Origin of the sequence: Dechloromonas denitrificans (assembly GCF_020510665.1) — a bacterium.
In the GTDB taxonomy this organism is placed as follows: domain Bacteria; phylum Pseudomonadota; class Gammaproteobacteria; order Burkholderiales; family Rhodocyclaceae; genus Azonexus; species Azonexus denitrificans_B.
The window spans coordinates 2,646,297-2,703,358 of record NZ_CP075187.1 but is presented as its reverse complement, the minus strand read 5'-3'; the positions used below and the strand labels follow the sequence as shown (position 1 = coordinate 2,703,358).

The following is a 57,062-nucleotide window of genomic DNA, read 5'->3' as shown; positions in this document are numbered from 1 at the left end:
CTTGCGACTACGGCATCCCCTTTACCTGTGCAGTGGGCCGGGATAATATCTTTGCGGTTCAATTTCACCCTGAAAAAAGCGCCCGCGATGGCTTGCAGCTTTTGAAGAATTTTGTCGAATGGCGCCCCTGAGCGCCTTCTCGAACTTTCACATCACCTGATATCCCATGCTGATTATTCCCGCCATTGATCTGAAGGACGGCCAATGTGTCCGTCTGAAACAGGGCCTGATGGAACAAGCCACTGTTTTTTCCGATAGTCCCGCCGAAATGGCACGTCACTGGGTTGCCCAGGGCGCCCGACGCCTGCATCTGGTCGACCTGAACGGTGCTTTTGCCGGCAAGCCGAAAAACGCGGCAGCCATCAAGGCGATCCTGGCCGAAGTCGGTACCGACATTCCCGTCCAGCTCGGCGGTGGCATTCGCGATCTCGACACCATCGAAGCTTGTCTGGATGGTGGCTTGACCTATGTCATCATCGGTACGGCAGCGGTCAAGAACCCCGGTTTCCTGCATGATGCCTGTACAGCCTTCCCCGGTCACATCATCGTTGGACTCGATGCCAAGGACGGCAAGGTGGCGACTGACGGCTGGTCCAAACTGACCGGGCATGATGTCGTCGATCTGGCCAAAAAATACGAAGATTACGGCGTCGAGTCGATCATCTACACCGATATCGGCCGTGACGGCATGCTGACCGGCCTCAATATCGATGCTACCGTGCGTCTGGCTCAGGCCCTGACCATTCCGGTCATCGCTTCCGGCGGCCTGACCAACCTCGACGACATCCGCGCGTTGTGCGCCGTTGAGGGCGAAGGTGTGGTTGGCACCATTGCCGGTCGTGCCGTGTATGACGGTTCGCTCGACTTCAAGGCCGCGCAAAGCCTGGCTGACGAGTTGGGCGCCTGATGCTGGCTAAACGGATCATTCCCTGTCTTGACGTCACGGCTGGCCGCGTCGTCAAGGGAACCAATTTTGTCGGCCTGCGCGATGCCGGTGACCCGATCGAGATTGCCCGCCGCTACAACGAGCAGGGCGCCGACGAAGTCACTTTTCTCGACATCACCGCTTCGTCCGATCAGCGCGACATCATTCTGCACATCGTCGAAGCCTGTGCCGAACAGGTTTTCATTCCGCTGACCGTCGGCGGTGGCGTGCGCAAGGTTGAAGATGTCCGTCGCCTGCTCAATGCCGGAGCCGACAAGGTTTCGATGAATACTGCTGCGGTCAACGACCCGGAGCTGGTCTTTAATGCGTCGAGCAAGGTCGGTTCGCAGTGCATCGTCGTGGCGATTGATGCCAAGCAGACTGCGCCGGGCCAGTGGAATGTGTTTACCCATGGCGGTCGCAACAATACCGGTCTCGATGTCATCGAATGGGCCAAAAAGGTTGCGGCTCTGGGGGCGGGTGAAATCCTGCTGACCAGCATGGATCGTGACGGTACCAAAAACGGTTTCGACCTGGCTTTGACCCGTGCCGTCTCCGATGCAGTCAGTATTCCGGTGATCGCTTCCGGTGGCGTCGGCAATCTGCAGCATCTGGCCGATGGCGTTTCAGAGGGCCGGGCCGATGCCGTCCTCGCTGCCTCGATTTTCCACTTTGGCGAATACACAGTGCGCCAGGCCAAGGAATACATGGCTTCGCGCGGTATCGAAGTCCGGCTGTGAGCGATCTCGACAACAATCTCGACTGGCTGGCTGCCCTCAAATGGGACGCCGACGGCATGATTCCGGCGATCGCTCAGGATGAACATGGGCGTGTCGTGATGTTTGCCTACATGAATCACGATTCGCTGCAGGAAACGGTCAAGTCCGGCAACGCGGTATACTGGTCGCGCTCCCGCAAACGCCTGTGGCGCAAAGGTGAGGAATCCGGGCACTTTCAGAAGGTCGCCTCGATTCGTACCGATTGTGACGGTGATGTATTGTTGCTGGAAATTGAACAGGTCGGTGGCATTGCTTGTCATACCGGCCGGGAAAGCTGCTTTTTCAATGAGTTGCAGGGGAATCGCTGGGTTCCCGTTGATCCGGTTTTGAAAGACCCTAAGGAAATTTACGCAAAATGAGCACGCATGACATCCTGCACCGGTTGTCCGAAACGCTGGCCTCGCGCCGCAATGCCGACCCGGAAAAATCCTACACCGCCAAGCTTTTCTCTGAAGGCCCGGATTCGATCCTGAAAAAAATCGGCGAGGAATGTGCCGAATTGATCATGGCCGGCAAGGAAGGCAAGCGCCTGAAAATCGTCTGGGAATCGACCGACGTCATTTATCACGTTCTGGTTCTGCTCGCCTTTTATGGCCTGACCATCGAAGACGTGTCGCAGGAAATGCGTCGTCGTGAAGGAATCTCCGGTATCGACGAAAAGGCTGCCCGGGGCGCGAAGTGAGCGACTGTATTTTCTGCAGGATCGTTCGCGGAGAAATTCCGGCCAGCACAGTCTATGAAGATGAGGAAATCCTCGCTTTCAATGACATCAATCCCCTGCGTCCGGTGCATGTGCTGGTGATCCCGAAAAAGCACATTACTTCGCTGTCGACCGCAGGCGTAGACGATACCCTGGTGCTTGGCCGCATTCTGGCCAAGGCCAATGAAATTGCCTGCAGTCAAGGCAGTGCCGATGGCTTTCGTGTCATCATCAATACAGGTCGGGTGGGGCAGCAGGAAGTGCCGCATCTGCACGCACATATCGTGGGCGGTACGGACCCTGTGGGTCCGATGCTCAAACGTATCTAGGAGATATCCATGGGCAGTTTTTCCATTTGGCACTGGCTGATCGTACTGGTCATCGTCATGCTCGTATTCGGTACCAAGAAGCTGCGCAATGTCGGCCAGGATCTGGGCGGCGCCGTGAAGGGATTCAAGGACGGCATGAAAGAGGCGACCGCCTCTGACAAGCCTGCAGAAGAAGCCAAGCCGGCTCAGCAAGTTAGCGGCCAGACGATTGACGTCGAAGTAAAGGAAAAAACCAAGAGCTGAGCGGATCGATCTGCGGCGGATGGCGATACTGCCAGTTCTGCCGGTTGATCACACGATCCCTGATGCTGGTTATCTTTTATGTTCGATATCGGTTTTTCTGAACTCATCGTCATCGCGATCGTCGCGCTGGTTGTCATCGGCCCGGAGCGCTTGCCCAAAGTGGCCCGGACACTCGGCCATCTGCTTGGTCGCGCCCAGCGCTACGTCAATGATGTCAAATCGGACATCAATCGGGAGATTCAGCTTGATGAGCTGAAGAAACTGCAATCGCAGGTGACCGAGTCTGCCCGTTCGCTGGAAAGCTCCGTGCGGCAGGAGTTCGATGCGGCACGCAGTGTGGTTGAGACGCCGGTACAGTCTGTGGCGGCGGAAGTTGAATCTGCGGCTTCGGCGGTTTCGTCGGAGACGCCATTGCTGTCCGAAACAATGAATAAACCAGTGGCATGAACGACGCTCAAGAAAACGCAACGGCAGAAGAGTCGTTTATCTCGCACCTGGTGGAACTGCGCGATCGTCTGCTGCGCAGCCTGATTGCTGTTGCGGTCATGCTTGGCGTGCTCTGTTTCTACCCCGGTCCGGGAGAGATTTACGACATGCTGGCTGCGCCGCTGACGCAAGCCTTGCCCGAAGGTACGAAGATGGTGGCGATCGGTGTCATCACGCCCTTCATGGTGCCGCTCAAGGTCACGGCCATGGTGGCTTTTGTGCTTGCCTTGCCGTTCATCCTTTATCAAGCCTGGGCTTTCATTGCGCCGGGCCTCTACGCCCATGAAAAACGCCTGGGCGTACCGCTGATCATTTCCAGTACGCTGCTTTTCGTGCTCGGCATGTCTTTCTGTTATTTCTTTGTTTTCGGCCAGGTGTTTCATTTCATATCAAGTTTTGCGCCCAAGAGCATTACGCCGGCGCCGGATATCGAAGCCTACCTGTCTTTTGTGATGACCATGTTCCTGGCCTTTGGCCTGGCCTTTGAGGTGCCGGTTGCTTTGGTCGTGCTGGTCAAGTTGGGGGTTGTGACCGTCGAAAAGCTCAAGGAATGGCGCTCTTATTTCATCGTCGGTGCTTTTGTCGTGGCCGCCGTGGTAACGCCACCGGATGTCGTTTCGCAATTGGCGCTGGCGATTCCGATGTGCCTGCTCTACGAGCTTGGCATTCTTGCATCCCGTCTGGTTTCCGGGCCTGCTGCGGTCAACGCCGGGCAGCAGGAAGATTTGGCTGGCGAGATGGACAAGGCGGAAGAAGCGTTCCGCAATCTTTCCGGCAAGTAATCAGCGTTTCTTTTCCGGGCCGGGCAGTGTGGCCAGGGTCTGCACCGGAAGCCCCTCGTCGAACCACCACAAGGTTCCTGCCGGCATGTTCTGCCAGCATTCATTGTCGGTCAGTGGCTGCGTCGCGATCACCGCGACGCGGTCTTCCGGATTGGTCACCGCGTTGAAGTCGACCGTGACATCCTGATCGTTGAGGTGTGCCTGGGCAAATGGTGCCTGGCGGACGATGTAATTCAGCTTGGTTGAAGCGTGGGCGAACAGGCTGTCACCTTGCGAGAGCAGGAAATTGAATTCGCCATGACGGGCGATTTCCACGGTCAACTTCTGGAGGGCGTTAAAAAGCAGGCTGTGCTCAGGGGCGCAACTGCCAAACTGCTGGCGCAATTGCTGGAGCAGCCAGCAGAAGGCGCGCTCGCTGTCGGTCAGGCCGACGGGCATGAAGCTGCCGTCGAGCACTGGGTTGAAGTCGATCAGGTTGCCATTGTGGGCGAAGATCCAGTAGCGACCCCAAAGTTCGCGCATGAATGGATGGGTGTTCTCCAGACCAATCGATCCTTGCGTTGCCTTGCGGATATGCGCAATGACATTCTTGGAACGGATCGGGTAGGCGCGAACCAGTTCGGCAATCGGCGAGCTGCACGACGGTTGTGGATCGAGAAAAATCCGCGTGCCCTTGCCTTCGAAAAATGCAATTCCCCAGCCATCCGAGTGCACATCCGTCGCTCCCCCGCGTGCCTGAAAGCCGGTAAACGAAAAACAGATATCGGTCGGGACATTGCAGTTCATTCCGAGCAGCTGGCACATGGCCTTATTCCTTTTCCAGCCGCATGGGCGGGCGTTTGCCGATTTTTACCGGCAGTTCGACAATGGTCTTGTCGCGACGCAGGCGGAAGCTGGAGCGTTCGTCGGGCTTAAGTGCCGCAATCAGGTCCAGCATGACTTGCGGGTCCTTGACGGCTTTGCCGCTGACTGCAAGCAGCACATCTCCCGGACGGATGCCGGCGCTGTCGGCCGGGCTGCCCCGGACGACGCCGGCAATCAGGGCGCCTTCGGTGTCCGGCAGTCCGAATGATTCAGCCAGTTCGGCCGTGATTTCCTGTGCTTCGACACCAATCCAGCCGCGCGTTACCGTGCCGTTCTGGATAATTTGTTCCATGATGCTTTTGGCGCTGGAAACCGGGATGGCGAAACCGATGCCATGCGAGCCGCCGGTGCGTGAATAAATCGCCGTATTGATGCCAACCAGATTGCCATTGACGTCGACCAGCGCTCCGCCGGAGTTGCCGGGGTTGATCGCCGCATCCGTCTGGATGAAGTTCTCGAAGGTGTTGATCCCCAGGTGCGAGCGGCCCAGTGCCGACACAATACCCATGGTGACGGTCTGACCGACGCCAAACGGGTTGCCGATGGCCAGCACGACATCGCCGACGCGCAGGCTATCCATCTGGCCAAAGGTGATGGCGGGTAATTTGTCGGCCTTGATCTGGAGGATGGCCAGATCGGATTCGGGGTCGCTGCCGACGACCCGGGCCTTGTAGGTATGGCCGTCATTGAGCGAAACCTGAATATCGTCAGCCGCTTCGATCACGTGGTAGTTGGTCAGGATGTAGCCGTTGGCGCTGACAATCACCCCCGAGCCAAGGCCGGAGTTGCGCTGTGCCTGTCCTTCCGGGCGGTCGCCGAAGAAGTGACGGAAAATGGGGTCCTCGAACAGCGGATGGCGTTGCTGCTTGATTTCCTGCGTTGTGTAAATGTGCACAACAGATGGTAGTGCGGCACGCGAGGCGTCGCGGTAAGACCCAGGGGCGCGGCCTTCTCCATCACCGGACAGCGGCGCTTCCTGAAGGGCAACCACGGCCGGGCGTTGTCCGATCCACTCTGGTTTGAGCGTGGTCACGACAAATAGAATGGCAACCGCGATGGTTACCGTTTGTGCAAAAATCAGCCACAACCTCTGCATGAAAGACCGTATCAATGAAACGTGAAGAACTGGTGAAGTATCTGGATGGGCTGCTTGAGCCCGGAAAGTTCAGGGATTATTGCCCAAATGGCCTGCAAGTGGAAGGACGCGACGATGTCGTCCGCATCGTTGCCGGGGTGACCGCCAGCCAGGCATTGCTCGATGCAGCAGTGGCCAGCCAGGCTGATGCGGTCCTGGTGCACCACGGCTATTTCTGGAAAGGTGAAGATGGCCGGGTGGTCGGGATGCGCAAGCAGCGCCTCGGGACTTTGCTGCAGCATGAGATGAGCCTGATTGCCTACCACTTGCCGCTCGATGCGCATCCGGTTCTAGGGAATAACGCGCAGTTGGCCAAGATGTTCAACTGGCAGCCGGAAGGGCATTTTGGCGAGCAGGATATTGCCTGGTTCGGCCGGGTGGGCGAAAGCTCCTTGCTGGGTGATCTTGCGCTGCAAATCGAGAAAACGTTGCAGCGAGTCCCGCTGGTGATCGGGGATGCCGCACGTCCGGTCAAGCGCATTGCCTGGTGTTCCGGTGGTGCCCAGGGGTATTTCGAGCAGGCGATTGCGCAAGGTGCCGATCTCTATGTTTCTGGTGAGATCTCCGAGCAGACAGTCCATCTGGCGCGCGAAAGCGGTGTGGCGTATATCGCGGCTGGTCACCACGCAACTGAACGTTATGGCGTCAAAGCGCTGGCTGAACATCTGGCGGAACAGTTCGGGGTAGCCTGCGAGTTTATCGATGTGGCCAACCCCGTTTGAGATCACGGCACCCTTGGCCCTTGTCGATCTTTGTTGCACACTGACAATCCCCCGTTTCTTTCCGGATACCGATCATGAGCTACGTTTTTCCGCCGGCAGCCAATTCGTCACTGCCCGTTGCCGGTACTGAGCAGCGCTTTCCCGTGCGCCGCGTGTTTTGCGTCGGGCGAAATTATGCGGAACACGCACGCGAGATGGGGGCTGCCGATCAGGCTGAAGGATTGGAGCCGCCGTTCTTTTTCATGAAGCCGGGCGATGCTGTGGTTAGCGGCGAGGGTGAGGTCGCAGTGAACTACCCGCCTTTGACGAGCAATCTGCACCACGAAATTGAACTGGTTGTGGCCTTGGGCAGTGGCGGGGCGAATGTCACGGTCGACGCCGCAAAAGCGATGATTTTCGGTTATGCCGTGGGGCTTGATCTGACGCGCCGGGATCTTCAGGCGCGGGCCAAGGAAAAGGGACATCCCTGGGATATGGGGAAAGGCTTCGACCAATCCGCCGTTTCCGGTGTCGTGCAGCCAGCGGCGCAGATCGGCCATCCCGCTGCCGGCCGGATCTGGCTCTCGGTCAATGGGCAGATTCGTCAGGAGGGAGATCTCGACCAGATGATGTGGAAAGTCGCCGATGTGATCGCCAATCTGTCGACTTTTGTGCGGCTTGAAGCGGGTGACCTGATTTATACCGGCACGCCGGCAGGTGTCGGCCCGATCGTTCCCGGTGACCGGCTTGAGGCCGGGGTGGATGGCGTGGCTGGCTTGCGGGTTCGTATCGTTTGATTTGACGCCAGCACCAAGCGGCGAAATCCCGGATGACAGGGATTTCGCTGTGCTTGCCCAGACGGTGCTGTTTACTTTGGGCGTTTGTCGATTACCCGCTTTGCCTTGCCGATCGATCGCTCGATGCCGCCGGATTCGATGATGTCGATCCGGGCAGAAATGCCGATATAGGATTTGATATGGTGCTGCAGGTCGTGCGCCACAAACTCCTTTTCGGCTGCGCTGGTAAATTCGAACTCGGGCTTCAGTTCGACATTGACCTTCATCGAATCCAGGTGCCCGTCACGGCTGACTTCCAGGACGTAATGTGGCGACAGCTTCGGCTGCCGGAGGATCAGTTCCTCGATCTGGGAGGGGAAGACATTGACCCCGCGGATGATCAGCATGTCGTCCGAACGGCCGGTGATCTTGCCGATCCGGCGCATGCTCCGGGCGCTTGGCGCAAGCAGGCGTGTCAGGTCGCGCGTGCGGTAGCGGACGACCGGCATGGCTTCCTTGGTGAGCGACGTAAAAACCAGCTCGCCCTGGCTGCCTTCGGGAAGAACCTCGCCGCTCAGCGGGTCGATGATCTCCGGGTAAAAGTGATCTTCCCAGATCACCGGGCCATCCTTGGACTCAATACACTCGTTGGCCACGCCGGGACCGATAACTTCGGACAGCCCGTAGATGTCGATGGCGTCGATGCCGAAGATTTTTTCGATTTCGCTGCGCATGGCATCCGTCCAGGGTTCTGCGCCATGAATGCCGATGCGCAAGGCTGTGCTGCGAGGATCAATGCCTTGGCGGCGGAATTCGTCAGCGATATTGAGCATGTACGATGGGGTGACCATGATGATCGCCGGCTTGAAGTCGCAGATCAGTTGAACTTGCTTCTCGGTTTGGCCGCCAGACATCGGAATTACGGTGCAGCCGAGTTTTTCGGCACCGTAATGCGCGCCCAGGCCGCCGGTAAATAATCCGTAGCCGTAGGCCACGTGGACAATGTCACCTTTGCGTCCGCCGGATGCGTGAATCGAACGGGCAATCAGGTCGGCCCAGGTATCGATGTCCTTTTGCGTGTAACCGACGACGGTCGGCTTGCCGGTTGTGCCACTTGAGGCGTGAATGCGGACAACTTCTTCGCGCGGCACGGCAAACATCCCGTAGGGGTAGTTGTCGCGCAAGTCCTGCTTGGTGGTGAATGGAAATTTGGCCAGATCATCCAGTGTGTGGAAGTCATCCGGGTGGATTCCGGCGGCGTCAAACTTCGCCTTGTAATGACTGACATTGTTGTAGGCGTGATTCAGTGTCCAGCGCAGACGTTCGACCTGAAGTGCGCTTATTTCGTCGCGACTGGCTGTTTCTATGCCATGCAATCCATTTTTTGATTTCATTTTCTCCCCCCTTTTTTTATCGATTGTCATGTTTCGTGCGACCTCCCGGCTTGAGCCAGATCAAGCCCCTTTCGCATTTTTTTGCGGCGACCATGCGACAATCGGGCTATGTTTTTAGTCGCTGCACGCGGGCTGCTAGCCCATGCTTTTCCTATCCTGATTGCCCAGTTGTCTTCCATTGGCATGATGGTGGTCGATACGGTGGTGCTGGGTCATGTCAGTCCGATCGACCTGGCCGCTGTCGCAATCGGCGGGGGAATTTATATTTCACTCGTTTTTGCCCTGGTCGGTATCCTGCAGGCCGTTGCGCCGGTCGTCGCACATCTGCATGGTGCAAAGCGGGATGGCGAAGTGGCTGCCGTGCTGCAGCAAGGGTTTTGGCTAGCCTTGTTGCTGGCGGTGCCCGGCGTACTTTTCCTTCTTCATCCGGGCGGTGCTCTGGCCATGGCGGAAATGGATCCCGCGGTCGACCTCAAGGTTCGGCAATATTTGGCATTGCTGGCCTGGGGCTTGCCGGCCGCGCTTTGCTATCGAACGTTCTACGCTTTTTGCAATGCACTGGGGAAACCGCGAGTCCTGATGGGGATCGGTTTGTACAGCCTGGTCTTGCACGCCTTGCTGGCTTGGGGGCTTGCGCAGCAAGGGTGGTTTGGCGAGCCGCTCGGAGTGGCGGGTTGTGCCTTGTCGAACGTGCTGATTGCCTGGTTGGCATGCCTGTGCGGTGCCGCCTATCTTCACTTCGGCCCTCTGGGGGTGCGTTACCGGCCCTTCGCCGATTGGCAGAAACCGCGTCTGGCAGCTTGGCGCGAGTTATTGCACCTTGGCGTTCCAATGGGGTTGTCCAATCTGGTTGAAATTACGGCATTTACGCTGGTCAGTCTCTTTGTCGCGGCGCAGGGCGCAACGGTTGTCGCCGGCCACCGAATCATTGCCAATCTTTCAGCGCTGACTTATATGCTGCCGCTTTCGCTGGCGATTGCAACAATGGCGACGGTAGGCCAGGCGGTCGGGGCGCGCAACTGGGCTTTGGCGCATCAGGTGACTCGGGTCGGCATGATCCTGGGGGCGGTCTTTTCGCTGCTGGTCAGCATTCTGTTGTGGCTGACCATCGAACCCTTGCTGGCCGTCTATACGGACGATGACGCTGTGCGTGCCGTGGCGCGCGGCCTGATCGTCTTTCTCGCGGTCTACCAGATTTTTGATGCCATTCAGACGATTGCCGGGCATGTTTTGCGAGCTTACCGGGTGACCTTCGTCCCGATGTTGGTCCAGACCTTCTGCTTTTGGGGCGTCGGCCTGCTGGGCGGCAACTGGCTGTGCTATTACGGACCTCGGCCGATGGGTGTGGCCGGTTTCTGGCTGGCATCGGTGCTGAGCCTTGTCGTTGCCGCCGGCTTGCTTTTGCCGTTGATGAAAAAGGCCATGGAAGCTGCAGGGAGGTCTCCGTAATTATGAATTTTGGACTGCAATAATTTTTGCTGTATGTGGTAACATTTTGGGCTGAAGTCCGTATAACCGGGCGGGGCTAGGGGGGACTTTGGCCACTGCTCATTGCTCGCAACTCAACTAAACGCAAGGAAAGCGCATGAAAATTCACGAATATCAGGGCAAACAACTCCTGAAGAAATTCGGCGTTACGGTTCCGCGCGGGATTCACTGCACGACCGTCGATGACGCAGTCAAGGCAGCCGAAACCCTGGGCGGCAAGGTATGGGTCGTCAAGGCTCAGATCCACGCTGGTGGCCGTGGCAAGGGCGGTGGCGTCAAGGTCGCAACCTCGCTGGAAAAAGTGCGCGAATACGCCGGCCAGATCCTCGGCATGCAGCTGATCACGCACCAGACCGGTCCGGAAGGCCAGAAGGTTCGTCACCTGCTGATCGAAGAAGGCGCCGACATCCAGCACGAATACTACGTTGCAGCATTGACCGATCGTGCTACCCAGTCCGTCGCAATCATGGCCTCCTACGAAGGCGGCATGGACATCGAAGAAGTGGCCCACAACACGCCGGAAAAGATCGTCAAGGTCTTCGTCAATCCGCTGGTTGGCCTGACCGATGCACAAGGTCTTGAGCTGGCCAAGGGCATGGGCATGCTGGAAGCTTCGATTCCGCAATGTATCGACACGCTGAAGAAGCTGTACACCTGCTACATGGAAACGGATGCTTCGCTGGCCGAAATCAATCCGCTGATCCACGAAGCCGATGGCACCGTCAAGGCGATTGATGCCAAGTTCAACTTCGACTCCAACGCCCTGTACCGTCAGGAAGAAATCGTCGCCATGCGCGACCTGGACGAAGAAGATGCCGACGAAATCGAAGCTTCCAAGTTCGATCTGGCTTACATCTCGCTCGACGGCAACATCGGCTGTCTGGTGAATGGTGCCGGTCTGGCCATGGCCACGATGGACACCATCAAGCTGTTCGGCGCCGAGCCGGCCAACTTCCTCGACGTCGGTGGCGGTGCCACGACCGAGAAGGTCACCGAAGCTTTCAAGATCATGCTCAAGAACACCAAGGTCAAGGGCATTCTGGTCAACATCTTCGGCGGCATCATGAAGTGCGACACTATTGCAGCTGGCGTTGTCGCTGCTGCCAAGGAAGTGAACCTGTCCGTGCCGCTCGTCGTGCGCATGAAGGGTACCAACGAAGACATGGGCAAGCAGATCCTCAAGGATTCCGGTCTGCCGATCATCTCTGCCGATTCCATGGCTGAAGCCGCCACCAAGATCGTTGCTGCGGTCAAGTAAGGAGCTATTGAATGTCCATTTTCATCAATAAAAACACCCGCATCATCACCCAGGGCATCACCGGCAAGACCGGCCAGTTTCACACGGAAAAGTGCCAGGAATACGCGAACGGCAAGGAATGTTTCGTTGCCGGCGTGAACCCGAAGAAGGCCGGCGAGTCGATCTTCAACATTCCTATTTACGCCTCCGTCAAGGAAGCTGCTGCCGAAACCGGCGCTACCGTTTCCGTGATCTACGTGCCGCCCCCGGGTGCTGCCGCCGCGATCTGGGAAGCTGTTGAAGCCGATCTGGATCTGGCCATCTGTATCACCGAAGGCATCCCTGTTCGCGACATGCTGATCCTGCGCAACAAGATGAAGGAAAAGGAAGCCAAGGGCGGCAAGAAAACCCTGCTGCTCGGGCCGAACTGCCCTGGTCTGATCACCCCGGACGAAGTGAAGATCGGCATCATGCCGGGTCACATCCACCGCAAGGGGCGTATCGGCGTCGTTTCCCGTTCCGGCACCCTGACGTATGAAGCCGTTGGCCAGTTGACCGAAATCGGTCTGGGTCAGTCTTCTGCCGTCGGTATCGGTGGCGATCCGATCAACGGTCTGAAGCACATCGACGTCATGAAGGCTTTCAACGACGATCCGGATACCGACGCTGTCATCATGATCGGCGAAATCGGTGGTCCTGACGAAGCCGAAGCTGCCATGTGGTGCAAGGAAAACATGAAGAAGCCGGTCGTCGGCTTCATCGCTGGTGTTACGGCTCCGGCCGGCAAGCGCATGGGCCACGCTGGCGCCTTGATCTCCGGTGGTGCCGACACGGCTGATGCCAAGTTGGCGATCATGGAAGAGTGCGGTTTCAAGGTCACCAAGAACCCGTCCGAAATGGCCAAGCTGCTCAAGGCTATGCTGTAAAATTCGAGCTTAGCTCAACCAAAAAGGCGGGCCTAGTGCCCGCCTTTTTTTCGCCCGATACTTATGGAATTTGACCTCTCTTCTGCTGCATTCTGGATCGCTGTCGGCCAGATTATCCTGATCGATATTGTTCTTTCCGGCGACAACGCTGTCGTGATCGCCCTGGCTTGCCGTAGTTTGGCGCCGGAGCAGCGCAAGAAAGGCATTTTCTGGGGCGTTGCCGGTGCGGTGATTCTGCGCGTCATCCTGACTGTCTTTGCTGCCTTGGTCATGAACTTGGCATGGCTCAAGTTCGTCGGCGCATTGTTGCTGACCTGGATCGCCATCAAGTTGATCTTGCCGGAAGAGGATGACGGACCCGATATCAAGCCGTCATCGCATCTGTTGGGTGCCGTCAAAACGATTATCGTGGCCGATTTCGTGATGAGCCTGGATAACGTGATTGCCGTGGCCGGCGCTGCGCATGGCAGCCTGGCTTTGCTGCTCTTTGGCCTGGCCGTCAGCATTCCACTGATCGTCTGGTCCAGCCAGCTGATCCTGCACTGGATGGAACGCTGGCCCTCGATCGTCATGCTGGGCGCTGGGCTGCTCGGTTATGTGGCCGGGCAAATGCTGCTGACCGATCCCGGCTTGCTGGCGCTTCTGCCGCCCTTGCCCGCCTGGGCACCCAAGGCAGCCGGTGCTGTCGGGGCCTTGGTGGTGGTGGGGGGCGGACGTTGGCTGGAGCGGCGCATACTGGCTCGCCAGGATCTGACCATCGTTTGAGATGAAATGCCATGGCCCTGTTCCTTTCCGAAAATGATGTAAAACAGCTGTTGACCGTGGAAATGGCCCTTGAGGGGGTCGAGTCGGCGCATCATGACCTGTCCATGGGGCGGGCCCAAGACACACCGCGGGCGCGCAGTCGTTTGCCCCAGACCGTGCTGCACATGCTGCAGGGGGCTTTGCCGGCGCAGGGCGTTCTCGGTTACAAGGCGTACACCAGTAACCGGAGCGGCAACCGATTTCTGGTTCATCTGTTCGATGCGGCCTCCGGGCGTTTGCGGGCGGTGATCGAGGCGGATTATCTCGGCATGATGCGTACCGGGGCTGCCAGCGGATTGGCTGCCAGGCTGCTGGCTCGGCCGGATGCTTCGGTGGCTGGTGTTTTCGGTGCCGGCTGGCAGGCCGAGGGGCATGTCAGGGCTATTTGCGCCGCTTTGCCGCTGCACTTGGTCAAGGTTCATGCGCGCAAGGCAGACAAGCTGCACGCTTTTTGCGAACGAATGACGGCACAAACCGGCGTCAATGTCGTGCCCGTTGCCTCGGCAGAGGCACTTGTGCGCGGAAGCGATCTACTGGGGGCCGTGACCACCGCGGCTCAACCCTTGTTGGCTGCCGAGTGGCTTGAGGCCGGCGTCCATATCAATGCCGCTGGCTCGAACTCGCTGATTCGGCAGGAACTGGATGAAGCCACTATCCGGCGCTGCGACCTGATTGCTGTCGATGCTGTGCCAACGGCGCTGGCCGAGGCGGGCGATTTGCTACCGCTGCTTGAGAAAGGGCGCTTGCATGCCCGGCAACTGATCGAACTGGGCGATATTCTCGTCGGGCGTCAGGCCGGACGTACTGCGCCAGAGCAAATCACGCTATTTGAATCGCAGGGCATGGCGATCCAGGATCTGGCCATTGCCTTGCGTGTTTTGAATGCTGCGGAGTTGCAGGGGCTGGGACAAGCATTGCCGTATTAAGCGGCGTTTGACCTCGTGCGTGCATGGCGCAAGAATGAGGTCCGCAGAAAGTCGGCATGAATCGGCAGTCACAATGGATGGGGCGAATGGCAAAAGCAGCTTTCTGGAAGTCCGACTGGTTTCTCGGCATGGCAATCAGCCTGCTGATGCTCGTTGCTGGTGGGACCGATCTCCTGCAGAGCCTGGAGCGCAAGGCGTACGACATGGGCGTGCAGATGGCGCAGCGCAGCCCTTCTGACCGTATCGCGGTTATTGCGATTGATGATTACAGCATCGCCAATCTCGGGCGCTGGCCGTGGCCCCGCGATCTGCATGCCAAGCTGACCGACCAGTTGCGTACGGCCCCCGCCAAACTGGTTGCCAACACCATTTTTTTCTCCGAACCGCAAATTGACCCCGGTTACAGTTACGTCACCCGGCTGATCGAGCTGGTCAACCAAAGTGTCGCCGAAGGGACTGCGCCGACGCCGGAAATCGAACAGATCGCGGCGCTGTTGACCGAGGCTGAACAGGCGCTGAATACCGATCGCAAACTGGCGGAAAGCTATCAACAGGCGGGCAATGTCCTGTTGCCCTTGCTGTTCCGTTTGGGTGAGGCACAGGGGAGAGCTGACAAGGTCTTGCCGGATTTCGTCTTGAAGAATCGTCTTGCGACGATTGGCCAGGGACCGGGTAGTGTGCTCCAGGCGGGGCAAATACAAATTCCTGTTGAGCCGCTTGGGCTGCAGGCGGTGGCGCTGGGGCATCTCAATGCCAGCCCGGATATCGACGGTGCGGTGCGTACCGAGGCCTTGGTGCTCAATTATTTCGACCAGTATTTTCCTTCGCTGGCGCTGATGATCGCTGCTCGTAGCCTGAATCTCGGGCCGGAGGATATCAAGGTACTGCCTGGCAAAGAGGTTCGTCTCGGCAAACTGCGTATCGCCACGGATTTGACGAGCCAGATGAATACTTTCTTCTACAAGGAACGCGACGGTCGACCGCCGTTTCAGATCGATTCTTTCTACGATGTCCTGACCGGAAAAATTCCGGCCAGCAAATACGCCGGCAAGATCGTACTGGTTGGCGCTACGGCCGCCGGTGTCGGTGCTACCCAGGTGACCCCGGTTTCGCCGACCATGGCGCCGGTGATGATCGTGGCGCATTCCGTGTCGAGCATCCTGCAGGAGCATTTTTTCGTGACGCCGGCCTGGGGCGGTTGGGCCAGCTTGGGCGTATTCGTGCTGATGGCCTTGTATGTCACCTTGCTGTTGCCCCGTCTGTCGGCCGGTAAAGGCGCCTTGCTGACTTCCGTCTTGTTGTTTGTTTTGTTTGCTGCGCACTTCCAGATGATGGTGCTTTCCGGCTTGTGGATACAGCTGATGTGGGCCGCTTCGCTGCTGGTGATCGGCCATTTGTTGCTGACCACCAAGCGCTTCCTGGTGACTGAGCGGGGCAAGGAAAAGTCGGATATCGAATCCGGTGAGTCGAACCGCATGCTGGGGCTTGCTTTTCAGGGGCAGGGCCAGCTCGATATGGCTTTCGACAAGTTCCGCAAGTGCCCGATGGATGAAGGGCTGATGGAGAACATGTATAACCTGGCACTGGATTACGAGCGCAAGCGCCAGTTCAACAAGGCCGAGGCGGTGTTTCAATACCTGATCGGGTTCAATCCGAAGTTTCGCGACCTGACGACCCGCCTCAAGGTCGCCCGCCAGATGTCCGAAACCGTGATGCTGGCCGGCGGCCGGGGCCAAACGGCAACGGGAACGCTGATGCTGGGTGATACGGTTCTCGAAAAGCCGATGCTGGGCCGTTACCAAATTGAAAAAGAGCTCGGCAAAGGTGCCATGGGGGTGGTGTACCAGGGGCGCGATCCGAAAATCAATCGGGTGGTGGCCATCAAGACGATGGCCCTGGCCCAGGAATTCGACGAGGATGAGCTGGCCGACGTCAAACAGCGTTTTTTCCGTGAAGCTGAAACAGCCGGGCGCCTGAATCACCAGAATATCGTCACGATGTACGATGCCGGCGAGGAACAGGATCTGGCCTACATTGCGATGGAGTTTCTCAAGGGGCGCGATTTGATGCCCTACACCAAGACTTCGGCCTTGCTGCCGTTGCCGGCGACCTTGTCGATTATGGCCCAGGTCGCCGATGCCCTCGATTACGCGCATGCTCAGCAGGTGGTGCACCGCGATATCAAACCTGCCAACATTATGTACGAAGTGGCTTCGGATCAAGTCAAGGTGACGGATTTCGGCATTGCCCGGATTACCGATTCATCACGGACCAAGACCGGGATGGTGCTGGGCACGCCCTCCTATATGTCGCCGGAGCAACTGGCCGGCAAGAAAATCGATGGCCGTTCGGATATTTTTTCGCTCGGCGTTACGCTGTACCAGTTGTGCTGCGGTCAACTGCCTTTTTCCGGTGATTCTCTGGCTCAATTGATGTACAAGATTGCCAACGAAACCCAAACCGATATCCTGACGATCAATCCAGCCCTGCCGCAGGCGCTCGTCGATGTCATCAACAAGGCGCTGGACAAAAACGTTGTCCAGCGTTATCAACGAGCTGCCGATGTGGCAACTGATTTGCGATCCTGTCTTGCAGCGTTGATTGCGCTACCCGCCGGACGGACTGAGGAATGAACGCTATGAATCTTGCAGTAGGCCTGGAGATGGTGACGCAAACCCATCCGGGCAAGATCAGAACCCATAACGAAGATGCATTGTATGCCGATGCAGCACTGGGGCTGGCCATCCTGGCGGATGGCATGGGGGGCTACCGGGCGGGTGAGGTGGCCAGCGGTATGGCGGTCAGCCAGATGGCCACTAATTTTGCCAGCCTGATTCCTGCTTTCGAGGCCAAGCACGAAGCGATTGACGATGCGCGCGCCAATCTGCACCTGATCGACGAAGTCATTGCTGCCAACTCGGCCATCCATCTCGCCGCCAGGAACCAGCCGCGCTGTGCCGGTATGGGCACGACCCTGGTTGCCGCGCTGTTTTATGGTGACCGGATGAGCTCCGTGCACGTCGGCGACTCGCGACTTTATCGGCTGCGTGGCGAACACTTGGAGCAACTGACGCGCGATCACTCGCTGATTCAGGAGCAAATCGACAGCGGTTTGATTTCCCCGGAAGAAGCCAGGCAGTCGAATAACAAGAACCTGGTGACGCGGGCGCTGGGGGTCGATCCTTCCGTTGAGCCGGAGGTCAATAGTTTCGACGTCCAGACCGGTGATGTTTTCCTGCTTTGCTCCGATGGCCTGAACGACATGGTCGAGGATGAAGATATCGCCCGTTTGCTGAGTCAGTCGGATGATCTGACCCGAACCGCCGACGAACTGGTCAGGATGGCTAACGATAATGGTGGCTGGGATAATATTTCGGTCATTCTGGTCAAGGTGGCGGCTGATAATTCCACGACCCAGGGACGCTGGCACAAGCTGCGTAACTGGCTCAAGTGATGTGACGAGAACAACATGGCAAAACTGATTCTTTCGATGGACGGGCTGGTGCTCAAGGAAATCGTGCTCAACAAGGAGCGCCTGACGATCGGGCGCAAACCGAGCAATGACATTCAGATCGACAATCTGGCAATTTCCGGCGAACACGCTGCGGTAGTCACCATCCTCAACGATTCCTTTCTGGAAGACCTGAACAGTACCAACGGTACATTGGTCAATGGTCAGCCGGTGAAGAAGTATTTCCTGCGCAATAACGACGTGGTTGAGCTCGGTAAATACAAGCTCAAATACATGACCGACATGTCCACCAGCGCAAGCAGCGATATCGACAAGGCGGCCATGCGTCGTTCGGGCGGGCGGGCCGACCTGCTGATGTCGCCGACGGATTCGCCGGCGCGTTCAAATGTCGGGGCTGCACCGGCAACGCCACAGGCTCCCCATGTGGTGGCCGGCTTCATCCAGCTCCTGAGTGGCGTGAATGCCGGCAAGGAACTGGAGCTGACCAAGACCCTGACGACACTCGGCAAACCCGGCCTGCAGGTGGCGGTCATCGCCAAGCGGCCCAACGGGTATTTCATTACGCACGTAGAAGGTACGCAGTTTCCGGTGGTCAATGGCATTCAGCTCGACGCTCAGGCGCGTGCTCTTTGCGACCATGATGTGATTGAAATTGCCGGCATCAAGATGGAATTCTTCTTCAAGTCATGACCGGCTGAGTTACTCGGGGGCGCCATGAAAAAGCATCTCGTCCGCTTCATTCTCGGCGCCCTGTGTGTGCTGCTCTTGCTCGGCCATGTGGCACACGTCTGGCAATTGCCATTTGTCACCGCGCTGGATGCCTATCTCTACGATGCACGCCTGAGGCTTTCGATGCAGGACGGTATCGATGAGCGCATCGTCATCGTCGACATCGATGAAAAAAGCCTGGCTGAACTCGGGCGCTGGCCTTGGTCGCGCAAGACAGTGGCCGATCTGGTGCAACGCTTGACCGATGATTACCAGGTGTCGGTGATCGGCTTCGACGTGGTGTTCGCTGAGCCGGATGATAGTTCCGGCTTGAAGGTGCTAGACCAGATCGGTCGTCAGGAACTCAAGAGCGACGCAGCTTATCAGCGGGTGTTGCAGACTTATCGGCCACAGCTTGATTTCGACCGCATGTTTGCCGAGATCCTGCGTGGCCGTCCTGTCGTGCTGGGCTATTACTTTTCCGACAAGACCACGCATCAACTGGCCGGTGCCTTGCCACCGCCGGTTTTCAAGGCGGACAGCTTGCAGGGCAGGGATATCGATTTCATCCGGCGAGTTGGTTTCGGCGGTAATTTGCCCATTCTGCAAAGTGCGGCAGCCAGTGGCGGTCATTTCAATCCGGACGTTGATTTTGACGGCGTTGTCCGGCGAGTGCCGATGGTGGTCGAGTATGAAGGGGCGTATTACGAGTCGCTCTCGCTGGCCGTGCTGCGGACCCAGATCGGACGCACTGAACTGCACCCGGTTATTGAAAGCGATGGCGACGCCGATTTTATCGAAGCCCTGAACGTCGTCAGCGACGGCCTGCAAATCCGGATTCCGGTCGATCAGCATGTTTCTGCGCTGGTGCCGTATCGTGGTGCCGAACGCAGCTTTCCTTACCTTTCCGCGGTCGACGTGCTGAATGGGCGGATTTCCAAAGCGCAGTTGAATGGCCGCATCGTCCTGGTGGGTACTTCAGCCCCCGGCCTCAACGATTTGCGCTCGACGCCGGTTGGGGCTGCCTATCCCGGTGTTGAGGTGCATGCCAACCTGATTGCCGGCATGCTTGATGGTGCGATCAAGGAAGCTCCCGGCTTCCTGCTCGGATTTGAAGTGCTGCAACTGCTGGCATTCGGGGCATTGCTGGTTTTTCTGCTACCGCTTCTTTCTCCTTTTCGGGCCACTTTGCTGGCGCTGCTTACCTTGGGGGGGATCATCGGGATCAACCTCTGGTTGTGGACCTCGGCCAATTTTGTCCAGCCTTTGGCGGCCGGGGTTTTACTGACAGCGTTGCTCTACGCCTTGAACATGTCGTGGGGCTATTTCGTCGAATCACGCACCAAGCGCCAGTTCGCCGAATTGTTCGGCCAGTACGTGCCGCCGGAACTGGTCGATGAAATGGCGCGCAATCCGGAAAGCTACAGCATGGAGGGGCGCAACGAGGAATTGACCGTGCTCTTCGCCGATATCCGCAGTTTCACCAGCATTTCCGAAGGGCTGGACCCGAAGGAGCTGACACATCTGATGAATGATTATCTCGGGGCGATGACCGATGTCATTCGGTCCAACCGGGGAACGCTCGACAAATATATCGGCGATGCGATCATGGCTTTCTGGGGGGCGCCGGTCAAGGATTCGGAAAATGCCCGTCATGCGGTGTTGACCGCGCTGGCCATGCAGCAACAGCTGAAAGCGCTGGCCGAACCGTTCCGGGCGCGTAACTGGCCGGAACTTCACATCGGTATCGGGATCAATACCGGCATGATGACCGTGGGCGATATGGGCTCGTCGGTCCGCAAGGCTTACACCGTGATGGGCGATGCCGTGAACCTGGCTTCCCGGCTCGAAGGCATCACCAAGGAATACGGGGTTGGTATCGTGGCCGGCGAGCTTACCCGGCAGCAAGTCACCGACATCAGCTTCCGCGAGCTTGACCGGGTGCGGGTGAAAGGCAAGGATGAGCCGGTTGCCATCTATGAGCCGCTGGGTCCGACGACCGAGTTGTCGGCGGCCGTACTCGATGAATTACAGCAATGGCAGCACGCATTGCGCCTCTATCGTGGGAAGGATTGGGATCAGGCCGAACTGCAGCTTTACAACTTGCGGCGACAGGCTCCGGATTGTCGCCTTTATGTTCTCTACACAGAGCGTGTCGCCACCCTGCGGGCCAATCCGCCCGGGGAAAACTGGGATGGCGTCACCACTTTCCAGACAAAATAGTCATGAAACTGCGCATTCTCGGTTGTAGCGGCGGTATCGGCGGACGGAGTCAGCGCACCACGGCGATGCTGCTCGATCAGGACATCCTGATCGATGCCGGCACCGGAGCCGCCGATCTGTCGATTGCCGAACTTTCGATGATCGACCACGTTTTCCTGACCCACAGCCACCTCGATCATATTGCGTCATTGCCGCTGATGATCGATACCGTGGCTGACCGGCGCAACAAGCCGCTGGTGGTTTATGGCACGGAGGCCGTGCTGACTATTTTGCGCAATCATATTTTCAACTGGGCCATCTGGCCGGATTTCTCCGAAATTCCCACGCCGGAAGCCCCGTTCATGCGTTTCCAAAGCATCGAGCGCGGCCAGACGATCGATCTTGGCGGACGGCAGATTACCGCCTTGCCTGCCGAACATACCGTCCCGGCGGTCGGCTATCGTCTCGATTCCGGTGAGGCCAGTCTTGTGTTTTCAGGCGATACAGGGGTTTGCGATGCTTTCTGGCGTGTCGTCAATCGCATTCCCAATCTGCGTCACCTGATCATCGAGTGCGCTTTCTCCAATCGCGAGCAACAGTTGGCGCTGGTTTCCAAGCATCTTTGTCCGAATATGCTGGCGACCGAACTGCAAAAGCTGGAGCGTGAATGTGAAATCCACATCACGCATCTCAAACCGGGCCAGATCGAACTGACCATGGAAGAAATCGAAACCTGCCTCGGTGACTTCAAACCAAAAATGTTGCAAAACAACCAGTTGATCGAGTTCTGATATGGAACTGAATCTCCGCACGCTGAGCCGACTTGAGCCGATCTGCGGTTTGTCGTCGGCCCGCCTGGAAGAGTTGGTCCGCTTGTGTGTGCCGGAAACCCATGCGCGTGGCAGCGACCCCTTGCGCGATATCGGCGTGGGGGCGCACCTCGTTTTTTTGCTGGCCGGCGAGCTGAAAATTGTCCTGCTCGATGGCAGCATGCGCGTGCTGGTCGGCGGTTGCGATATTGCCAACTGGCCGATCGGCTACAAGACTGTGTTGCCGCTGAGCAGCAAGGCCATTACCGACGTCACGCTGTTGCGCATTGATTTTGAACTGCTCGACATCATGATGACCTGGGATGACCTGTCTGCTGCGGTCGACCCGGCTCCCGCGCCGGAATGGGGCAAAATGACCGGTGCTTTCAGCGCCCAGGCCTTGACTGCCGGTGCCTTGGCCCAGTTGCCGCCGGCCCACATCCACGAATTGCTGCAGCGTTTCGAGCGCATCGTTGTGCGCCGGGGGGCTTCGGTCATCAAGGAGGGCGAACCGGGTGATTATTACTATCTGATTGAGAGCGGGCGCTGCGAAGTGTTCAAACGCGTCGGCGGCGCGGATGTTCGGCTGGCCGAATTCAAGGCCGGGGATGCTTTTGGTGAAGAAGCCCTGGTTTCAGACTCCCTGCGCAATGCTTCGGTGGTGATGAAAACGGATGGCGTGCTGTTTCGTCTGGCCAAACCCGATTTTCTCGCCTTGCTGCGCACCCCCTTGCTGCATGCGCTTGGCCGACCGGCAGCCGATGCCAAAGTTGCGGCCGGCGCTTGCTGGCTGGATGTGCGTTACGCCGCCGAGTTCGCCGAAAATGGCTTGCCTGGCGCGGTCAACCTGCCCTTGAGCGAAATTCGCTCGGCTTTTGGCCTGCTTGATCCATCGCGTGAATACATTGTTTATTGCCGTTCCGGGCGGCGCAGTTCGGCTGCAGCCTTCCTGCTTGCCCAGCGCGGCTTCAAGGCTTTCTGGTTGCAGGATGGCTTGCTCGGGAGCGGCACATGAGTGCCGTTACGTACAGGCTGTCAGCAGCCAATCAGGGGTAGTCATGGAAACCATTCAGGATCTTTTTCGCCGGCTCGAACAACTCAACGATATCGGGGCATCGCTTTCAAATGAACGCGATATCAACCTGTTGCTTGAGAAAATTCTCCTCGCCGCCAAGGCCATCACCCGCGCCGATGGCGGTACGCTGTATTTGCTGGCAGAGGATGGCCAGTCGCTGCATTTCGAAATTGTCCGGACCGATTCCCTGAATATTGCCTTCGGTGGCAGTAGCGGCCAATCGACCTCCGGCAAGTTTCCCGATTTGCCGCTCTACAACCCGGATGGCTCACCGAACAACTCCCTGGTTGCCGCGTATGCTGCGATTCACGGTAAAACGGTGAATATTTCCGATGCCTATACCGCACAAGGCTTCGATTTTTCGGGAACGCGCAAATTCGACGAGCGCACCGGCTATCGCTCGCAATCCTTTCTCACCGTGCCGATGAAAAACCATGAAGGTGAAATCATCGGCGTGCTGCAACTGATCAATGCGCTCAAGACGGGCAGTGGCGAGGTGACCGAGTTTTCGCAGGCCGACCAGCGGCTGGCCGAGTCGCTGGCCTCGCAGGCAGCGATTGCGCTGACCAATCGCCAGTTGGTCGAGCAGCTGGAAACGCTGTTCGAGTCATTCATCAAGCTGATCAATCTGGCCATCGACGAAAAGTCGGCCCACACCGGCGGTCATTGCCAGCGCGTCCCCGAACTGACCATGCTGCTGGCCGATGCGGTCGATGCCACGACGGAAGGCCCGCTTGCCGACTTCAAGCTGACCGACAAGGACAGGTACGAGCTGCGTATCGCGGCGCTGATGCATGATTGTGGCAAGGTGACGACGCCGGTTCATGTCGTCGACAAGGCAACCAAGTTGCAAACGATTTACGACCGGATCGATCTGATCGATACGCGTTTCGAGATCGTCAAGCGTGATGCCGAAGTCCGCCAATGGCGCCAGATCGCGGGCGGCCAGGAAGCGGTTGAAGCCGAGCGTGTTTTTCTCGATTTTTGCCGTGAATGCGATGTCGACCGCGACTTTTTGCGCCAGGCCAATATCGGTGGCGAACGGATGAGCGATGAGGCGATCGAACGGGTCAAGGCGATGGCCGGCAAGTACCGCTGGACCAATCCGGCGGGCATCGAAACCGATTTCCTGTCAGCGGACGAACTCGACAACCTGACCATTCGCGCCGGCACGCTGACCCAGAATGAACGTGAAATCATCAACCACCACATCGTCGCGACGATCCGCATGCTGGAACAACTGCCCTGGCCGAAACATCTGCGCAATGTGCCGGAATACGCTGGCGGCCACCACGAGCGGATGGATGGCAAGGGTTATCCTAAAGGCCTGAAGCGTGACGAAATGAGCTGGCAGGCCCGGATGATGGGTATTTCTGACATTTTCGAAGCGTTGACCGCGAAAGACCGCCCCTACAAGGAAGCCATGAAACTCACCCAGGCGCTGGGCATCATGGAAAACTTCAAGAAAGGCGGCCATATCGACCCGGACCTGTTCGATGTCTTTGTCCGGGGCGAGGTGTTCAGGACGTATGCTGCCAGCTATTTGCTGGATGAGCAGGTGGATTGCTGAAGAACTGCCTCAAAAGGTTATGCTGATGTGACGTTTTTTGTCAGCCATTTGGCCTCGGTTCACGCTTTTGTTTTTTGGTTTTCTTCCAGCTTGTTGAAAAGAAAGCCATTTCATTTTTTATGGCTCAGCGCTTTTTCCCTGGCATGGAAAGTGATTAAGGTTTAGCAGCGGTTTTTCCCGCCTTTTGCAAACAAAGGAGATTCAAATGAAGCGTGTTCAACAAGGTTTTACCCTGATCGAACTGATGATCGTTGTCGCCATCGTCGGCATTCTGGCCGCCGTTGCCCTGCCGCAATATCAGGACTATGTCATCCGAGCCAAGCTGTCCAAGGTTGCGACTGCTGCTGATCCGATCAAGACAGCCCTTGCCCTGGTTGCTCAGGAGCAGGGCGTTTCTGCTGGTGGTACGATTGCTTTGGGGTCGGATAATGCATGGCGGACAATTGGTTTGTCCGATACGCCAACCCCGACGACTGAAGTTGGTACATATGCGATGACTGCTGCTGGCGTACTGACATTGACGATGCAGGGTATCGGTACTGGGTTTAATGGTCAAACGGTGCAGTACACCCCCGCAGTGGGCAGTACTGCCCTTACTTGGACTGTGGCATGCAACTACAATGGTACTTCGAATTCGGTCAAGGCTAACTATCTCAAGGTTCTGGGCTGTGTAATCAATTAAAGTAATTGAGGTTGTTGGTATCTGAAGCCCTCCGTTCGGAGGGCTTTTTACATTTTTATCGCGTGGAAAATCGGGCTTCTAGCAGTACTTTTGCCCCATTGTGGCCATAAGCAATGGCTTGCTTAAGCATTTCTTCTGCCGCCAGGTTTTGTTTTTGGGTTAATAGCAGTAGTGCTCGTTTGAAATAGATCTGCCCCAATGCTGTACGAGCTGTCGTCACCTTTTCAGCCTGATCAAGATCAGCTGCAGCTTGTACCGGATCATTCATCGCTGCGTGAACGTTGGCGAGGCCAATGTAGCCTTCATAGCTCTCGGGGTGGTTGGCGACGACCTGTTGCATGTCCGATAACGCCTCGGCGTATTTGCCTTGCTTCAGGTATTGATGGCCGCGGTTGTAAAAAATGCGCTCAGCACCGGGGAGTGTCGGATTGGTCAGCTTCTCTGCCGCATCAACCCAGATGCTTAGCTCGCTTCGCATGCTTTTGAGGCGGTCGATTGCCAAGGGAAAAAGCAGCAGCGGAACGAGCAGCATGGCCGATGCCACCCTTGTTGACAGGCGTAGCATGCCGAGCGCGGCAGCCAGTGAAAAAACGATTCCGGGGGCCCAGATATAGCTGCGGTACAAGACAAAAGGTTCTTGTAGCCTGAATGTGGAAAATTCGGTCAAGTACAGCGTCCCGGTGTAGAGCAGGCCAAAGCCTGCGAGGGCAGGCAGGCCACGCTTGCTTAACAGGAAACAAGCCCCGCCGATCAACAGCAGAAAGGCGGAAAGCTGCAAGATGATTCCGATGGGTGACAGATTGTTCGCAAAGTCCACGCGCATATCGATCGACATTGATCCAGGATTTGGAATCAGCCACGCGATCAGATACTTGAAAAACAGCCCGGCCTGTCCGATGGCGCTCAGTAGCCACTGTCCGCTGGCCGAGTGCGTCAATGCAAGCTCAGGCAAACTTGCCGCCGAACTTGCGCCGGCAGGCTCGTAGGCGCCGATCAGACCTTTCAGGCAGAGCAGGATATAAATACTGGTACAGCTGGATAGGCCCAGAAATAGCCCCGTCTTGAGCAGTTTCTGGTGGCGTGGCGCAGTTTGCAGAAATGTGCTGAGTGCGATGGCGATGGGCAGCATGATGGCATGCTCTTTTGAGAAAACAGCCAGAGAGTAGAACAGTGCGGCGGTTATCTGATCTGACACTGCTTGCCGGCGATATGAGCGCAAGTGAAAGAAGAAGGCCCATAGCCCGAAAAAAGTCGCCAGCAGGATGGTGCGCTGTGCAAGGTAGCCAGCACCATAGGTGGCGACTGGATGCAGTGCGAAAAAGAGCGACAGGGTGGTTGCTGTCAGTAGGGTGTTTGTCGGTGGCGTTTCGCGGTCGACTAGTCGCAACAGGTCAAAAACAAGGCGTCCGAGCAATAGGGCATTGGCGATGTGAATGCCGATGCTGACCAAGCGGTTGATTTCCAGGCTTTTCCAGATTGTTTCAACAAATCCGAGGGTGAATAAGGGAAAAGTCCGGGGATAGGGGTTAAACGGTACCAGGGCCAGATCATAGATTGAGTGATGGCCGTTAAACAGGTTGTAGTCGTCAAAGATCAGGGGGTTGCCAATAAACGGGTAGTAGAGGGCAAACGTCGACAAGGCAATCAGAGTTGCCGCAAGGAGCGGATATTTGTATTTCATGAGCTGGGGCTTGTTTCTATGGTTTTTTCTGCGTCAGCCAGAGATCGATTGATTCGCCGAGTTGATGGCCAAGCAAGGTGTGTCTGCCTGCCATCCAGCCGTGCACCGGCCCGGCAGGCCGTTTGGGCAGTGAGCTGTCGATTAATGACTGGGCAGTGGACAAGTCATTGAGCAAGCCCAACTCATCTTGCAATTGCGCCAATGCAGCAAGATAGGCTGGCAAGCGTTTTGCTTGAAGAAGTGGCGTCAAAAACTCAAGGGTGTAACGCAATCTCTTGAGCGCAATGCGCAATTGATGTCGTTCCTCTGGCGAAAAGGTACAGTGCCGAGCGGCTTGTTTTTGTGCCTGCCGGGCGTAACGCGACAGTTGTTGATGGGCGAAATCGCCGATCGGAAGTGGCAGCGTGTCCTTCAAGGCATAAATTGCTGCCGTAAATTCAACCATCAGGCGCGGGTATTCGCGAACCGCCAGGAGTTTGATGACCGATTGCCGGGCCTGTTTGGCTCTGCGACGAGCTTCGGTACGCAGGCGGCGAATGTCGCCATGTTCCGGAAAGGCGGCCTGAATCGGGGGGAGTGTTTCTTCAAGAAAAACATCCCAGTTGCGAGCTTCGCCCAAGGCGCTGGCTAGCGTGCGCCAAGTTTGTCCATAGGTGCTGACAAATTCCGGTGGCAAAACTGGTGAAAACAGTTTGATGGCGGAGCGCAGGCGGCGCAAGGCGACACGGGCCTGGTGAATGAATTCCGGATCGCTGCTGAGGTGCAATCCCTCTTCATTGCGCTGGAAGTGTTCGAGGCAGCCCAAGGCGATGCAGCGGAAGGCTTCGACCGGCTGCATGTCGGCAGAGATTCCGGCCGGTTTTGCCTTGAATGGTTTGAGCGGCTCATCGTTGAACAGGTTGTAGCCACGCTCGGCTTTGCTGGCAATGGCCGGGCTGAGTTCGAGTTTGTCCTGGAGCTTTCGGGTCAGTTTGAAAATGTCGTCGATGTCGCCCGAAAGCAACTCCAGCTCTATTTCACAAATCCGGCTTTTCCTTCCCCGGCTTTCGATGGTGCCGCGATCCAGCGCCAATTCGATCAGGGAGTGCCCGAAGGGTACGTGCCAGATTTGCCGTCTGAAATCTGTCGTGAAAACAGCGGACATTTTGGGGCGGGCTGTTTCGAGAAGATCGCGCATGCTGGGTTCGTCGACATGGCTGAAGTCGAAAACGCCGGGAAGGGCCGGCGTTTCCCATTCGCTGCGAACGGCCAGTCCTCCGCTGGCAGGTTCAGCCGACTTTACGGTGAGCAGCCATTGTTCGCCCTTCTTGCGAAAGCGCATCGCTATGCGTTTGGCGTGTAGGGCCAATTCGGGCGTGTCGTAGTAAGTGTTCAGCAGGTGCTGCTTTTGTACGGCAAGCGGAAGTAGCAGGGGGTGCGATGCCAGTTTTTTGGCTGACTTGGCGGTGAGTTGCAGTTTCAGTTCAATTTCGGTGCTCATTTAGTTTGCCGGATTCGTTTTACGTGGCACAGCGGGACCGGTTGCACCATCAAAGCCCAGTTCTGGCAGGGCGGCCAGTTCTCCCGCGCTTTGGACGTTTTCGGCAATGACAGTCAGCCCGATATTGTGGGCAATGCTGCACAGTCCTTTGAGGAATGCCTGGTTTCCGGCCTGGGTATCAATGGCGCGAATGAAGCTGCCATCGACCTTCAGGTAATCCAGGCCGATATCGTGCAGGCGTCCGATTTCACTGAATTGCCGGCCGAAGTGTTCGATGCCAAGGCGGCAGCCGAGTGGACGGATTGCTTCGCAGAAGGCGCGGAATTCAGCAAAATGCTGGAAGGCACCGACTTCGGCAACTTCCAGCCAGAGGCGCGGAGCGAGCTCTTTCTTGTCGGCAATCATGGCTTGCAGGCGATCACGGAAAGAAGCGACCAGAATTGACTCGCCAGAGAGGTTGACCGCGACAGCCGGGATGCCGGCTGCAATACGCTCAAGCGCCAGCCGGGTTGCGGCAAGGTCGAGCTCTGTCGTGAGCGAGAGGCGAGAGGCCATCGGCATGAAGCTGCCAGCCGCCAGCCATTCTCCGTTCTCGCTGGCCTGCAGGCGCAGCGGGCATTCGAGGTGCATGATGTCCCCCCCGTTGTTGGCAACGGGGAATTCGATCAAGCGCAAACGCTGGGTCTGGATGGCCGACTCCAGCACTTTTTTCCAGTCGGCGCTGGAGGTCGCATGTTGTTCACAGCCACTTTCGGCGGAGCACCAAGCCAGCCCGCTTTGGTTTTCTGCCGAAGCCAGCGCGGTATCAAGACTGGAGAGCAGGGCACCGATGCCTTGTCCGTGTTGATAGACCCCGCTGGCGACATAGCCGACTCGCTCGCTGTCGATCAACCCGGCCGAAACCAGATCGCGCAGACCAGTAAGCATGCTTTCCGCTTGTTGGGCCGGGTTTTGGATGCCGGGCAACAGCAGGGCGAAATCGGCACCATTCAGGCGCGCAGCAGCGCCGCCGCTGGTGTTGCTGGCGAGCGTTGCGATGAGGGCTCCCGTCCGGCGCAAAAGCTCATCGGCAGCTTCGCGGCCGGCTCGTTTGTTGATGCCTGCCAGGTCGCCAAGACGGAGCATCAGCAAGCTGCCGTTCGGGCTGGCATCGTCGTCATTGAGTGCCGCATGCAGCTGGTTCATGAAAAAAGCACGGTTGGCCAAGCCGGTCAGGCCATCTTGCGTTGCTTCGCGTCTGACTTGCTCCAGGCGGGCGGCTTCTTCGGCAAAAATGGTTTTCAGTCGGTCGACCATGGCATTCATGGCGCTGGCAACGCTTTTCAATTCGGGGGTGGAGGGTTCCGGAATGTTGACGAAACGGCGTTCGCTGATCGCCTGTGCCTGTCCGACGACCGCATCGAGGGGGCGCTTGATCCGGCGCAAGATCTGCATGCCGAGAAAGCCCATGAAGCCGCCACCGATAATGAACCAGACAATCAGGTGCCAGGCGCCATCCCAGAGTTCCTTGTAGGCAAACTGGCTGTGACTGACGAGTTCGACCGTACCAAACTGCGTCCAGCCGGAAGAAACCTGGGCCTGGCCTGCTTGTGATTTGATGGGGAAAACGCGGATAAACCATGCCGGAACATCGCCGGCCATCGGCGGGCTTGATTTTTCGATCATCAATTTGCCATCCGGGCCGACCAGGCGGACGTGCTCGTACTGGCCGCTGTCGAAGACAGCGGCAACCTGCAGTTCGACGGTTACCGGATCCTTGTCGAGTTGCGACATCGACAGCGCCAGGGAGGAGGCATTGTCATTGTTCTTGATGGCTAGTTGCTGCTCAAGATAATGACGTGCTGTCAGCATGCTCACCACAAAGCTGCCCGCAAAAGCGATGATGGTGCTGGCAATGACGGCAAGCCAGAGTTGTCGGAAAAGGGACATGCAAATTACCTCACTGAAAACCTTCGGCGCGCGCTCGTTGCAGGAGGTCCTGCCAGCGGGAAAGATTGCTCTTGCTCGACTGGTTACCTGTGCCTTGCCACAGGCCGGCGCTGTTGAAACTGAAAATGGGGGCAAGATCCGGACGCTGCGAGGCCGGGCGAATCTCGGGGTTCAGGTTGTCGAGAACCTGAGGCTCGGCGTTGGGCGTCGCATAGTAGGCCAGCACCATGTGAGCCTGCTGAATCGGACCGCTTGGCGTGTTCTGCGTGGCCTTGACGTAAACGAGGCGGAGTTTGTTGACCGGAATGCCAATGTTGATCAGCGAGTAATACTTGGCGATCGAGAAATCTTCGCAATCTCCCCAGCCCCGCCCGATGAATTCAATCGGGGTCGCCCAGTAATCAGACTGTCCCCACACATTGAGGTCGTCGGCGTACCCGATGCGGCGGTTGAAGAAGTCATTAACTGCACGTATTTTGTCTGAGTCGGAACGTGCTTTTGAGTCGGCCAGCAGGGCCTGCCAATCCTTGTATACGGGAAGTTGTGTTTGGCCGAAGCGGCTTGTCAGAGCTTGCTGAAGCTGTTCGAAGTCCAGCCCTAATGCTGCTTTCAGGCCGACCAAGGCGCACGTTGCACTAAATGTGACAAAGACGACTAAGCGAAACAGTGCGTATGTTCTTGGCAAGGGGCGGGCAGCGATTAGTCTGACTGTAAGTACATAATATTACATACAAAACCAGCTATCGTATCGCTATAATCTGGATCAAATATTAAAACAGGGGCTATTCATGCAAACCAATAAAACGCTCTCCTTGCTAATACTTCTGGCGCTTCCCACCCTTGGCCATAGTGCGCCGAGTTCGGAGGCACAGGGGACGTTGAAGGAGATAGCGCAGAAGGCAGTGCTGAACAGTCCTGAAGTGACGTCGAAGTGGCACAACTACAAGGCCGCGGAAGAAGAGATTGGTGTTGGCCGGGGCGGCTACTTTCCGCGGGTTGATTTCACGGCCGGGACCGGCCGGGAAAGCCTGGAACAAGCCCCGAGCAGCACGACGAACAAATACACGCGCAGCGGCTACGGCCTGAGCCTGAACCAGATCCTGTTCGACGGCTTTGCCACGCGCAACGAAGTTCGTCGCCTGGACAAGGCCCGGCTGGTTCGTTACTACGAACTGCTGGACGCCTCGGAAGCCGTTGCCCTGGAAGCCTCGCGCGCCTACCTTGATGTGCTGCGCTACCGCTTCCTGGTCAATCTGGCCGAAGACAACTACGTCCAGCACAAAGCGACCCACGAACAACTGCTGCGTCGTACGCAATCAGGCGTTGGTCGTCGGGTCGACCTTGAGCAAGCCGGCAGCCGCCTGGCCCTGGCCGAAATCAACCTGACCACCGAAACCGCCAACCTGCACGACGTCACGGCCCGCTACCAGCGCATCGTGAACAGCCAGCCGCCCAGCGTGATCGTTCCACCCAGCCAGGTTAGCAGCGGCTTGCCCGCCAGCCAGAAAGCTGCGCTGGACGTTCTGTACAAGAAAAACCCGACCCTGCTCGCCGCCGTCGAGAACACCGAAGCCGCCCAAAGCGAACTGGACGTCCGTCGCGCTGCCTACTCCCCCAAACTGGACCTGCGCGCCCGGACCGACAGCACCGACAACTACCTGGGCGCCAAAGGCGAACGGAACTACACCGTCGGCGAACTCGTCGTCAGCTTCAACCTCTTCAACGGCGGCGCCGACCGAGCCCGTGAAAAGCAATACATCGAGCGCAAGAACCTCTCGCTCGACCTACGGGAAAAAGCCTGCCGCGACACCCGGCAAACCCTGGCCATCGCCTACAACGACGTCGCCCGCCTGCGCGAACGAGCCACCGCCCTGGCCACCCAGGTCAGCCTGCTGGAAAAGACCCGCGACGCCTATCGCGACCAGTTCAACGTCGGTCAGCGCACCCTGCTCGACCTGCTCGACACCGAAAACGAATTGCTCAGTGCGCGTCGCAACGCAGTCAATGCAGACTCCGACCTGAGCCTCGCCTACCTGCGGACCTACGCTGGCATGGGCACACTCCTCGAACACCTGGGCCTGCAAAAGCTCGACACGCCGACCCCGGAAGCGAAAGAACTCGCCCAGGTCGACCTGGCAGAACTCTGCCCGAACGAAACCGCCGGCGTGCCGGTCCCGGATCGTGAAGCACTGAATGCCCGAGCGATGGCCCAACTGCAAGTCAAGCCAGCCCCCTTCGTGCCCGCAGCCTCGCCGGTCGCCGCAACCGGTCCGGACAGCGAAGTCCTTTCGCGGGTCAAGGGCTGGGCAGCAGCCTGGGCGGCGAAAGACTACAACGCCTACAGCGGCTTCTATGCGCCGACCTTCACGCCGGATGGTGGGCTATCGCGGGAAGACTGGGCGCAACTGCGTCGCAGCCGGATTTCGACGCGTGAGCACATCAATGTTGAGTTGCAGGATGTTAGCGTTCGGATGGAAGGTGCCGACCGTGCGCAAGTCAGTTTCCGCCAGATCTATCAGTCGAACCGCTATAACGACACGACGCAGAAGGCCCTGGAAATGATTCAGGTTGGTGGCAAGTGGCTGATCAACCGCGAGAGCTCGGTACCTTGCGGCGGTAGCACCACCGGTGGATGCAAGTCCGTCAAGTGAGGTATTTTCAACCCCTGATTCATCGACTGCTTTTGGTCGTTGGCGTATTTTTTGCGCTGAGTGCTGGTGCTCAGGAGGCTTTGGGGCCGACGCTGAGCAAAATATCTGCGCAAGGCCGGGTTTATCTCGGCTATCGCGAGGCGATGCCCCCTTTTACCTATGTGCTGGCGGGGGGCTCACAGCCGGCAGGCTATGTGTGGGATATCTGCCTGCATGTTGTAAAGGCGCTGGAAGCCAGAGTGGGCAAGTCGCTTGAGGTTGTTCCCGTTGTCGTGAGTGACAATGCTCGCCCGATGTTGATCAAGAATAATGTGGTTGATCTTGATTGCGGAGGTGCCGCGAATACGGTGGCTCGTCAGAAGCAGGTGGCCTTGTCGGTGACGCTCTATGTCAGTGATGTGAAAATTCTGGTTCGATCGGATAGCGGCCTGGCGATGCCGGCGGATTTGGCTGGGAAGCGGATCGTGACCGTCTCCGGCGGGAGCGAGCGTCAGTTGAAGCGTATGGCGCTGGAAAAAAATATCACGATGCAGCATCAATTGGCCAATTCGCCAGCAGAAGCGATGGCTTTATTGCATCAGGGCAGGACAGACGGGATTGTGGCTGAAGATGCAACGCTGTCGATTTTGCGTGCGGGCAAGGCCGAGTTTCGTTTGCTTGATGTGGTCTTGGCAACGGAGCCGCTGGCATTGATGTTCCCGTTGGGTGACGCGTCATTCAAGGCGCTTGTCGATGAAACACTGATCGGTTTGATGAAGCGTGGTGAAATGACGGCCATTTACGATAAATGGTTCATGTCGCCGCTTCCTTCTGAAAGTGTGTCACTTGATTTGCCGATGTCGCAGGCGCTCAAGGCGGCGATCCTGACGCCGAGCGATACGCCGGTCAACTGAGTCAAAAGCGGTAAAGAGTCAAAAGCAGTAAAGAGTCAAAAGCAGTAAAAAGGCCATGAAAATGGCCTTTTCTGATCAGAGTTTCGGGTTGAGTGTGTACGTGCCAATCAGGCTGGCTTCGGCCAGGATATGCCCCTGGATTGCTTGTCGTACTTCCGTCCCGCCAAACCGGCCTTCAACCGGCAGGTGCGCGACATCGAGTGCGTATAGCGTAAAAATGTAGCGGTGGATGATTTCGTCGTTCCATGGTGGGCATGGGCCGTCGTAGCCGTAGTAGTCGCCGCGCATGTCGTTGTCGCCAGCAAACCAGTCTGTGTAATTGTTGATCCCCTGGCGTGTGCCATGGGCGGCTTGAGGGCCGGGTTTGCCGCGTGGTGAAACGGTATTGCTGAATTCGCCCTGGGAAATCGCGTTGACCGTGGCAGGCAGGTCGATCAAAACCCAGTGGAAAAAATCGACTCGCGGCAAGCTGGCAGGAATGGTTCTGCCTTCCTGATTGACATCGTCGCCCTTGCTGGGGACGTCCGGGTCGTGGCAGATCAGGACGAAAGATTGGGTGTCCGCAGGAGCGCCGTCCCAAGCCAATGCGGGATTCAGGTTTTTACCGAGGCAAACGTGGTGCGCCGGGTCGGGGATGCAAAAGGAAAAATCGCCCGGAATCCGTTGCCCATCGGTAAAAGCGGTGCTGGTCAGTTTCATTGAGGCTGCTCCTTGTTATTCAGCCGCCCGACGTTTGAAGTCGCCAAGGCGGAAGCCGAGAATCCATAGTGTAGCGAAATAACTGCCTGCGCCAAGCGGGATGATCCAGGCGAGGCGAGCCAAACGTTCGACCATCGAGTTTTCCAGCCAGCTTGTTTCTACCCCCATGGAAAACCAAAGTGTCGTACCCATGGCGAGCATGGCCAGGACCAGTTTGGTGATGAATTTTGCCCAGCCGGGTTGTGGCGCAAAGATTTCTTGCTTGCGCAAGCCTCGGTAGAGCATTGCTGCATTCAGGCAGGCAGCCAGTCCGATCGACAGTGCCAGTCCGGCATGTTGCAACCAGCCGATGAATGCCAGGTTCATGGCTTGTGTCGCGAATAAGGAGATCAGTGCAATGCGAACCGGGGTTCTGACGTTTTGCCGGGCATAAAACCCCGGGGCCAGCACTTTGACCAAGATCAGTCCTGTCAGGCCGATGGCATAGGCAACGAGTGCTTCTCGGGTGTGCAGGACGTCCACTACAGAAAATGCGCCGTGGAAAAAAAGTGTGCTGATGAGCGGTACCGCCAGAATGGCAAGAGCCAGGGCGGCAGGTGCTGCGAGGAGCAGCGTCAGACGTAGCCCCCAGTCAAGCAGCTTTGAGTATTCTTCGTGATTGGCGCTCGCGTGATAGCGCGACAAGGATGGCAGCAGGATGGTGCCCAGGGCTGCGCCCAGCATCCCGGATGGGAATTCCATCAACCTGTCAGCGTAATACAACCATGAGACGCTGCCGGTTGCCAGGAAAGAGGCAAAGATGGTGTTGATCAGCAGGCTGATTTGAGACACCGAGACGCCGATCAGGGCTGGTGCCATGAGCATGAGTACGCGCCGAACCCCCGGGTTTTTCCAGGCGGCCTGCCAGTTGAGCGATGGTCGAGGCAGCATGGCAATTTTTTTCAGGGCAGGAATCTGGATGGCAAGCTGCAGCAATCCGCCCAAAAATACAGCCCAGGCCAGTGCCAGTACGGGTGGGTCAAAATATGGGGCAGCAAACAAGGCCATGCCGATGAAGGCAATGTTGAGTAGTACCGGCGTGAATGCAGGAAGTGCAAAGCGGCTCCATGTATTCAGAATGCCTCCGGCAAGAGCCACCAACGACATGAAGAAAATATAAGGGAAGGTAATGCGGGTGAGCGTTACGGTGAGTTCGAATTTGCTTGCGTCGGCAGAAAATCCGGGGGCCGATAGCCAAACCAGCAAAGGTGCTGTTGCGATGCCGATGGCGGTGATGGCAAACAAGGCAATGGAAAGCAGGCTAGCTACATGGTCAACCAGTGCCTTGGTTTCTATTTCTCCCTGTTTGTTGCGATATTCGCCAAGGATAGGGACGAATGCTTGTGAGAACGCCCCCTCGGCAAACATTCTGCGGAGCAGATTGGGGAGTTTGAATGCGACAAAAAACGCATCCGTAGCCAGGCCGGCGCCAAACGCACGCGCAATTACGAAATCGCGAACAAAGCCGAGAACGCGAGAAAGAAGGGTCATTCCACTGACAGTGGCCAGCGCTCGAAGCAGATTCATTGAGAGGGACGTTGCCTGAAAGGCGGATAGAAAGCTATAATTCTACGCTGTGCTTCGGCGCGAACTTCAGAAGCTTTATAAAACAAAGATTTCTGCTTCGTGACAAGCAGTGTGCCGGTGTAGCTCAGTTGGTAGAGCAGCGCATTCGTAATGCGAAGGTCGTAGGTTCGACTCCTATCTCCGGCACCAGAAATACCAAGGGCTGCATTTTCGCAGCCCTTTTTTTTATCCTGTTTTTTGCGCCCCTTGGTCCTGGCTGCGAATCTGGTTCCGGCCATTGCGTTTGGCGGCGTACAGGGACTCATCGGCGGCTTGTAGCAGCAGAGGGGCTGGGGTTTCGCAGGATGGAACCATGCTGGCGACGCCAAAGCTGCAGGAAATTAGGCCTCCTACGCCTCCCTGGTGTGGAATGCACAACTCTCGCGCGGAGCTGCGCATGCGCTCTGCGACGGCTTGCGCTCCGATGGCATCGGTGCCAGGCAAGATGGCGGCAAATTCTTCGCCACCGTAACGCGCCACAATGTCCTCGACACGAAACAGCGATTCGTTGAGTGCACCAGCAACCGCTTTCAGGCATTCATCACCCGCCTGGTGGCCGTATATGTCATTGAATTGTTTGAAAAAATCAACGTCGCCGATGACGATGCTCAAAGGTGCTTTCAGGCGTGAGCAGCGTCTCCACTCTGTGCGCAGCGTTTCGTCAAAATGCCGGCGGTTGGGGATGTTGGTCAGTCCATCAAGCAGGGAAAGAGCCTTAATCTGGCGATGCGCTTCGTGAATTTCTTTCTGCATGCAGACAATCCGTAACAGGGCGCGGACTTTGGCGAGCAGAACGACTTCAGAAACGGGTTTGTACAAAAAATCATCACCACCGGCCATGATGCCCTCGGCCAGGATGTCTTCGTCCATGACGGTCGACAGGAAAACAATGGGCGTCCAGGGCATGACTCCGGGTTGTTCTGCCGAGCGCTCCCAGGAGCGCATGCTTTTGGCGATGGACAGGCCGTCGGTATCGTGCAGGGCGATATCCATCAGCACCAGGCTGGGGTGGTGCTTGCAGAACTGATTGAGTGCCTGCGCCCCGTTTGCCGCGACGACTGTTTGTACGTCAGGTAATTGGGCCAGGCATTCGCTGATCAGTGATCGGTTGCTGGCGGATGGATCGACGATGAGTACGGTCGATTTGTTAGGGTCAAGCATTGCCTGCACAGGTTTTCAGAGAAGGAGATGATGGATCAATTTTTGATCATCATAGATCATTCCTTCGTGGTTTGAGTGAGGGGCCTGGTTTGATTCTGTGGCTGGGGGCTTCTGTCTTCGTCTCGGGCCGTTGTAATATGATGTGTATGTTCCATACGGTACCGTCTGGAGAAGGTGCCGATGTTCGTTGTTTTTAAAGGAGAGAGCGGCAATGCAAATTAAAGATAAAGTATTTCTGGTGACGGGGGCTGGTTCTGGTCTGGGCGCTGCAACAGCACGTACGCTCAGCGAAGCGGGCGCAAAAGTTGTCCTGGCAGACCTGAATCGTGTTGCTGGTGAAAAACTGGCCGCAGAGCTTGGTGCTGGTGCACGATTTGTTGAAACCGATGTGGCGAATGAGGCTTCTGCGGTCAACGCGATTCAGACGGCAATTTCCACATTTGGTGGTTTGCATGGTCTGGTCAATTGCGCGGGTGTTGCTCCAGCGGAAAAAGTGGTCGGCAAGGAAGGCCCGCACAAGCTGGAAAGCTTCGCCAAGGTGATCAACATCAATCTGGTTGGTACCTTCAACATGATTCGTCTGGCCGCCGACGCCATGATGAAAGGCGAGCCCGATGCAGGTGGTGAGCGTGGCGTGATTGTTAATACCGCATCCGTGGCTGCTTACGAAGGTCAGCTTGGGCAGGCCGCCTATGCTGCCTCAAAGGGCGGCATCGTTGCCTTGACCCTGCCGGTTGCCCGTGAGTTGTCGCGCAGCGGCATCCGTGTCATGACCATTGCTCCGGGGATCATGGAAACCCCGATGTTGCTTGGTATGCCGCAAGAAGTTCAGGATTCCCTCGGCAAGATGGTTCCGTTCCCTTCGCGCATGGGCAAGCCTGCCGAATATGCCAATCTGGTCAAGCATATTGCTGAGAATTCCTATCTGAATGGAGAGGTCATTCGTCTTGACGGTGCCATCCGGATGGGGACCAAATAAACTATACTTTGGCTCCGCCATTGACCCCCAAAGGCACTTAGGTGCCTTTTTTATTGCATGTCCCAAGCTTCTTGTTATCACTGCGGTCAACCTGTCCCGGGCGATGTAAACCTGCCGGTCACGATTGCCGAGCAGCCTCGTCCGATGTGTTGCTATGGCTGCCAGGCTGTGGCGCAGTCGATTGTCGATAACGGATTGGCGGACTATTACCGCAGTCGCGATGCCATGCCGGAGTCCCAGCGTGAAGCTTTACCGGGGATACTCGATCAACTGGCGCTATTTGATCATGCCGATTTCCAGAAAAGCTTCGTCAAGGCCCTGGGAGAAACTGAGCGCGAGGCTTCGCTGCTGCTTGAAGGGATCACCTGCGCTGCCTGCATCTGGCTCAATGAGCAGCATGTCGGGCGCTTGCCGGGGGTGACGGCGGTTGATATCAACTATGCCACCCGTCGCGCGCGGGTTCGTTGGGATGATTCGCGGGTCCGGTTGTCAGACATTCTTGGTGCGATAGCGGCGATCGGCTATCGAGCCTATCCCTACGACGCTGCCAAAAATGAAGAGATATCCCGCGAGGAGCGGCGTGACGCCCTTTGGCGCTTGTGGGTGGCAGGGTTTGGCATGATGCAGGTCATGATGTATGCCTTTCCGGTGTATATCGCAGATGGTGAAATGACCGCCGATGCCGAAAGCTTGATGCGCTGGGCCAGTCTTGTGCTGACATTGCCAGTGATTTTTTATTCATCGGCCCCGTTCTTCCGGCATGCCTGGCGTGATTTGATGTTACGCCGTGTCGGGATGGACGTGCCTGTCGCGCTGGGGGTTGGCGCGGCATTTGTTGCCAGCCTCTGGGCGACGGTGACCCAGTCCGGCGAGGTTTATTTCGACTCGGTCACCATGTTTGTCTTTTTCTTGCTGGGCGGCCGTTTCCTGGAAATGACCGCTCGCCAGAAAGCCTTGAGCGTGACGGAGGCGCTGGCCAAGCTATTGCCTGCTTTTGCACAAAAACTCCCGAATTTCCCGGTCGACCGTACGCCTGAGCAGAAAATCGTCGCCGACCTTGTGCCTGGCGATCATATTCTGGTTCGGGCGGGCGACACCATTCCGGCTGACGGGCGGGTCGTTGAAGGCGTCAGTTGTACCAGTGAAGCCTTGTTGACCGGTGAGAGCAAGCCGGTGCCCAAAATGCCGGGAGACGCGGTGACCGGCGGCTCGGTGAATGCGGAAAGCCCGTTGATCGTGCGCGTCGAACAGGTCGGAGAGACGACTCGGCTGTCCGCAATCATCCAGCTCATGGAGCGAGCGGCAGCCGAAAAGCCGAAAATCGTCGAGATGGCTGACCGCGTTGCCAGCTACTTCGTCGCGGTTCTTTTGCTGGTGGCCATGCTGGTTGCGGTTGGCTGGTACTTTGTCGATCCATCAAAAATGTTGTGGATCACGGTATCGGTACTGGTGGTGACTTGCCCGTGCGCGCTTTCGCTGGCAACGCCGATTGCCTTGACTGTTTCAGCCGGGGCCTTGGCCAAGGACGGTTTGCTGGTTACGCGTGGCCATGCGATTGAAACGCTTGCCCGGGCCAGCCATTTTGTTTTTGACAAAACCGGGACGCTGACAACGGGAAGAATGCGTTTGATGGATGTGATGTCCGTGAGCGATCTCCCGCGTGCTGCTTGTTTGCAGGTTGCGGCAGCGCTTGAGCGTTCGTCGGAGCATCCTGTGGCGGTCGCACTGTGCCGGGCTTCAGGTGTTGATGCTTTTTCGGCGGAGCAGGTTATTAGCGAGCCAGGTCAAGGAGTTGAGGCGCTCGTGGCTGGCAAGCGCTATCGCATCGGCCGGCCTGCTTATGTTTTTGGACTTGGCGGCGGCGTCTTGCCGGATGCTGCGGTCGACTGGCTGGAAAGTGGCGATACGGTCGTTGTCCTGGGCGATGAGCGAGGTTGCCTGGCGCTGTTCCGCATCGGCGATGAAATTCGTGACGAGTCGAAGGCCTTGGTCGAGGCTTTGAAACAGGCGGGGAAAAAAATTGTTTTGCTGACAGGGGATGCCCCTTCCGTTGCTCGGCGTGTTGCGGCCCTGATCGGGATTGATGATGTGCGTGCAGGTATGACGCCGCAAGGGAAGCATGAATGTGTCCTGGCGCTTCAGGCGGAGGGTGCAGTGGTCGCAATGGTCGGAGATGGGGTCAACGATGCGCCGGTATTGGCTCAGGCCCAGGTGTCTGTTGCTATGGGAGGTGGTGCTCAGCTGGCCCGGACGCAGTCGGATTTTGTCTTGCTTTCGGAAAATCTGGATCACTTGCGGAAAGGTTTGCTCAGGGCAGAGAAAACCTTGCGCATCATCCGCCAGAATCTATGGTGGTCTTTCGCCTACAATTTCGTCGCTTTGCCACTGGCGATTGCCGGGTGGGTAACGCCCTGGTTGGCAGGGATCGGCATGTCGGCCAGTTCCCTGCTTGTTGTTCTTAACTCGTTGCGTATTCAGAAGCGGGAGCATGATTGATGGAAAGTATTTATCTGTTGATTCCCATTTCGGTCATCCTGGTCTTCGGTATCGCCTTTGCCTTCTGGTGGTCGGTGCGTAGCGGACAGTTTGATGACCTTGAGGGGCCTGGGTTTCGAATTTTGATGGATGATGAGATGCCCAAGCCTGAGCCGAAAGCCCGGGATTCCGAAAAAGCAGAGAATGTTTGACCTGAATCAACGTTAACCGGGCGTGTTCTTGGCACTATGCTGTCTGTGTGAGGTAAGTGCCTCACGAACATTCTCTGTTGGGGTTGGGGTGCGTTGCGACGCACCCTTTTTTTGTCCACAAATCCCCCATTTGACGTGCTTCCTAATTACTTGGAACTAATTCGGCTTAGATAGTCGGTAGGTTGATCTAGGTCAAAACGTCGCCACTAATCTAGAATACTATCCGCATTCAAGTGCCGCCTTGGGTTTAGGGAGGTGTGCATTCCGTTTTTTATTAACGAGAGGTGGGTTCATGTCTGGATCGCAAACCACATATAACGATAAGGTCGTACGGCAGTTTGCTGTCATGACCGTCATTTGGGGCATCGTCGGCATGCTTGTCGGTGTCATCATTGCTGCACAACTTGTGTGGCCGGAGCTGAATATTGGCCCTTGGCTTCACTTCGGGCGTCTTCGTCCGCTGCACACCAATGCGGTTATTTTTGCATTTGGTGGCTGTGCGCTTTTTGCAACTTCTTACTGGTGCGTTCAGCGTACCAGTCACGCTCGCCTTTGGGGCGGTCCGCTGGTTCCCTTTACGTTCTGGGGCTGGCAAATCATTATTCTTCTGGCCGCAATTACCCTGCCTTTGGGTATTACCTCCGGCAAAGAATATGCTGAACTCGAATGGCCGATCGATATCCTGATCACGCTGGTCTGGGTTTCATACGCACTGGTTTTCTTCGGAACAGTTGCCAAGCGTACGGTTTCCCATATTTATGTGGCCAACTGGTTCTTTGGTGCCTTCATCATCGCCGTTGCTCTGCTGCATCTGGTTAACAGCGCAGCCGTTCCGGTTTCGCTGACTAAGTCCTACTCGGTGTACTCCGGCGTTCAGGATGCAATGATCCAGTGGTGGTACGGTCACAATGCCGTAGGTTTCTTCCTGACCGCAGGCTTCCTGGGCATGATGTATTACTTCGTCCCGAAGCAGGCTGGCCGTCCGGTTTACTCCTATCGCCTTTCCGTTGTGCACTTCTGGGCCCTGATCTTCACCTACATGTGGGCAGGTCCTCATCATCTGCACTACACCGCACTGCCGGATTGGACCCAGTCTGTCGGGATGGTCTTCTCGCTGATTCTGCTGGCTCCGTCCTGGGGTGGCATGATCAACGGCATCATGACGCTGTCTGGTGCATGGCATAAGCTGCGCGACGACCCCGTCCTGAAGTTCCTGATCACTTCGCTGTCCTTCTACGGTATGTCGACCTTCGAAGGTCCGATGATGTCCATCAAGACCGTCAATGCGCTGTCGCACTACACCGACTGGACTGTTGGCCACGTGCACTCCGGTGCCCTTGGTTGGGTTGCCATGGTGTCGATCGGTTCTATCTACTATCTCCTGCCGAAACTCTTTGGCAAGTCGGAAATGTATAGCACCAAGCTGGTTACGACCCACTTCTGGATCGCCACCATCGGGACCGTGCTGTATATCGCTTCGATGTGGATTGCCGGTGTGATGCAGGGTCTGATGTGGCGTGCAGTGAATGCCGACGGTACGCTGGCTTACAGCTTCGTTGAGTCAGTCAAGGGTTCCTATCCATTCTGGGCGATCCGTTGGTTGGGTGGCGTTCTGTTCCTGTCCGGCATGCTGATCATGGCCTACAACATGTTCAAGACGATTGCTGGTGGCAAGACGCAAGACGTGCCGGTGGTTGTTCCGGTCGCTCACCACGCCTGATTAGGGAGAAATAATAATGATCAAGCACGAGCAAATTGAAAAAAGCGTTGGTCTGCTCATCGTTCTGACGCTGCTTACTGTGATTTGGGGTGGTCTGCTCGAAATCGTTCCGCTCTTTTTCCAGAAGTCGACCACGACACCGGTTGAAGGTCTGAAGCCTTACTCGGCAGTCCAACTGGCCGGTCGCGATATTTATGTTCGCGAGGGTTGCTTCCTCTGCCATTCGCAGATGATTCGCCCGTTCCGTGCAGAGACTGAGCGCTACGGCCACTATTCGGTTGCTGGCGAATATGTCTACGATCACCCGTTCCAGTGGGGTTCGAAGCGTACCGGTCCGGATCTGCATCGCGTTGGCGGCCGTTACTCCGATGAATGGCAGCGTGCACACTTGATGAATCCTCGCGACGTGGTGCCAGAGTCCAACATGCCGGCTTTTGCCTTCCTGGCAAATACCAAGGCTAAGGATTCCGTTGGCGCTGATATCGAAGCCAAGATGCAGGTAATGCGTGGCTACGCTAATGCACGGAGTATTCCGACTTATACCGATGAAGATATCAAGGCCGCCAAGGCCGCTATCGGTGACAAGACGGAAATGGATGTTCTCATCGCATACCTGCAAGGCTTGGGTACTGCACTGAGCACCATGAAGCAATAAGCCATGGACATCAATGATCTGCGTTCCATCACAACAGTTTTAGGGTTGCTCTGCTTCCTCGGAATTGTTGCATGGGCTTACGGCAAGGGCAGCAAAAAGGGGTTTGAAGAAGCTGCAAATTTGCCGTTCGCAGGGAATGATGACGACGGTGCGGTGTCTCGTACATCGCACCAGCGCTGAGATAAAGGAAAGCAAATGAGCGATTTCGTTAGCGATTTTTGGAACCTGTACGTCGTAGTGATCGTCACGGGAAGTATTCTTGCCTGTGTTGCACTGCTGATCATTCAGGGCAAAGCGACTTTCACTCCCGGCAAGACCATGGGTCATGTTTGGGATGAGACTCTTGAGGAGTACAACAATCCAATGCCACGCTGGTGGACCTGGATGTTTGTCATTACCGTGATTTTTGCGTTTGTTTATTTGGCGCTCTATCCGGGACTTGGCAACTTCAAGGGGATGCTGGGCTGGACGGCTGTTGGTCAGCACAAAGCCGAGGTAGCTAAAGTCGATGCAGCGGTCAAGCCGTTGTTCGACAAATACTTGGCGATGGATGTCAAGGCGGTGGCTGCAGACAAGCAGGCAATGGAAATGGGCAAGCGTCTTTTCCTGACCTACTGCATGCAATGTCATGGCGCTGATGCGCGTGGTGCCAAGGGCTTCCCGAACCTGACCGACAGTGATTGGCTGTATGGCGGTGAGCCGGAACAGATCAAGCAAACCATTGCTGATGGTCGTATGGGTGTCATGCCTCCGCACGCTCAGCTGGGTGCTGATACTGTGAAAGACTTGGCCAATTTCGTTCGTTCCCTCTCTGGTTTGCCGAGTGACTCCGTGCGTGCCGCCAAGGGCAAGGAAGCTTTTGCTTCTGCCGGTTGCCTGGGGTGCCATGGTCCTGAAGGCAAAGGGATGCATGCAGTTGGTGCTCCGAACCTGACGGACAAAGTCTGGCTCTACGGTTCATCTGAAGCAACCATCTCTGAAACGATCAACAATGGTCGTCAGAACAAGATGCCGGCCTGGAAGGAATTCCTTGGCGAAGCCAAGGTGCATTTGTTGTCTGCCTATGTGTTCAGCTTGAGCCAAGGCGCCAAGTAATTGGCTTGAAACGGGGCGGTGATCCGCCCCGTTTTTTCTACGGAGTTTTTCCCGTACCAAAATTGCGTTATTCGGCAGAGTGAATTGGCGCAAAAGCGGAATTTTGATACGGCTAAAATCATATGATCTCTCCCGAAACACCCCCTTCTCTCTCGGAGAGTGTGCCTCCCGTAGTGGTTTCCTTCTACGAAAAGCACAAGAAAATCTACATTCGAGATGTCCGCGGATGGTGGAATACTTGGCGTTGGGTGCTGGTTTGGCTGACGCAAATCATTTTTTTCGGCACGCCATGGCTGCAATGGAATGACCGGCAGGCCGTGCTTTTTCACCTTGCTGAACGTAAGTTTTATCTGTTCGGTTTGGTACTCTGGCCACAGGATGTTTTTTACCTGGCGCTGCTGCTGATCATTTCTGCATATGCTCTTTTTCTGTTTACGGCAATTGCCGGGCGGCTTTTTTGCGGCTACGCATGCCCCCAGACTGTTTATTCAGAAATATTCATGTGGGTCGAAAACCGGGTAGAAGGAGATCGTGCTTCGCGTATGAAGCTCGATAAAGCCAAGATTACATTCCGGAAGTTTCGACTGAAGGCACTGAAGCATTTTGTTTGGATAGCTTTGTCGTTGTGGACCGGCTTCACTCTGGTGGCTTATTTCACGCCTGTTGCTGAATTGCTGAATGCCTTACCGTTTGGACTGTCGGGCTGGGAGTTGTTCTGGATGTTGTTTTATGCAGGGTTTTGCTACATGCAAGCTGGTTTTTTGCGTGAGCAGGTCTGCAAGTACATGTGCCCCTATGCCCGTTTTCAGGGAGTGATGTTCGATCCGGATACTCTTGTCATTACATACGATGCTGCACGCGGTGATCCGCGGGGGGCTAGAAAAAAGAATGTCGATAAATCGCTGCAACTGGGTGATTGCGTCGATTGTGGTCTGTGCGTAGTGGTGTGCCCAACGGGGATTGATATTCGCAAGGGTATTCAATACGAATGTATTGGCTGCGGCGCCTGCATTGATGCGTGCGATCCGGTGATGGAGAAAATTGGGGCACCGCGTGGCTTGATTCGGTACACAACAGAAAACGCACTGGCCAGACATTTTTCACCGGCAGATATCGCAAAACATATTTTGCGACCCCGGATTATGGTGTACACCGCAATTCTTGTGGCGATTACGCTGGCTTCGGTGGTTTCTTTGGCGGTTCGAGTTCCGTTGAAAGTGGACGTTATTCGGGATCGCTCACTTCTTGCTCGTGAGGCAGAAGATGGGCGCATCGAGAATGTTTACAACCTGAAGATCATGAATACGACAGAGGCGGCTCAACGATATGCACTGAAAGTCGATGGCCTTGGCGGTGCAGAAATCGTCGGGGAGCCCAGCGTTTCGGTTGGTAGCGCCGAAAATCATGAAATAACGGTCGTGGTTCGTGTGCCGCCAGATGTCGGGAATAAAGGTGCTAACTCGATTTTTTTCGATATTAAGGCTTTCGATCACGATCATATTTCAGTTCGTGAAAAGGCCACTTTTTTGATGCCCTGATATGAGTATTTCAATGACGATGCGTGATAAATCAGCCTGGTATAAACACCCTTGGCCCTGGATCTTGATGGCTGGGCCGGGTTTGGTGATTGTCGCTGGTGTTGTAACTGTCTGGCTGGCAGTAGTCAGTAATGACGGTCTGGTTACTGATGATTATTACAAGCAGGGACTTGCCGTCAATCAGCGAATGCATCGTGATCATCAGGCGAGCGCTCTTGGTTTGCATGCGGATTTGATGCGCTCGGACGGCAAGGTTCGGTTACTGCTTGGTGCGGCCGCCGAGGTCTCGTTGCCCGAGACGCTTGTGGTGAAATTGGCGCATCCGACTCGTGCCGGACAGGATCAACTGGTCGAGATGAAAGCAGAAGGGCAAGGGTTTTACAGTGGGCAATTGCTTGCTGATGTGGGTGGTCGTTGGGTAATTTCAATAGAGGATCCGGCTGGCCAGTGGCGCTTGCAAGGGGAGTGGGTTGCTGATTCTGGCGAGCCGCTTCGGCTGGAAACCAAACTTGAGAAGTAATTTTTTAGCTACGGGAGGTGACATATGGCATGGGAACTATTGTTTGGCAGTGATATTGGCCTGATGAGCTTGGGCGTTATTGTTGGCGTCTTGGTGATCGGGGTGATCATGGGCAAGTTGTATTCCAGTAAGGTTGAGGAAGAGTCCCGCGGTCTCGGCAAGTAAATTTATTTGTCATTTCGCCCTGATGGGCGGATTATTCCCCCGTGCAGGTTTTCTGCCGGGGGATTTTGTTTTTGGGAACAAGAAAACTATTTAAGGCACTTCTGCTTTCTTTAGTGGTTCACCTGTCTTTTCTAGGGATCTGGACTGCCGTCTCAAAAGGTGCTGCTCGGCCAGCAAGACGGATCGACGTAACGATTGCTCCTGCCCGAGTTGAACCGCAGGAAAGTGAACAAACACCTGATTTTTTGGCAGGAAAACAGGTGCTGGCGGCGCAACGTCGCGGTCAACGGTCACTAAATCCGAAAAAAGCTGAACTCGGTGAGCGTGCTTCTAGTGCCGCAGCAACCAAAGCTGCCATACGGAACACTGAGTCTGGTATCCGGTCAGCCAAGTCTGATTTGACGGCTGATAGCGGGAGTGTCGTTAATCGCGAGGGAATCCAGCAATATCGCTTTGATCTGGCAAGAAGAATGCAGGGATGGCGTCCCCCCGGCGTTGTGACAACAGGGGGCCTGGCAGAAAATGTCGTGTTGTTGCGGGTCGAAAGCATGCGCGGCAGCAACACTCCCGGTGTCATTCTGGAGCGTTCTAGTGGAAATCGCGCGCTGGATGATTTCGCCTATGAATTGCTCAAAAGGGCGGTCGGCTTTACGCCTGTACCTGATGCCCTGGGGCAATCAGCATTCAGCTTCGTAGTGCCGATTCACTCTTGGCTTGCTGAGTGAGACTCCAGTGCGCTCAGTTCAGCTTCGTGAAAGTTGAAGCTTCCCGCGTCGCGATCCTTTAAATAAAGGGCGATGCAATGATGGACGCTTTCAAAAGATAGCGTTTTCCAAGGAATATCTTCGGGTAAGAACAGGGCAACTTCCAGGCTTTCTTCGCCTGCGGCATAACTGGGGGATGAGAGTTTCCCACGGTAAAAAAGATGTACTTGATTGATTTCAGCCATGCTGAACATCGCAAATGCCTGGTCAATTTCGACTGTCGCCCCGGATTCTTCCAGTGTTTCGCGTTTGGCAGCTTGTGCCGTCGTCTCCCCGTTTTCCATGAAGCCGGCGGGAAGCGTCCAGAATCCTTTTCGAGGCTCAATCGCGCGTCGGCAAAGTAATATTTTTCCTGACCATTCGGCGATGCAGCCCACGATCATTCGTGGATTTTCGTAGTGAATGTGTCCGCACAGAGAGCAGACGTGGCGGAACATGGTGTCGCCGGCAGGAATCAAGCGGGTGACAGTGGCGCCACAAGAATTGCAGTAGCGAATCATCGAAAGCATGGGCGGTAAGAGATTGGGCAGTTTATCACTCGCCAAGTCCCGGAATCACCAATGGAGCAAGGGGAAACGCATTTCTTCCTTTGCACTCGGTCGATGCCTGTGGCTACAATGGCGAACACTAATAAGGACATCTGCGTCGGCTTGATATCGGCGCGGTCGGGGGTTCCATATGTTTCTGATCATTGGTTATGTCGTCATTCTTGCGGCTGCGCTGGGCACTTATGCTGTTCACGGCAGTCTTCTTGCGCTATGGGTCCCGCTTGAATACGTTGCCATTATTGGTTTGACGATCGGATACTTCATCGCTTCGAACAGTATTGGCGTCATCAAGGCGACTGTTGGTGCCGTGCCCGGTATCTTGAAGGGCTCAAAATTCACCAAGGCGTATTACATCGATGCGCTGGCCATGCTGTTTGAAATTCTTGGCAAGGTGCGCAAAGAGGGGCTGATGTCGATCGAAAGTGACATCGAAAACCCGGATGCCAGCCCTATTTTCAGCAAGTACCCTGGGTTGGTGCACGACCATCATGTGATGGAGTTCGTCACCGATTACTTGCGCATGATGGTGGGTGGTAATCTGAATACGGTTGAAATCGAAAGTCTGATGGACGTTGAACTGGAAACGCATCATCACGAAGCTGCCGAACCTGGTCACGTAGTGGCAAATATCGCCGGTTCGGTTCCTGCGTTCGGTATTGTGGTTGCGGTGATGGGCGTGGTTAACGTGATGGGCTCGGTGGGCAGTCCTCCGGCTGTTCTTGGCAAAATGATCGGCGGTGCGTTGGTCGGTACCTTCTTGGGTATTCTGATTGCCTATGGTTTTGTCGAACCGGTTGCCAAATTGCTTGAACAAAAAGCCCACGAAGACGCAAAAATTTACCAGATGATCAAAATGGTGCTGCTGGCTTCGATGTCCGGTTATGCCCCTCAGGTCGCCGTAGAGTTCGGGCGCAAAACGCTGAACTCGCATTCTCGCCCGAGTTTCCGTGAGCTTGAGGAAGACCTCAAGTCACGTAAAGGCAAGTAACGACGCTACATAAAACTGAGCCAGATAAATGAGCGACGACTCTACCCGCCCTATAGTCATCAAACGCAAGAAAGTCATTGCGGGCGGAGCGCACGGCGGTGCGTGGAAAATTGCCTATGCCGACTTTGTGACGGCAATGATGGCATTTTTCCTTTTAATGTGGTTGCTGGGTTCCACGGCCAAGGGGGATCTGCAAGGTATTGCTTCCTTCTTTCAGAATCCGGTAAAGGTTGCTCAGGCCGGGGGGAGCGGGTCTGGCGATGCAACCAGTGTGTTGCAGGGCGGGGGCAAGGATTTGACGCGCCAGGCCGGACAGGTCAAGCAAGGGGATGTCGAGGCAAGGAAAACAACCTCGTTCTCGAAGGAGGCTCAGGTTGAATTTCGTCGCAAAGAGCAGGAGCGTCTTGAGGTTCTCAAAGCCGACATACAAAAAATGATCGAGCAAAGCCCGCAGCTTGCGCAATTCAAAAAGCAGATGCTGCTGGATATTACTTCCGAAGGTTTGCGGATTCAGATCGTCGATGAGCAAAACCGCCCGATGTTCGACTCAAGTAGTGCCGATTTGAAGCCCTACACGCGAGACATCCTTCGCCAGATCGGAAAAGCATTAAATGGTGTCAGCAACCGGATCAGCCTGGCAGGGCATACCGATGCGGCGCAATTCGTCGGGGGCGCCCAGGGCTTTTCGAATTGGGAGTTGTCCGCCAACCGGGCCAATGCTTCACGGCGCGAGTTGGTTCAGGGGGGGCTTGAGGACGGCAAGGTCTTGAGAGTGGTCGGTTTGGCATCCACTGTCTTGTTCGACAAGAATGACCCGCTGAACTCCGTCAACCGGCGCATTAGTATCGTTGTCTTGAACCAGCGGACCGAGGATGCAATCCTGCAGGAAGAGGGGCCGGAGTCTGAAGTGGCCAATCCGGAAACAGTACCCCAAGGTCTGATTCTGCCTGGCGTCGCAAAAGGCACCTCGGGTTAGGTCTGCCCGTTGATCGGGATCTGAGGGAACATGTGGACATGCTCTCCGAAAAATTGAATGCTCTTAAACAGGGCGTAAGCAACAATCCAGTCAGTCAAACCGGCTACGACAGCGGTGAAGTTGAGTTGTTCTGATTTATATACGAGGAAAAAATGGCAAAAACCATTCTTGCAGTTGATGACTCCGCCTCCATCCGTCAGATGGTGTCGTTCACCCTGAAAAGTGCTGGCTACGATGTAATTGAAGCCGTTGATGGGATGGATGGCCTCGACAAAGCCAAGACGAGAAGCGTCAATCTGGTCTTGACCGACCAGAATATGCCGCGCATGGATGGATTGTCCCTGATTAAAAATCTGCGTGGTATGCCGCAATACGCGTCAACGCCGATCCTGATGCTGACGACCGAGTCCTCCGATGCCATGAAGGCTCAGGGGCGCGCTGCCGGAGCGACTGGTTGGCTGGTCAAACCGTTTGATCCGCAGAAACTGATTGAAGTCGTGCGCAAGGTCATCGGATAAGCCGATGTCGGCAAACCAGCCTTTGGCTGGTATTCCTTGCATTCGATTTCCGGCCGCGACTTTGGGCGCAGCCGTGGTGAGGGGGTAGCATGGCTATCGACATGAGTCAGTTCTACCAGGTGTTCTTCGAGGAATCGGCAGAGCATCTGGCGGCAATGGAGTCGCTTCTGCTTGATCTGGATCTTGAAAATCCAGATTCCGAGCAACTCAATGCCATCTTTCGGGCCGCGCATTCGATCAAGGGCAGTGCGGGTACTTTCGGCTTTACCGACCTGGCTGAAACGACGCACATCCTGGAAAACCTGCTTGACCGCATTCGGAAGCAGGAACTCGCGTTGCGCGCCGATATGGTCGATGCCTTCCTGCAATGCGGGGATCAATTGCGCGAGATGCTCGAAGCGCACCAAGGCAGAGGGGAGACCGATCCCAAGGCGGTTGAAGAAATTTGTGCCCGTCTGCGTCAATTGTCATCCGATGAAGCGCCGTCACCCGCCAATATCGCAGAGACTCAGCCAAAGTCTGGCCCTGTCGTTGTGCCGGTAGAAAATGCCGTTGATTCAGCGTCGACCGCAGGACTCGAAGGCAAGCACGTTTTCGATATCCAGTTCGTTCCGACAGAAATTTCTGCCCGCGGCGAAGGCGTCGCCAATTTGCTTGATGAGTTGCGTGGTTACGGAGAGCTGGAAGTCTTGGTCCGTCCGGAGGCTGCCGCAAACAACGCAGGCTTTTGGCAACTTCGCCTGACCACCCAATCTGCGCAGGACGATTTTGCCGATCAGATCGACTTCATTGCGGATAACGGTGCCTGGCGTGTTACTGAAGACAAGTCAGTCGCTGATAACGGGACTTCGGCCTTTGGTTTCTTCGATGATTCTCCCGGGGTGCCGGATGACGATCGGGGTTATGGTTTCTTTGAGGCGCCTGAGCAAGCGGACGGATCCTCTTTCCCGGAAGCTGCGGTCGACGATGCTTCCTATGGCTTTTTTGAACCGCTGCCGGTGCAGTCTCCTGCGCCAGTAGCGAGCGGCGTTGAGGAGGGGGGCGGCTACGGTTTTTTTGAACCGATCGCACCAGTCCCATCCGCCGTCGTTAATGCCACCCCTGTTGCCGAGCAGGGTGATGGATTCGGTTTTTTTGAACCGCTTGTTGCGCCGGTCCCTGAACCCTCAGCCGATACTCCCGCGCTTGAGCCGGCCAGTGTGGCATTGGTTGCATCCAAGCCTGTTGCTGAAGCACCCGCCCGCGTAGTGCGTACTGGTGGTGGTGCTCAGGCGGCTTCCGACTCATCGATTCGTGTCAGTATCGAAAAAGTTGATCAACTGATCAATCTGGTTGGCGAACTGGTGATTACCCAGGCAATGTTGCTCCAGACCTCGACCCAGATGCAGGAAAGTGCACCTGAGCGCCTGATCAACGGCTTGGCCCAGCTGGAGCGTAATACGCGTGATTTGCAAGAGTCCGTGATGTCCATCCGGATGATGCCGATTTCCTTTGTCTTCTCGCGCTTTCCTCGCGTTGTGCGTGACTTGTCAGGCAAGCTGGGCAAGCAGGTCGAGTTGAAAACTTCCGGTGAAACAACTGAGCTCGACAAGAGCCTGATCGAACGGATTACCGATCCGCTGACCCACTTGATCCGGAACAGCCTTGATCATGGCATCGAGTCGCCGGAAAAGCGCGTCGCCGCAGGCAAGAGTCCGGTTGGGACCATTACGCTCCGGGCCTATCATCAGGGTGGCAACATCGTTATCGAGGTTGGCGACGATGGTGCCGGGTTGCCGCGAAACAAGATTCTCGCCAAGGCGCGTGAAAAAGGGCTGCAGGTTTCCGATCAGATGACGGATGCTGAAGTGTTCAACCTGATTTTTGAGGCTGGATTTTCCACCGCAGATCAGGTCACTGATGTTTCCGGACGTGGGGTTGGCATGGATGTGGTCCGTCGCAATATCCAGGCGATGGGCGGTCGGGTCGAAATCGAGTCGATGCTCGGGGTCGGCACGCGAATGACGGTACGTTTGCCGCTGACGCTGGCCATTCTCGACGGAATGTCCGTGGCAGTCGGCGACCAGACTTATATCTTGCCGCTCTCCTACGTGGTCGAATCCTTGCAGCCGCAACAGGGCGATATTAAAACCCTGTCGAATCAGGCGCGCGTCATTCAGGTTCGTGGCGAATATTTGCCAGTGGTCGTTTTGCACGAAGTCTTCAACATCAAGTCAGGCTGGAGCGATTTCACGCAGGGCATCATGGTCGTGCTCGATGCTGATGGGACAAAAGCGGCGCTTTTTGTCGATGCGCTGGTGGGGCAGCATCAGGTAGTCATCAAGAGTCTCGAGGCGAATTACCGGCGTGTCGCTGGCGTGTCCGGCGCAACCATCATGGGAGATGGCCATGTGGCGCTGATCCTTGATGTCTCGGCAATTGCCGGTATGGCTAAATCGAATATGCAGAAAGCCGGCTGACGGCTGAACCAAGGAGCAACGTATGGAAGCGAAGACACATGGTGGCGTGACGGTGGCAGAAGATGACCTGATTGCCAGTGAGTTTCTGACCTTTACGCTGGGCAGCGAGGAGTATGCAATCGATATTCTCAAGGTGCAGGAAATTCGGGGCTATGAACCGCCGACCTTGATTGCCAATTCGCCCCCCTTCATCAAGGGTGTGATTAATCTGCGCGGCATTATCGTTCCCATTGTTGACCTGAGAATCAAATTCAACCTGGGCAAGATCGAATACACCCCTTTCACCGTCGTGATCATCCTGAATGTGGCCGGGCGAGTGATTGGTGTCGTGGTCGACAGTGTTTCTGATGTCATTTCGCTGACGTCAAGCCAGATCAGGCCGGCGCCTGACTTTTCCGGCAGTTTTGATACCAAGTACATTCTCGGGCTTGCTTCGCAGGATTCCCGCATGATGATCGTGACCGATATTGAACGTCTCATGACCAGTGCCGACATGGAACTGATCGATAGCGCTGCCGCCTGATACTGGCTGCCAAGGAGCAATGATGTTGAGAAATATGCGAATAGGTACTCGTTTGTTCTGGCAGGCGCTCAGTATGGCCTTATGGTTTTCCGTACTGGTCGGACTGGCGCTGTTCTACATGCGTGATCTGAATCGTGCCACCGAGTCCGTTTATGTCGAAAAACTGGAGCCCGGTGCGATCGTCCTGCGTATCCAGACCCTGATGGCCGAAAACAACCAGCAGATTGTCTCTGCCTTGTTGCATGACCCGGCGGGCAAGCTTGCCGTCAAGCACGATCATCCGATTACCATGCACACGGATCAGGTGGCTAAAAACCGTGACCAGATCACTGCGCTCTGGTCGCAATTCAAGGCCCGGCAACTGAACGAGCAGGAGCAGGCACTAGCCGCTGAATATGAGTCGGCGCGTGCTGTTTTTGTCAAAGAGGGCTTGCTGGAGGCTGCAAAATCCTTGCATGCAGGGGATTTTGACCAAGCAGCGGATATTTATGTCAAAACCACTCGTCCCGCGTATGTGAAGGCAAGCCAGGCGGCCGAGGCGCTGCGGGTTTACTACAGCGAGTCGGGGCGTCAGCTTTTCGTTGAGGCGCAGCAGACATACGAGTCGACTTCGCGTTTGCTCATCCTTCTGGCGCTGGCGGTTACCGCTTTGATTGCCGTTTTTTCCTACGTTTTTACCCGCAGTATCACGCTGCCGTTGGCCGGTGCTCTGGGGGTGGCTGATGCCGTGGCTTCGCTGCAGTTGGATAACCAGATCGATACTTCGGGCAAGGATCAGGTTTCGGATGTCATGCACGCACTCGAGAAAATGCAGGCGCAACTGAAGGCTCGCATTGAAAGCGATCGCCTTGCTGCAGATGAAACCTTGCGGATCAAGGTGGCGCTGGACGTGACGTCGAATAGCGTGATGGTGGCTGATCCGGATGGCCGGATCATTTACTGCAATGCAGCCGTGCTCGAAATGATGCGTCTGGCCGAAAGCGATTTGCGTAAGGAATTGCCCAACTTCCGGGCGGATGCAATCCTGGGATCCAACTTCGATATCTACCATAAGCAACCCAGTCATCAGCGGAACTTGCTGGCCGGGCTGAAAGGTACGTATCGTGCGGAAATCCATGTCGGAGGGCGGTATTTCAGCCTGGTTGCTTGTCCGATCATGAATGAGCGTGCCGAGCGTCTCGGTACGGTTGTCGAATGGCGCGACCGTACGGCTGAGGTGGAAATCGAGAGTGAAGTGTCGAGCATTATTGCCGATGCGGTTGCGGGCGATTTCAGCAAGCGTCTGAATGCAGAAAAGATGACCGGCTTTTTCAAGCAGATCTCGGAAGGCATCAATGATCTGCTGGCGGCAAACTCCCGCGCATTGGGTGACGTGGGTGCCATGCTGACCCGCATGTCGCACGGCGATCTGACCCAGAAAATTGATACCGACTACCGCGGCATGCTTGGGAAGCTCAAGGATGATGCCAATGCTACGGTCGACAATCTTCAGGAGATCATTTTCTCCATCAAGGATGCTTCGGAAGCCATTAATACCGCCGCTCAGGAAATCGCCTCCGGCAATCAGGATCTTTCCAGCCGGACGGAAGAACAGGCCAGCAGTCTTGAGGAAACGGCTTCCAGCATGGAGCAGTTGACCGGGACCGTCCGCCAGAACTCCGACAATTCGCGCCAGGCCAACGAGTTGGCGAATAGCGCCCAGCAGATTGCGGTGAAGGGCGGTGAAATGGTTGGCCAGGTCGTCCAGACCATGGGGGCGATTCATCACTCAAGCAGCAAGATCGCCGACATTATCGGGGTGATCGACGGGATTGCCTTCCAGACCAACATCCTGGCTTTGAATGCAGCGGTCGAGGCGGCGCGTGCCGGCGAGCAGGGGCGTGGTTTTGCCGTCGTGGCAACCGAGGTGCGCAATCTGGCGCAGCGCAGTGCTGCCGCCGCCAAGGAGATCAAGGGGCTGATTGCCGACTCGGTTGAAAAGGTTGAAACAGGGAACCGGCTTGTCGATCAGGCCGGCCGCACGATGGAAGAGGTGGTGGCCAGTATCAAGCGCGTTGCCAACATCATGGCCGATATTTCGGAGGCCAGCCGGGAGCAAAGTTCAGGTATCGATCAGGTCGGGCTGGCGGTGAGCCAGATGGATGAAATGACGCAGCAGAATGCCGCACTTGTCGAACAGGCTGCGGCTGCCGCTGAAAGTCTCGAGGAACAGGCGCGCAATCTGATGAGCTCGGTGTCCGTCTTCGCTCTGACCGGACATCGCCAGGCTGCTGCCCCCGTTGTTCCTGAGGTTCGGCGTGCGCCGCCGGCGGCAACTCGCCCGGCTTTGTCACACAAGAACCCCGTGCGCTTGCAGCAAACGGCCCAGAAAGCACCCGCCCATCAGGTGTCGCAGGGTGGTGGGGCCGATGAATGGGCTGAGTTTTGATCCGAGAGAAGAGTGACGAGGAGAAAAAATGAGAACAAATCTGCCGGTAACCGATAAGGAAGTCATCCTTCGCCCTGATACCCTGATCGTTTCAAAAACCGATCTGAAGGGGCGGATTACCTATATCAACCGTGACTTTCTCGAGATCAGTGGCTTTACAGAAGCTGAGTTGATCGGTGAACCTCATAATCTTGTGCGTCACCCCGATATGCCCGTCGAAGCGTTTCATGATCTCTGGGGTACGCTGAAGCAGAACCGCCCCTGGACAGGCTACGTCAAGAATCGCTGCAAAAATGGTGATTACTATTGGGTGGAGGCCAATGCCACACCCATCTGGGAAAATGGACAGGTAACCGGTTACATGTCGGTCCGGCGCAAGGCCGAGCCTGCGGTCATTCAGCAGGTTGATGCCATTTATCGCCAGTTCCGTGAAAAGCGCCAGGGAAGCCAGCGTATCGTGCGTGGCGCTGTCATCTCCGGTGGCGAAGGCATTGGTGCTTCGCTCCGTGACATGCCCGTCTCGACCAAGCTTAATCTGGCCGGCCTTGTGATGGTCGCCGCACTGCTTGTCCTTGGATTTGCCGGTGGGCAAATCGGTGTTGCCGCGCCGATTATCGCCGTCGTTGCCGCGGTTCTCGGTTTTGGGATACTGAACTCTGTGGCCGGCGGGTTGGTCCAGCCGCTGCAGTTGGTGACCGATACCTTCCGTAAGATTGCCGCAGGCGAGTATTACAACAAATTCAATTTCAATCGGAATGATGAAATCGGCAAAGTGCTACAGGCCATGCAGTCAATGCAGATCAAGCTTGGGTGTGATGTTGCCGAGGCCAATCGTGTCAGTGAAGAAAATCTTCGTATCAAGATTGGCCTGGATAACGTGGCAACCAACGTGATGATTGCGGATGATGGCTTGAACATCATCTACATGAACCGTGCGGTACATGAAATGTTCGCCGTGGCCGAGAATGATATTCGCAAGGATTTGCCGCAATTTTCGCAGTCAACGCTGATGGGCAGCAACATCGATATTTTCCACAAGAACCCGGCCCACCAGCGCGGAATGCTGGATAAGCTGAGTGGTACTCATCGGGCATCAATCAAGCTGGGGGGGCGGACTTTCTCGCTGGCTGTGACGCCGGTGATCAACGAGCGTAACCAGCGTCTTGGCTATGCCGTCGAGTGGGTCGACCGGACGGCTGAGGTGGCAGTCGAGGATGAAGTTGCCGATATCGTCAGTGGTGCTTCGCGGGGCGATTTCAGTCGTCGTGTCGCGGTCGACGGCAAGAATGGTTTCTTTTTGCGCCTGGCCAATGATTTGAACCGCTTGGTCGAAACCAGCCAGAACGGCTTGGAGGATGTGGTTCGCGTTCTTTCCGCCATGGCCGAA

55 protein-coding genes and 1 tRNA gene (2 of these 56 cut by a window edge) are annotated in these 57,062 nt (G+C 56.3%); 45 read left to right on the top strand and 11 right to left on the bottom strand.

Annotation, left to right across the window (positions count from 1 at the left end):
- From hisH to tatC, 9 genes are all read left to right on the top strand, one after another.
- Positions 1-131 carry the 3' end of an imidazole glycerol phosphate synthase subunit HisH gene (gene hisH, locus KI614_RS12750; RefSeq protein ID WP_413464202.1) on the top strand. It extends 475 nt beyond the left edge of the window, so the window shows 131 of its 606 coding nt (coding positions 476-606); its start codon lies beyond the left edge, outside the window; its stop codon occupies positions 129-131.
- A gap of 35 nt (positions 132-166) precedes the next feature.
- A complete protein-coding gene (gene hisA, locus KI614_RS12745; protein ID WP_226406072.1) occupies positions 167-907 on the top strand; it encodes a 1-(5-phosphoribosyl)-5-[(5-phosphoribosylamino)methylideneamino]imidazole-4-carboxamide isomerase in 741 nt (246 codons plus the stop codon).
- Positions 904-1,665 (top strand): imidazole glycerol phosphate synthase subunit HisF, encoded by a 762-nt coding sequence (hisF, locus tag KI614_RS12740; RefSeq protein WP_413464201.1) that lies wholly within the window; start codon positions 904-906, stop codon positions 1,663-1,665. The genes hisA and hisF overlap by 4 nt, the downstream gene beginning before the upstream one ends.
- Entirely contained in the window at positions 1,662-2,063 is a 402-nt protein-coding gene (gene hisI, locus KI614_RS12735) for a phosphoribosyl-AMP cyclohydrolase (RefSeq protein ID WP_226406070.1), read from the top strand. The genes hisF and hisI overlap by 4 nt, the downstream gene beginning before the upstream one ends.
- On the top strand, positions 2,060-2,386 hold the full coding sequence (locus KI614_RS12730) for a phosphoribosyl-ATP diphosphatase (RefSeq protein ID WP_203467405.1): 327 nt from the start codon (positions 2,060-2,062) through the stop codon (positions 2,384-2,386). Before hisI ends, KI614_RS12730 begins: the two co-directional genes overlap by 4 nt.
- Positions 2,383-2,733: a histidine triad nucleotide-binding protein gene (locus tag KI614_RS12725; RefSeq protein WP_226406069.1), complete on the top strand. Its 351-nt coding sequence runs from the start codon at positions 2,383-2,385 to the stop codon at positions 2,731-2,733. The genes KI614_RS12730 and KI614_RS12725 overlap by 4 nt, the downstream gene beginning before the upstream one ends.
- Positions 2,734-2,742: 9 nt before the next feature.
- On the top strand, positions 2,743-2,976 hold the full coding sequence (tatA, locus tag KI614_RS12720; protein ID WP_226406068.1) for a Sec-independent protein translocase subunit TatA: 234 nt from the start codon (positions 2,743-2,745) through the stop codon (positions 2,974-2,976).
- A gap of 78 nt (positions 2,977-3,054) precedes the next feature.
- On the top strand, positions 3,055-3,423 hold the full coding sequence (tatB, locus tag KI614_RS12715) for a Sec-independent protein translocase protein TatB (protein ID WP_226406067.1): 369 nt from the start codon (positions 3,055-3,057) through the stop codon (positions 3,421-3,423).
- Positions 3,420-4,244 carry a twin-arginine translocase subunit TatC gene (gene tatC, locus KI614_RS12710; protein ID WP_226406066.1) on the top strand — a complete coding sequence of 275 codons (825 nt, stop codon included), beginning with the start codon at positions 3,420-3,422 and terminating at the stop codon, positions 4,242-4,244. Before tatB ends, tatC begins: the two co-directional genes overlap by 4 nt.
- On the opposite strand, the gene KI614_RS12705 is transcribed toward tatC, so the two are convergent.
- On the bottom strand, positions 4,245-5,048 hold the full coding sequence (locus KI614_RS12705) for a class II glutamine amidotransferase (RefSeq protein ID WP_226406065.1): 804 nt from the start codon (positions 5,046-5,048) through the stop codon (positions 4,245-4,247).
- A 4-nt stretch (positions 5,049-5,052) separates the two neighbouring features.
- Entirely contained in the window at positions 5,053-6,204 is a 1,152-nt protein-coding gene (locus tag KI614_RS12700; RefSeq protein WP_226406064.1) for a Do family serine endopeptidase, read from the bottom strand.
- A gap of 14 nt (positions 6,205-6,218) precedes the next feature.
- Between KI614_RS12700 and KI614_RS12695 the strand changes: the two genes are divergently transcribed.
- On the top strand, positions 6,219-6,965 hold the full coding sequence (locus KI614_RS12695) for a Nif3-like dinuclear metal center hexameric protein (protein ID WP_226406063.1): 747 nt from the start codon (positions 6,219-6,221) through the stop codon (positions 6,963-6,965).
- A 74-nt stretch (positions 6,966-7,039) separates the two neighbouring features.
- Positions 7,040-7,741, top strand: a complete 702-nt coding sequence (locus KI614_RS12690; protein WP_226406062.1) for a fumarylacetoacetate hydrolase family protein — start codon at positions 7,040-7,042, stop codon at positions 7,739-7,741.
- Between the two features lie 71 nt (positions 7,742-7,812).
- Here the strand turns inward: KI614_RS12690 and paaK are convergent, their stop codons facing one another.
- Positions 7,813-9,114 carry a phenylacetate--CoA ligase PaaK gene (gene paaK, locus KI614_RS12685; RefSeq protein ID WP_226406061.1) on the bottom strand — a complete coding sequence of 434 codons (1,302 nt, stop codon included), beginning with the start codon at positions 9,112-9,114 and terminating at the stop codon, positions 7,813-7,815.
- 108 nt (positions 9,115-9,222) lie between these two features.
- On the opposite strand from paaK, the gene KI614_RS12680 reads away from it, so the two are divergent.
- From KI614_RS12680 to KI614_RS12615, 13 genes are all read left to right on the top strand, one after another.
- Positions 9,223-10,563, top strand: coding sequence for an MATE family efflux transporter (locus KI614_RS12680; RefSeq protein ID WP_226406060.1), 1,341 nt, complete (start codon positions 9,223-9,225; stop codon positions 10,561-10,563).
- Between the two features lie 136 nt (positions 10,564-10,699).
- Positions 10,700-11,860, top strand: coding sequence for an ADP-forming succinate--CoA ligase subunit beta (gene sucC / locus KI614_RS12675; protein WP_226406059.1), 1,161 nt, complete (start codon positions 10,700-10,702; stop codon positions 11,858-11,860).
- An 11-nt stretch (positions 11,861-11,871) separates the two neighbouring features.
- Positions 11,872-12,765 carry a succinate--CoA ligase subunit alpha gene (gene sucD, locus KI614_RS12670; protein WP_203467393.1) on the top strand — a complete coding sequence of 298 codons (894 nt, stop codon included), beginning with the start codon at positions 11,872-11,874 and terminating at the stop codon, positions 12,763-12,765.
- 63 nt (positions 12,766-12,828) lie between these two features.
- Positions 12,829-13,530, top strand: a complete 702-nt coding sequence (locus tag KI614_RS12665) for a TerC family protein (protein WP_226406058.1) — start codon at positions 12,829-12,831, stop codon at positions 13,528-13,530.
- Between the two features lie 11 nt (positions 13,531-13,541).
- On the top strand, positions 13,542-14,495 hold the full coding sequence (locus KI614_RS12660) for an ornithine cyclodeaminase family protein (protein ID WP_226406057.1): 954 nt from the start codon (positions 13,542-13,544) through the stop codon (positions 14,493-14,495).
- 86 nt (positions 14,496-14,581) lie between these two features.
- On the top strand, positions 14,582-17,128 hold the full coding sequence (locus KI614_RS12655) for a CHASE2 domain-containing serine/threonine-protein kinase (protein ID WP_226406056.1): 2,547 nt from the start codon (positions 14,582-14,584) through the stop codon (positions 17,126-17,128).
- Between the two features lie 5 nt (positions 17,129-17,133).
- Positions 17,134-17,949, top strand: a complete 816-nt coding sequence (locus KI614_RS12650) for a Stp1/IreP family PP2C-type Ser/Thr phosphatase (RefSeq protein ID WP_226406055.1) — start codon at positions 17,134-17,136, stop codon at positions 17,947-17,949.
- 15 nt (positions 17,950-17,964) lie between these two features.
- Positions 17,965-18,657, top strand: a complete 693-nt coding sequence (locus KI614_RS12645; RefSeq protein ID WP_226406054.1) for an FHA domain-containing protein — start codon at positions 17,965-17,967, stop codon at positions 18,655-18,657.
- Positions 18,658-18,681: 24 nt separating this feature from the next.
- A complete protein-coding gene (locus tag KI614_RS12640) occupies positions 18,682-20,898 on the top strand; it encodes a CHASE2 domain-containing protein (RefSeq protein ID WP_226406053.1) in 2,217 nt (738 codons plus the stop codon).
- Between the two features lie 2 nt (positions 20,899-20,900).
- A complete protein-coding gene (locus tag KI614_RS12635; RefSeq protein ID WP_203467386.1) occupies positions 20,901-21,668 on the top strand; it encodes a 3',5'-cyclic-nucleotide phosphodiesterase in 768 nt (255 codons plus the stop codon).
- A 1-nt stretch (position 21,669) separates the two neighbouring features.
- Positions 21,670-22,701: a cyclic nucleotide-binding domain-containing protein gene (locus KI614_RS12630; RefSeq protein WP_226406052.1), complete on the top strand. Its 1,032-nt coding sequence runs from the start codon at positions 21,670-21,672 to the stop codon at positions 22,699-22,701.
- Positions 22,702-22,744: 43 nt separating this feature from the next.
- Positions 22,745-24,331 carry an HD family phosphohydrolase gene (locus KI614_RS12625; RefSeq protein WP_226406051.1) on the top strand — a complete coding sequence of 529 codons (1,587 nt, stop codon included), beginning with the start codon at positions 22,745-22,747 and terminating at the stop codon, positions 24,329-24,331.
- 205 nt (positions 24,332-24,536) lie between these two features.
- The gene (locus KI614_RS12615) at positions 24,537-25,013 is read left to right on the top strand and encodes a pilin (RefSeq protein WP_264178068.1); all 477 of its coding nucleotides are present in this window, start codon (positions 24,537-24,539) and stop codon (positions 25,011-25,013) included.
- A gap of 55 nt (positions 25,014-25,068) precedes the next feature.
- Here the strand turns inward: KI614_RS12615 and KI614_RS12610 are convergent, their stop codons facing one another.
- From KI614_RS12610 to KI614_RS12595, 4 genes are read right to left on the bottom strand one after another with little or no spacing between them, the layout of a single operon-like run.
- Entirely contained in the window at positions 25,069-26,694 is a 1,626-nt protein-coding gene (locus KI614_RS12610; RefSeq protein ID WP_226406050.1) for a tetratricopeptide repeat protein, read from the bottom strand.
- A 16-nt stretch (positions 26,695-26,710) separates the two neighbouring features.
- Positions 26,711-28,174 (bottom strand): CYTH and CHAD domain-containing protein, encoded by a 1,464-nt coding sequence (locus tag KI614_RS12605; protein WP_226406049.1) that lies wholly within the window; start codon positions 28,172-28,174, stop codon positions 26,711-26,713.
- Positions 28,175-30,103 carry a LapD/MoxY N-terminal periplasmic domain-containing protein gene (locus KI614_RS12600; protein WP_226406048.1) on the bottom strand — a complete coding sequence of 643 codons (1,929 nt, stop codon included), beginning with the start codon at positions 30,101-30,103 and terminating at the stop codon, positions 28,175-28,177.
- Between the two features lie 10 nt (positions 30,104-30,113).
- Entirely contained in the window at positions 30,114-30,725 is a 612-nt protein-coding gene (locus KI614_RS12595) for a transglutaminase-like cysteine peptidase (protein ID WP_226406047.1), read from the bottom strand.
- 166 nt (positions 30,726-30,891) lie between these two features.
- Here KI614_RS12595 and KI614_RS12590 point away from each other — a divergent pair, with 166 nt between their 5' ends.
- Together KI614_RS12590 and KI614_RS12585 are read left to right on the top strand one after the other, a co-directional pair.
- Positions 30,892-32,754 carry a TolC family outer membrane protein gene (locus tag KI614_RS12590; RefSeq protein WP_226406046.1) on the top strand — a complete coding sequence of 621 codons (1,863 nt, stop codon included), beginning with the start codon at positions 30,892-30,894 and terminating at the stop codon, positions 32,752-32,754.
- Positions 32,736-33,647: a transporter substrate-binding domain-containing protein gene (locus KI614_RS12585; RefSeq protein ID WP_226406045.1), complete on the top strand. Its 912-nt coding sequence runs from the start codon at positions 32,736-32,738 to the stop codon at positions 33,645-33,647. Before KI614_RS12590 ends, KI614_RS12585 begins: the two co-directional genes overlap by 19 nt.
- 75 nt (positions 33,648-33,722) lie before the next feature.
- Here the strand turns inward: KI614_RS12585 and KI614_RS12580 are convergent, their stop codons facing one another.
- Both KI614_RS12580 and murJ read right to left on the bottom strand, forming a co-directional pair.
- The gene (locus tag KI614_RS12580) at positions 33,723-34,346 is read right to left on the bottom strand and encodes a YbhB/YbcL family Raf kinase inhibitor-like protein (RefSeq protein ID WP_226406044.1); all 624 of its coding nucleotides are present in this window, start codon (positions 34,344-34,346) and stop codon (positions 33,723-33,725) included.
- Positions 34,347-34,361: 15 nt separating this feature from the next.
- On the bottom strand, positions 34,362-35,912 hold the full coding sequence (gene murJ / locus KI614_RS12575) for a murein biosynthesis integral membrane protein MurJ (protein ID WP_226406043.1): 1,551 nt from the start codon (positions 35,910-35,912) through the stop codon (positions 34,362-34,364).
- A 113-nt stretch (positions 35,913-36,025) separates the two neighbouring features.
- Here murJ and KI614_RS12570 point away from each other — a divergent pair.
- A tRNA-Thr gene (locus KI614_RS12570) sits at positions 36,026-36,101 on the top strand.
- A 36-nt stretch (positions 36,102-36,137) separates the two neighbouring features.
- On the opposite strand, the gene KI614_RS12565 is transcribed toward KI614_RS12570, so the two are convergent.
- On the bottom strand, positions 36,138-37,112 hold the full coding sequence (locus KI614_RS12565; protein ID WP_226406042.1) for a diguanylate cyclase: 975 nt from the start codon (positions 37,110-37,112) through the stop codon (positions 36,138-36,140).
- Between the two features lie 211 nt (positions 37,113-37,323).
- Between KI614_RS12565 and KI614_RS12560 the strand changes: the two genes are divergently transcribed.
- From KI614_RS12560 to KI614_RS12510, 11 genes are all read left to right on the top strand, one after another.
- Positions 37,324-38,091, top strand: coding sequence for a 3-hydroxyacyl-CoA dehydrogenase (locus KI614_RS12560; protein WP_226406041.1), 768 nt, complete (start codon positions 37,324-37,326; stop codon positions 38,089-38,091).
- A gap of 57 nt (positions 38,092-38,148) precedes the next feature.
- Positions 38,149-40,587: a heavy metal translocating P-type ATPase gene (locus KI614_RS12555; protein WP_226406040.1), complete on the top strand. Its 2,439-nt coding sequence runs from the start codon at positions 38,149-38,151 to the stop codon at positions 40,585-40,587.
- Positions 40,587-40,778: a cbb3-type cytochrome oxidase assembly protein CcoS gene (gene ccoS / locus KI614_RS12550; protein ID WP_226406039.1), complete on the top strand. Its 192-nt coding sequence runs from the start codon at positions 40,587-40,589 to the stop codon at positions 40,776-40,778. The genes KI614_RS12555 and ccoS overlap by 1 nt, the downstream gene beginning before the upstream one ends.
- Positions 40,779-41,070: 292 nt before the next feature.
- Complete coding sequence (gene ccoN, locus KI614_RS12545; RefSeq protein ID WP_226406038.1) at positions 41,071-42,498, top strand: cytochrome-c oxidase, cbb3-type subunit I; 1,428 nt, start codon at positions 41,071-41,073, stop codon at positions 42,496-42,498.
- A gap of 19 nt (positions 42,499-42,517) precedes the next feature.
- The gene (gene ccoO, locus KI614_RS12540; protein ID WP_203469430.1) at positions 42,518-43,153 is read left to right on the top strand and encodes a cytochrome-c oxidase, cbb3-type subunit II; all 636 of its coding nucleotides are present in this window, start codon (positions 42,518-42,520) and stop codon (positions 43,151-43,153) included.
- A 3-nt stretch (positions 43,154-43,156) separates the two neighbouring features.
- Positions 43,157-43,333 (top strand): cbb3-type cytochrome oxidase subunit 3, encoded by a 177-nt coding sequence (locus KI614_RS12535; RefSeq protein ID WP_203467369.1) that lies wholly within the window; start codon positions 43,157-43,159, stop codon positions 43,331-43,333.
- Positions 43,334-43,348: 15 nt separating this feature from the next.
- The gene (gene ccoP / locus KI614_RS12530) at positions 43,349-44,248 is read left to right on the top strand and encodes a cytochrome-c oxidase, cbb3-type subunit III (RefSeq protein ID WP_203467368.1); all 900 of its coding nucleotides are present in this window, start codon (positions 43,349-43,351) and stop codon (positions 44,246-44,248) included.
- A gap of 122 nt (positions 44,249-44,370) precedes the next feature.
- Complete coding sequence (gene ccoG, locus KI614_RS12525) at positions 44,371-45,786, top strand: cytochrome c oxidase accessory protein CcoG (protein ID WP_413464155.1); 1,416 nt, start codon at positions 44,371-44,373, stop codon at positions 45,784-45,786.
- Positions 45,787-45,799: 13 nt separating this feature from the next.
- Positions 45,800-46,306: a FixH family protein gene (locus KI614_RS12520; RefSeq protein WP_226406036.1), complete on the top strand. Its 507-nt coding sequence runs from the start codon at positions 45,800-45,802 to the stop codon at positions 46,304-46,306.
- 24 nt (positions 46,307-46,330) lie between these two features.
- Positions 46,331-46,471: a DUF3149 domain-containing protein gene (locus KI614_RS12515; protein WP_203467365.1), complete on the top strand. Its 141-nt coding sequence runs from the start codon at positions 46,331-46,333 to the stop codon at positions 46,469-46,471.
- A 41-nt stretch (positions 46,472-46,512) separates the two neighbouring features.
- Positions 46,513-47,196: a hypothetical protein gene (locus tag KI614_RS12510; RefSeq protein ID WP_226406035.1), complete on the top strand. Its 684-nt coding sequence runs from the start codon at positions 46,513-46,515 to the stop codon at positions 47,194-47,196.
- Here KI614_RS12510 and KI614_RS12505 read toward each other — a convergent pair.
- Complete coding sequence (locus tag KI614_RS12505; protein WP_319002855.1) at positions 47,175-47,735, bottom strand: NUDIX hydrolase; 561 nt, start codon at positions 47,733-47,735, stop codon at positions 47,175-47,177. The genes KI614_RS12510 and KI614_RS12505 overlap by 22 nt on opposite strands.
- Positions 47,736-47,913: 178 nt before the next feature.
- Here KI614_RS12505 and motA point away from each other — a divergent pair, with 178 nt between their 5' ends.
- From motA to KI614_RS12465, 7 genes are all read left to right on the top strand, one after another.
- Complete coding sequence (gene motA, locus KI614_RS12500; RefSeq protein ID WP_226406034.1) at positions 47,914-48,771, top strand: flagellar motor stator protein MotA; 858 nt, start codon at positions 47,914-47,916, stop codon at positions 48,769-48,771.
- A gap of 28 nt (positions 48,772-48,799) precedes the next feature.
- On the top strand, positions 48,800-49,747 hold the full coding sequence (gene motB, locus KI614_RS12495; protein ID WP_226406033.1) for a flagellar motor protein MotB: 948 nt from the start codon (positions 48,800-48,802) through the stop codon (positions 49,745-49,747).
- 152 nt (positions 49,748-49,899) lie between these two features.
- Complete coding sequence (locus KI614_RS12490) at positions 49,900-50,265, top strand: response regulator (RefSeq protein WP_226406032.1); 366 nt, start codon at positions 49,900-49,902, stop codon at positions 50,263-50,265.
- Positions 50,266-50,354: 89 nt separating this feature from the next.
- Complete coding sequence (gene cheA, locus KI614_RS12485) at positions 50,355-52,724, top strand: chemotaxis protein CheA (protein ID WP_226406031.1); 2,370 nt, start codon at positions 50,355-50,357, stop codon at positions 52,722-52,724.
- A gap of 22 nt (positions 52,725-52,746) precedes the next feature.
- On the top strand, positions 52,747-53,247 hold the full coding sequence (locus KI614_RS12480) for a chemotaxis protein CheW (RefSeq protein ID WP_203467358.1): 501 nt from the start codon (positions 52,747-52,749) through the stop codon (positions 53,245-53,247).
- A 34-nt stretch (positions 53,248-53,281) separates the two neighbouring features.
- Entirely contained in the window at positions 53,282-55,675 is a 2,394-nt protein-coding gene (locus KI614_RS16420) for a methyl-accepting chemotaxis protein (RefSeq protein ID WP_319002658.1), read from the top strand.
- A 28-nt stretch (positions 55,676-55,703) separates the two neighbouring features.
- Positions 55,704-57,062 carry the 5' portion of a methyl-accepting chemotaxis protein gene (locus tag KI614_RS12465; protein WP_226406030.1) on the top strand. 993 nt of this gene lie beyond the right edge of the window, so the window shows 1,359 of its 2,352 coding nt (coding positions 1-1,359); the start codon lies at positions 55,704-55,706; its stop codon lies off the right edge, out of view.

Excerpts from the sequence above, each read along its gene's own strand:
- sucC (WP_226406059.1), top strand. The coding sequence starts at position 10,700 with ATGAAAATTCACGAATATCAGGGCAAACAACTCCTGAAGAAATTCGGC.
- KI614_RS12565 (WP_226406042.1), bottom strand. The coding sequence starts at position 37,112 with ATGCTTGACCCTAACAAATCGACCGTACTCATCGTCGATCCATCCGCC.
- tatA (WP_226406068.1), top strand. The coding sequence starts at position 2,743 with ATGGGCAGTTTTTCCATTTGGCACTGGCTGATCGTACTGGTCATCGTC.
- KI614_RS12490 (WP_226406032.1), top strand. The coding sequence starts at position 49,900 with ATGGCAAAAACCATTCTTGCAGTTGATGACTCCGCCTCCATCCGTCAG.
- paaK (WP_226406061.1), bottom strand. The coding sequence starts at position 9,114 with ATGAAATCAAAAAATGGATTGCATGGCATAGAAACAGCCAGTCGCGAC.
- KI614_RS12690 (WP_226406062.1), top strand. The coding sequence starts at position 7,040 with ATGAGCTACGTTTTTCCGCCGGCAGCCAATTCGTCACTGCCCGTTGCC.
- sucD (WP_203467393.1), top strand. The coding sequence starts at position 11,872 with ATGTCCATTTTCATCAATAAAAACACCCGCATCATCACCCAGGGCATC.
- KI614_RS12635 (WP_203467386.1), top strand. The coding sequence starts at position 20,901 with ATGAAACTGCGCATTCTCGGTTGTAGCGGCGGTATCGGCGGACGGAGT.
- KI614_RS12605 (WP_226406049.1), bottom strand. The coding sequence starts at position 28,174 with ATGAGCACCGAAATTGAACTGAAACTGCAACTCACCGCCAAGTCAGCC.
- KI614_RS12625 (WP_226406051.1), top strand. The coding sequence starts at position 22,745 with ATGGAAACCATTCAGGATCTTTTTCGCCGGCTCGAACAACTCAACGAT.
- KI614_RS12515 (WP_203467365.1), top strand. The coding sequence starts at position 46,331 with ATGGCATGGGAACTATTGTTTGGCAGTGATATTGGCCTGATGAGCTTG.
- KI614_RS12700 (WP_226406064.1), bottom strand. The coding sequence starts at position 6,204 with ATGCAGAGGTTGTGGCTGATTTTTGCACAAACGGTAACCATCGCGGTT.
- KI614_RS12615 (WP_264178068.1), top strand. The coding sequence starts at position 24,537 with ATGAAGCGTGTTCAACAAGGTTTTACCCTGATCGAACTGATGATCGTT.
- KI614_RS12655 (WP_226406056.1), top strand. The coding sequence starts at position 14,582 with ATGGCAAAAGCAGCTTTCTGGAAGTCCGACTGGTTTCTCGGCATGGCA.
- tatC (WP_226406066.1), top strand. The coding sequence starts at position 3,420 with ATGAACGACGCTCAAGAAAACGCAACGGCAGAAGAGTCGTTTATCTCG.
- KI614_RS12555 (WP_226406040.1), top strand. The coding sequence starts at position 38,149 with ATGTCCCAAGCTTCTTGTTATCACTGCGGTCAACCTGTCCCGGGCGAT.
- KI614_RS12560 (WP_226406041.1), top strand. The coding sequence starts at position 37,324 with ATGCAAATTAAAGATAAAGTATTTCTGGTGACGGGGGCTGGTTCTGGT.
- tatB (WP_226406067.1), top strand. The coding sequence starts at position 3,055 with ATGTTCGATATCGGTTTTTCTGAACTCATCGTCATCGCGATCGTCGCG.
- KI614_RS12680 (WP_226406060.1), top strand. The coding sequence starts at position 9,223 with ATGTTTTTAGTCGCTGCACGCGGGCTGCTAGCCCATGCTTTTCCTATC.
- KI614_RS12480 (WP_203467358.1), top strand. The coding sequence starts at position 52,747 with ATGGAAGCGAAGACACATGGTGGCGTGACGGTGGCAGAAGATGACCTG.
- ccoN (WP_226406038.1), top strand. The coding sequence starts at position 41,071 with ATGTCTGGATCGCAAACCACATATAACGATAAGGTCGTACGGCAGTTT.
- KI614_RS12580 (WP_226406044.1), bottom strand. The coding sequence starts at position 34,346 with ATGAAACTGACCAGCACCGCTTTTACCGATGGGCAACGGATTCCGGGC.
- KI614_RS12600 (WP_226406048.1), bottom strand. The coding sequence starts at position 30,103 with ATGTCCCTTTTCCGACAACTCTGGCTTGCCGTCATTGCCAGCACCATC.
- KI614_RS12520 (WP_226406036.1), top strand. The coding sequence starts at position 45,800 with ATGACGATGCGTGATAAATCAGCCTGGTATAAACACCCTTGGCCCTGG.
- KI614_RS16420 (WP_319002658.1), top strand. The coding sequence starts at position 53,282 with ATGCGAATAGGTACTCGTTTGTTCTGGCAGGCGCTCAGTATGGCCTTA.
- KI614_RS12695 (WP_226406063.1), top strand. The coding sequence starts at position 6,219 with ATGAAACGTGAAGAACTGGTGAAGTATCTGGATGGGCTGCTTGAGCCC.
- ccoG (WP_413464155.1), top strand. The coding sequence starts at position 44,371 with ATGATCTCTCCCGAAACACCCCCTTCTCTCTCGGAGAGTGTGCCTCCC.
- KI614_RS12650 (WP_226406055.1), top strand. The coding sequence starts at position 17,134 with ATGAATCTTGCAGTAGGCCTGGAGATGGTGACGCAAACCCATCCGGGC.
- KI614_RS12640 (WP_226406053.1), top strand. The coding sequence starts at position 18,682 with ATGAAAAAGCATCTCGTCCGCTTCATTCTCGGCGCCCTGTGTGTGCTG.
- ccoS (WP_226406039.1), top strand. The coding sequence starts at position 40,587 with ATGGAAAGTATTTATCTGTTGATTCCCATTTCGGTCATCCTGGTCTTC.
- KI614_RS12645 (WP_226406054.1), top strand. The coding sequence starts at position 17,965 with ATGGCAAAACTGATTCTTTCGATGGACGGGCTGGTGCTCAAGGAAATC.
- cheA (WP_226406031.1), top strand. The coding sequence starts at position 50,355 with ATGGCTATCGACATGAGTCAGTTCTACCAGGTGTTCTTCGAGGAATCG.
- KI614_RS12535 (WP_203467369.1), top strand. The coding sequence starts at position 43,157 with ATGGACATCAATGATCTGCGTTCCATCACAACAGTTTTAGGGTTGCTC.
- motB (WP_226406033.1), top strand. The coding sequence starts at position 48,800 with ATGAGCGACGACTCTACCCGCCCTATAGTCATCAAACGCAAGAAAGTC.
- KI614_RS12630 (WP_226406052.1), top strand. The coding sequence starts at position 21,670 with ATGGAACTGAATCTCCGCACGCTGAGCCGACTTGAGCCGATCTGCGGT.
- KI614_RS12585 (WP_226406045.1), top strand. The coding sequence starts at position 32,736 with ATGCAAGTCCGTCAAGTGAGGTATTTTCAACCCCTGATTCATCGACTG.
- KI614_RS12505 (WP_319002855.1), bottom strand. The coding sequence starts at position 47,735 with ATGATTCGCTACTGCAATTCTTGTGGCGCCACTGTCACCCGCTTGATT.
- hisA (WP_226406072.1), top strand. The coding sequence starts at position 167 with ATGCTGATTATTCCCGCCATTGATCTGAAGGACGGCCAATGTGTCCGT.
- KI614_RS12590 (WP_226406046.1), top strand. The coding sequence starts at position 30,892 with ATGCAAACCAATAAAACGCTCTCCTTGCTAATACTTCTGGCGCTTCCC.
- motA (WP_226406034.1), top strand. The coding sequence starts at position 47,914 with ATGTTTCTGATCATTGGTTATGTCGTCATTCTTGCGGCTGCGCTGGGC.
- KI614_RS12660 (WP_226406057.1), top strand. The coding sequence starts at position 13,542 with ATGGCCCTGTTCCTTTCCGAAAATGATGTAAAACAGCTGTTGACCGTG.
- murJ (WP_226406043.1), bottom strand. The coding sequence starts at position 35,912 with ATGAATCTGCTTCGAGCGCTGGCCACTGTCAGTGGAATGACCCTTCTT.
- KI614_RS12705 (WP_226406065.1), bottom strand. The coding sequence starts at position 5,048 with ATGTGCCAGCTGCTCGGAATGAACTGCAATGTCCCGACCGATATCTGT.
- KI614_RS12665 (WP_226406058.1), top strand. The coding sequence starts at position 12,829 with ATGGAATTTGACCTCTCTTCTGCTGCATTCTGGATCGCTGTCGGCCAG.
- ccoP (WP_203467368.1), top strand. The coding sequence starts at position 43,349 with ATGAGCGATTTCGTTAGCGATTTTTGGAACCTGTACGTCGTAGTGATC.
- KI614_RS12730 (WP_203467405.1), top strand. The coding sequence starts at position 2,060 with ATGAGCACGCATGACATCCTGCACCGGTTGTCCGAAACGCTGGCCTCG.
- KI614_RS12610 (WP_226406050.1), bottom strand. The coding sequence starts at position 26,694 with ATGAAATACAAATATCCGCTCCTTGCGGCAACTCTGATTGCCTTGTCG.